This window comes from Streptomyces sp. NPDC104371, from assembly GCF_055583785.1.
Map to the genome: position 1 here is coordinate 167618 of NZ_JBVJNF010000009.1, position 57671 is coordinate 225288.

Annotated in this window: 53 protein-coding genes (2 of these 53 running past the window's edge); 48 read left to right on the top strand and 5 right to left on the bottom strand. The window is 70.8% G+C overall.

Going from position 1 to position 57671, the window contains the following annotated elements:
* From ACZ60T_RS25965 to ACZ60T_RS25980, 4 genes are all read left to right on the top strand, one after another.
* A protein-coding gene (locus ACZ60T_RS25965) for a DUF4365 domain-containing protein (RefSeq protein ID WP_365631132.1) crosses the window boundary here: on the top strand, positions 1–504 show its 3' portion. It extends 66 nt beyond the left edge of the window; 504 of the gene's 570 nt are visible here — the last part of the coding sequence; its start codon lies off the left edge, out of view; it ends in the stop codon at positions 502–504.
* On the top strand, positions 501–1733 hold the full coding sequence (locus tag ACZ60T_RS25970) for a hypothetical protein (RefSeq protein ID WP_365631134.1): 1233 nt from the start codon (positions 501–503) through the stop codon (positions 1731–1733). The genes ACZ60T_RS25965 and ACZ60T_RS25970 overlap by 4 nt, the downstream gene beginning before the upstream one ends.
* A gap of 93 nt (positions 1734–1826) precedes the next feature.
* Positions 1827–3803, top strand: coding sequence for a threonine--tRNA ligase (thrS, locus tag ACZ60T_RS25975; RefSeq protein ID WP_365631136.1), 1977 nt, complete (start codon positions 1827–1829; stop codon positions 3801–3803).
* Positions 3804–3919: 116 nt separating this feature from the next.
* Positions 3920–4480 (top strand): HIT family protein, encoded by a 561-nt coding sequence (locus ACZ60T_RS25980; RefSeq protein ID WP_469668067.1) that lies wholly within the window; start codon positions 3920–3922, stop codon positions 4478–4480.
* A 33-nt stretch (positions 4481–4513) separates the two neighbouring features.
* On the opposite strand, the gene ACZ60T_RS25985 is transcribed toward ACZ60T_RS25980, so the two are convergent.
* Entirely contained in the window at positions 4514–6184 is a 1671-nt protein-coding gene (locus ACZ60T_RS25985) for a hypothetical protein (RefSeq protein ID WP_365631140.1), read from the bottom strand.
* 206 nt (positions 6185–6390) lie between these two features.
* A complete protein-coding gene (locus tag ACZ60T_RS25990; protein WP_469668068.1) occupies positions 6391–8589 on the bottom strand; it encodes an elongation factor G-like protein EF-G2 in 2199 nt (732 codons plus the stop codon).
* Between the two features lie 264 nt (positions 8590–8853).
* On the opposite strand from ACZ60T_RS25990, the gene pgsA reads away from it, so the two are divergent.
* From pgsA to ACZ60T_RS26065, 15 genes are all read left to right on the top strand, one after another.
* Entirely contained in the window at positions 8854–9576 is a 723-nt protein-coding gene (gene pgsA, locus ACZ60T_RS25995) for a phosphatidylinositol phosphate synthase (RefSeq protein WP_469668137.1), read from the top strand.
* A 28-nt stretch (positions 9577–9604) separates the two neighbouring features.
* Positions 9605–10528: a phosphatidylinositol mannoside acyltransferase gene (locus ACZ60T_RS26000; protein WP_365631146.1), complete on the top strand. Its 924-nt coding sequence runs from the start codon at positions 9605–9607 to the stop codon at positions 10526–10528.
* Positions 10525–11706 carry a glycosyltransferase family 4 protein gene (locus ACZ60T_RS26005; RefSeq protein WP_252423623.1) on the top strand — a complete coding sequence of 394 codons (1182 nt, stop codon included), beginning with the start codon at positions 10525–10527 and terminating at the stop codon, positions 11704–11706. Before ACZ60T_RS26000 ends, ACZ60T_RS26005 begins: the two co-directional genes overlap by 4 nt.
* A 62-nt stretch (positions 11707–11768) precedes the next feature.
* The gene (locus tag ACZ60T_RS26010) at positions 11769–12314 is read left to right on the top strand and encodes a LemA family protein (RefSeq protein ID WP_365631149.1); all 546 of its coding nucleotides are present in this window, start codon (positions 11769–11771) and stop codon (positions 12312–12314) included.
* Positions 12315–12514: 200 nt separating this feature from the next.
* Positions 12515–13426, top strand: a complete 912-nt coding sequence (pdxS, locus tag ACZ60T_RS26015; RefSeq protein WP_365631151.1) for a pyridoxal 5'-phosphate synthase lyase subunit PdxS — start codon at positions 12515–12517, stop codon at positions 13424–13426.
* A 42-nt stretch (positions 13427–13468) separates the two neighbouring features.
* The gene (gene pdxT, locus ACZ60T_RS26020) at positions 13469–14077 is read left to right on the top strand and encodes a pyridoxal 5'-phosphate synthase glutaminase subunit PdxT (RefSeq protein WP_469668069.1); all 609 of its coding nucleotides are present in this window, start codon (positions 13469–13471) and stop codon (positions 14075–14077) included.
* Between the two features lie 77 nt (positions 14078–14154).
* Entirely contained in the window at positions 14155–14907 is a 753-nt protein-coding gene (locus ACZ60T_RS26025) for a YebC/PmpR family DNA-binding transcriptional regulator (protein WP_365631155.1), read from the top strand.
* 149 nt (positions 14908–15056) lie between these two features.
* Positions 15057–15587, top strand: a complete 531-nt coding sequence (ruvC, locus tag ACZ60T_RS26030; protein WP_365631358.1) for a crossover junction endodeoxyribonuclease RuvC — start codon at positions 15057–15059, stop codon at positions 15585–15587.
* Positions 15584–16189 (top strand): Holliday junction branch migration protein RuvA, encoded by a 606-nt coding sequence (gene ruvA, locus ACZ60T_RS26035; protein WP_469668070.1) that lies wholly within the window; start codon positions 15584–15586, stop codon positions 16187–16189. The genes ruvC and ruvA overlap by 4 nt, the downstream gene beginning before the upstream one ends.
* Positions 16190–16250: 61 nt before the next feature.
* Positions 16251–17342 (top strand): Holliday junction branch migration DNA helicase RuvB, encoded by a 1092-nt coding sequence (gene ruvB / locus ACZ60T_RS26040; RefSeq protein ID WP_365631159.1) that lies wholly within the window; start codon positions 16251–16253, stop codon positions 17340–17342.
* A gap of 171 nt (positions 17343–17513) precedes the next feature.
* A complete protein-coding gene (gene yajC / locus ACZ60T_RS26045) occupies positions 17514–18026 on the top strand; it encodes a preprotein translocase subunit YajC (RefSeq protein WP_365631161.1) in 513 nt (170 codons plus the stop codon).
* A 141-nt stretch (positions 18027–18167) separates the two neighbouring features.
* A complete protein-coding gene (gene secD, locus ACZ60T_RS26050; RefSeq protein WP_469668071.1) occupies positions 18168–19952 on the top strand; it encodes a protein translocase subunit SecD in 1785 nt (594 codons plus the stop codon).
* 3 nt (positions 19953–19955) lie between these two features.
* Positions 19956–21074 carry a protein translocase subunit SecF gene (gene secF, locus ACZ60T_RS26055; protein WP_469668073.1) on the top strand — a complete coding sequence of 373 codons (1119 nt, stop codon included), beginning with the start codon at positions 19956–19958 and terminating at the stop codon, positions 21072–21074.
* Complete coding sequence (locus tag ACZ60T_RS26060) at positions 21071–21610, top strand: adenine phosphoribosyltransferase (RefSeq protein ID WP_252423602.1); 540 nt, start codon at positions 21071–21073, stop codon at positions 21608–21610. The genes secF and ACZ60T_RS26060 overlap by 4 nt, the downstream gene beginning before the upstream one ends.
* A gap of 195 nt (positions 21611–21805) precedes the next feature.
* A complete protein-coding gene (locus ACZ60T_RS26065; protein ID WP_469668074.1) occupies positions 21806–24352 on the top strand; it encodes a RelA/SpoT family protein in 2547 nt (848 codons plus the stop codon).
* A 132-nt stretch (positions 24353–24484) separates the two neighbouring features.
* On the opposite strand, the gene ACZ60T_RS26070 is transcribed toward ACZ60T_RS26065, so the two are convergent.
* Together ACZ60T_RS26070 and ACZ60T_RS26075 are read right to left on the bottom strand one after the other, a co-directional pair.
* Positions 24485–25714, bottom strand: a complete 1230-nt coding sequence (locus ACZ60T_RS26070) for a DUF349 domain-containing protein (RefSeq protein WP_365631168.1) — start codon at positions 25712–25714, stop codon at positions 24485–24487.
* A gap of 136 nt (positions 25715–25850) precedes the next feature.
* On the bottom strand, positions 25851–26672 hold the full coding sequence (locus ACZ60T_RS26075; protein WP_365631170.1) for a peptidylprolyl isomerase: 822 nt from the start codon (positions 26670–26672) through the stop codon (positions 25851–25853).
* 170 nt (positions 26673–26842) lie between these two features.
* Here ACZ60T_RS26075 and ACZ60T_RS26080 point away from each other — a divergent pair, with 170 nt between their 5' ends.
* The 18 genes from ACZ60T_RS26080 (at position 26843) to nusB (ending at position 45269) form a co-directional block, all read left to right on the top strand.
* A complete protein-coding gene (locus tag ACZ60T_RS26080) occupies positions 26843–27550 on the top strand; it encodes an MBL fold metallo-hydrolase (RefSeq protein WP_469668075.1) in 708 nt (235 codons plus the stop codon).
* 13 nt (positions 27551–27563) lie between these two features.
* Positions 27564–28826, top strand: a complete 1263-nt coding sequence (gene hisS / locus ACZ60T_RS26085; RefSeq protein WP_365631174.1) for a histidine--tRNA ligase — start codon at positions 27564–27566, stop codon at positions 28824–28826.
* A gap of 182 nt (positions 28827–29008) precedes the next feature.
* Positions 29009–29665 (top strand): vitamin K epoxide reductase family protein, encoded by a 657-nt coding sequence (locus tag ACZ60T_RS26090; protein ID WP_365631176.1) that lies wholly within the window; start codon positions 29009–29011, stop codon positions 29663–29665.
* Positions 29666–29725: 60 nt separating this feature from the next.
* Positions 29726–31081 (top strand): replication-associated recombination protein A, encoded by a 1356-nt coding sequence (locus ACZ60T_RS26095; protein ID WP_469668076.1) that lies wholly within the window; start codon positions 29726–29728, stop codon positions 31079–31081.
* A gap of 377 nt (positions 31082–31458) precedes the next feature.
* Complete coding sequence (rpsD, locus tag ACZ60T_RS26100) at positions 31459–32073, top strand: 30S ribosomal protein S4 (protein ID WP_252423588.1); 615 nt, start codon at positions 31459–31461, stop codon at positions 32071–32073.
* Positions 32074–32286: 213 nt separating this feature from the next.
* On the top strand, positions 32287–32757 hold the full coding sequence (locus ACZ60T_RS26105) for a DUF948 domain-containing protein (protein WP_469668077.1): 471 nt from the start codon (positions 32287–32289) through the stop codon (positions 32755–32757).
* Positions 32758–32764: 7 nt separating this feature from the next.
* Complete coding sequence (locus ACZ60T_RS26110; RefSeq protein ID WP_365631183.1) at positions 32765–33112, top strand: hypothetical protein; 348 nt, start codon at positions 32765–32767, stop codon at positions 33110–33112.
* Positions 33112–35784 (top strand): alanine--tRNA ligase, encoded by a 2673-nt coding sequence (alaS, locus tag ACZ60T_RS26115; RefSeq protein WP_469668078.1) that lies wholly within the window; start codon positions 33112–33114, stop codon positions 35782–35784. Before ACZ60T_RS26110 ends, alaS begins: the two co-directional genes overlap by 1 nt.
* Before the next feature lie 16 nt (positions 35785–35800).
* Positions 35801–36265: a Holliday junction resolvase RuvX gene (ruvX, locus tag ACZ60T_RS26120; RefSeq protein ID WP_365631187.1), complete on the top strand. Its 465-nt coding sequence runs from the start codon at positions 35801–35803 to the stop codon at positions 36263–36265.
* 110 nt (positions 36266–36375) lie between these two features.
* On the top strand, positions 36376–38136 hold the full coding sequence (mltG, locus tag ACZ60T_RS26125; RefSeq protein WP_469668080.1) for an endolytic transglycosylase MltG: 1761 nt from the start codon (positions 36376–36378) through the stop codon (positions 38134–38136).
* Complete coding sequence (locus tag ACZ60T_RS26130; protein WP_469668082.1) at positions 38117–38956, top strand: shikimate dehydrogenase; 840 nt, start codon at positions 38117–38119, stop codon at positions 38954–38956. The genes mltG and ACZ60T_RS26130 overlap by 20 nt, the downstream gene beginning before the upstream one ends.
* A 175-nt stretch (positions 38957–39131) precedes the next feature.
* Complete coding sequence (gene aroC / locus ACZ60T_RS26135; protein ID WP_469668083.1) at positions 39132–40316, top strand: chorismate synthase; 1185 nt, start codon at positions 39132–39134, stop codon at positions 40314–40316.
* A gap of 29 nt (positions 40317–40345) precedes the next feature.
* A complete protein-coding gene (locus tag ACZ60T_RS26140) occupies positions 40346–40828 on the top strand; it encodes a shikimate kinase (RefSeq protein ID WP_469668138.1) in 483 nt (160 codons plus the stop codon).
* Positions 40825–41916: a 3-dehydroquinate synthase gene (gene aroB, locus ACZ60T_RS26145; RefSeq protein WP_469668084.1), complete on the top strand. Its 1092-nt coding sequence runs from the start codon at positions 40825–40827 to the stop codon at positions 41914–41916. The genes ACZ60T_RS26140 and aroB overlap by 4 nt, the downstream gene beginning before the upstream one ends.
* Positions 41917–42120: 204 nt before the next feature.
* Complete coding sequence (locus ACZ60T_RS26150; RefSeq protein ID WP_469668085.1) at positions 42121–42978, top strand: Pro-rich N-terminal domain-containing protein; 858 nt, start codon at positions 42121–42123, stop codon at positions 42976–42978.
* A gap of 136 nt (positions 42979–43114) precedes the next feature.
* Positions 43115–44221, top strand: coding sequence for an aminopeptidase P family protein (locus tag ACZ60T_RS26155; RefSeq protein WP_365631201.1), 1107 nt, complete (start codon positions 43115–43117; stop codon positions 44219–44221).
* Positions 44222–44265: 44 nt separating this feature from the next.
* Positions 44266–44832 carry an elongation factor P gene (gene efp, locus ACZ60T_RS26160; RefSeq protein WP_252423562.1) on the top strand — a complete coding sequence of 189 codons (567 nt, stop codon included), beginning with the start codon at positions 44266–44268 and terminating at the stop codon, positions 44830–44832.
* A gap of 2 nt (positions 44833–44834) precedes the next feature.
* Positions 44835–45269, top strand: a complete 435-nt coding sequence (gene nusB, locus ACZ60T_RS26165; RefSeq protein ID WP_365631203.1) for a transcription antitermination factor NusB — start codon at positions 44835–44837, stop codon at positions 45267–45269.
* A gap of 165 nt (positions 45270–45434) precedes the next feature.
* On the opposite strand, the gene bldD is transcribed toward nusB, so the two are convergent.
* Positions 45435–45935 carry a transcriptional regulator BldD gene (gene bldD / locus ACZ60T_RS26170; RefSeq protein WP_071364425.1) on the bottom strand — a complete coding sequence of 167 codons (501 nt, stop codon included), beginning with the start codon at positions 45933–45935 and terminating at the stop codon, positions 45435–45437.
* Positions 45936–46202: 267 nt separating this feature from the next.
* Between bldD and pyrR the strand changes: the two genes are divergently transcribed.
* The 11 genes from pyrR to rpoZ form a co-directional block, all read left to right on the top strand.
* Complete coding sequence (gene pyrR, locus ACZ60T_RS26175) at positions 46203–46775, top strand: bifunctional pyr operon transcriptional regulator/uracil phosphoribosyltransferase PyrR (RefSeq protein ID WP_252423558.1); 573 nt, start codon at positions 46203–46205, stop codon at positions 46773–46775.
* A gap of 126 nt (positions 46776–46901) precedes the next feature.
* On the top strand, positions 46902–47912 hold the full coding sequence (locus ACZ60T_RS26180) for an aspartate carbamoyltransferase catalytic subunit (protein ID WP_365631206.1): 1011 nt from the start codon (positions 46902–46904) through the stop codon (positions 47910–47912).
* 5 nt (positions 47913–47917) lie between these two features.
* Positions 47918–49204 (top strand): dihydroorotase, encoded by a 1287-nt coding sequence (locus ACZ60T_RS26185; RefSeq protein WP_469668086.1) that lies wholly within the window; start codon positions 47918–47920, stop codon positions 49202–49204.
* Complete coding sequence (locus ACZ60T_RS26190; protein ID WP_365631210.1) at positions 49201–49761, top strand: PH-like domain-containing protein; 561 nt, start codon at positions 49201–49203, stop codon at positions 49759–49761. The genes ACZ60T_RS26185 and ACZ60T_RS26190 overlap by 4 nt, the downstream gene beginning before the upstream one ends.
* Entirely contained in the window at positions 49758–50900 is a 1143-nt protein-coding gene (gene carA, locus ACZ60T_RS26195; RefSeq protein ID WP_469668087.1) for a glutamine-hydrolyzing carbamoyl-phosphate synthase small subunit, read from the top strand. Before ACZ60T_RS26190 ends, carA begins: the two co-directional genes overlap by 4 nt.
* A complete protein-coding gene (gene carB / locus ACZ60T_RS26200) occupies positions 50893–54201 on the top strand; it encodes a carbamoyl-phosphate synthase large subunit (RefSeq protein ID WP_469668088.1) in 3309 nt (1102 codons plus the stop codon). Before carA ends, carB begins: the two co-directional genes overlap by 8 nt.
* 56 nt (positions 54202–54257) lie before the next feature.
* Positions 54258–55364, top strand: a complete 1107-nt coding sequence (locus tag ACZ60T_RS26205; RefSeq protein WP_469668089.1) for a quinone-dependent dihydroorotate dehydrogenase — start codon at positions 54258–54260, stop codon at positions 55362–55364.
* The gene (gene pyrF / locus ACZ60T_RS26210) at positions 55361–56200 is read left to right on the top strand and encodes an orotidine-5'-phosphate decarboxylase (RefSeq protein WP_469668090.1); all 840 of its coding nucleotides are present in this window, start codon (positions 55361–55363) and stop codon (positions 56198–56200) included. Before ACZ60T_RS26205 ends, pyrF begins: the two co-directional genes overlap by 4 nt.
* Before the next feature lie 300 nt (positions 56201–56500).
* Positions 56501–56824 carry an integration host factor gene (locus ACZ60T_RS26215; RefSeq protein WP_055492888.1) on the top strand — a complete coding sequence of 108 codons (324 nt, stop codon included), beginning with the start codon at positions 56501–56503 and terminating at the stop codon, positions 56822–56824.
* A 37-nt stretch (positions 56825–56861) separates the two neighbouring features.
* Positions 56862–57419 (top strand): guanylate kinase, encoded by a 558-nt coding sequence (gene gmk, locus ACZ60T_RS26220; protein WP_365631221.1) that lies wholly within the window; start codon positions 56862–56864, stop codon positions 57417–57419.
* 51 nt (positions 57420–57470) lie between these two features.
* Positions 57471–57671 carry the 5' portion of a DNA-directed RNA polymerase subunit omega gene (rpoZ, locus tag ACZ60T_RS26225; RefSeq protein WP_003970369.1) on the top strand. It continues 72 nt past the right edge of the window, so 201 of the gene's 273 nt are visible here — the first part of the coding sequence; its start codon is at positions 57471–57473; its stop codon lies off the right edge, out of view.

The window sequence follows — 57671 nt, forward strand, 5'->3', positions numbered from 1 at the left end:
CTCGCCATCACCGCCTGCATGGAGACGCTCCAGGTGGGCTATCTGCACGCGGTCGCCGCGGCGGCCGGCTGCTCGCTGTCGCAGCCCTTCCCGGACAACGGCATCGACTGGCACATCAGTCACACCGCCCCGGGACACACGGTCGACGACGAGGCCACCATCAAGGTGCAGCTCAAGTGCACCTACCAACTCCCGCCCCGCGGGCCCGCCGACCGCTTCTTCTCCTTCACGCTCGACAACGAGCACCTGACGAAGCTCGCCCGCACCCCCGTCTCCGTACACAAGATCCTCGTCGTGATGCTCGCGCCCCGGTCGCAGGACGACTGGCTGCGCGCCGGACACGACCGCCTGGACCTGCGGCACTGCTGCTACTGGGCCAACCTCGCCGGACACCCCGTCACGGGCCGGCGCCGCACCACCGTACGTATCTCGACCGCGCGAATCTTCGACGACCGGGCGCTGTGCGAGATCATGACCCGGGTCGGAACGGGAGGCAGACCGTGACCCACCGCCCCGTCGACGGACCGGCCCGCGCCGTCCGGCCGCACCCCGCCGAGCCGCTCCGGTCCCGGCCGCCCGCACCCGACCAGGTCGACCCGGCCGTCCTCGGCGCCCTGCTGCACCGGCACGGCTGGCAGCGCCGCGGCGGCGCCCGCGGGCGCTACGGCCGCTGGACCCCACCGGGCCCCGGCGGCAGCGGTACGAGCCTGCTGGTGCCGGAGAGCCGCGCCTACCCCGACAGCGACGACCTGCTCGGCGAGGCCCTGGTCGCCCTGTCCCGCAGCGCCTTGCCCGCCGCGCGGGACGTCCTGCTCGGGCTCGTCGTGCCCAGCGACGAGATCCACTGGTGGCGCGACGTGCCCACCGGCCCTCTCGGCGCGGCGCCCTGGGACGTCGAGGACCAGTTGCGCACCGCCGCCCGCGGACTGCTTCTCGCGGGAGCCCTCGCCACCCGCGCGCGGGCCGGGTACTTCGGCGCCCGGCACCGCGGGCCCGCCGCCGCGTCCCTGGAGCACGTCCTGGTCGGCGCCGCCCCCGGAGGCCGCAGCCTCACCGCCGTCGTGCCCGTCTCGCCGGGCCGACCGCTCGCCGTCCGTCTGCACCAGGCGCTGTACGCGGCCCGGGAGGCCACCGACTACCGGCGGGCCACCGGCGGCATGGACGCCTTCGACGCCGCCGTCGAAGCGGGGGTGAGCCATGAGCTGGTCGAGGCGCTCGTCTCCCTCGTACGCGGCTCCGAGGGCGCCCGTATCGCCGTCGACTGGGCGCCCGCCGCCCCGGCCCCCGAGGGGTGCGCGACGGACGCCGAACCGGTCGAGTTCTCGCCCGGCGACCTGCCCGCGCTGCGCGAGGCCGCGGCCCGCTATCTGCGCGAGGAACCGTCCGTACCGGTGCGGCTCACCGGGGCCGTCGTACGGCTGCGCAGGTCGGGGCCGCGCGGCGAGGGCCAGGTGCGGCTGCGGGTCATCGCCGGAGCCGAGGTCCCACAGGTGCGGATGACGCTGGACGAGGAGGCGTACCGGATCGCGGGCCACGCCCATCTCGTCGGGCTGCCGGTGCGCGTGCACGGGCGGCTGGAGAGCCAGGGCGGCTTCCGGCGCCTGGTGAACGCCTCCGCGGTGACGCCGGTCCAGGTGGACGACGCCGAACGCGACCGGCTGATGAAGTCCCTCCAGGAGACCGCGGAGATCACCGCCTTCTTCGAGGAGGCATGCGGCGGTGACGGACAGTAACCGTTTCGCGGACGGTGGCTCCGGGTCGGTACGATCCCAGTCATGCGCGCGCTCCAGGTATGGCGCCGCATCCCCAGTAGTCAGGAGAGACCGGTGTCAGACGTCCGTGTGATCATCCAACGCGATTCCGAGCGGGAAGAACGCGTGGTGACGACGGGCACCACGGCCGCCGAGCTCTTCGCGGGCGAGCGCTCGATCATCGCCGCGCGGGTGGCCGGCGAGCTGAAGGACCTCGCCTACGAGGTCAAGGACGGCGAGACCGTCGAGGCCGTGGAGATCTCCTCGGAGGACGGTCTCAACATCCTGCGCCACTCGACCGCGCATGTGATGGCGCAGGCCGTGCAGGAGCTGTTCCCCGAGGCCAAGCTGGGCATCGGCCCGCCGGTCAGGGACGGCTTCTACTACGACTTCGACGTCGAGAAGCCGTTCACGCCCGAGGATCTCAAGGCCATCGAGAAGAAGATGCAGGAGATCCAGAAGCGCGGCCAGCGCTTCGCCCGTCGCGTCGTCACCGACGAGGCCGCCCGTGCGGAACTGGCCGACGAGCCCTACAAGCTGGAGCTGATCGGCCTCAAGGGCTCGGCCTCCAGCGAGGACGGCGCGGACGTCGAGGTCGGCGGCGGCGAGCTGACGATCTACGACAACGTGGACGCCAAGACCGGCGACCTGTGCTGGAAGGACCTCTGCCGCGGTCCCCACCTGCCCACGACCCGCAACATCCCCGCGTTCAAGCTGATGCGCAACGCCGCCGCCTACTGGCGCGGCAGCGAGAAGAACCCCATGCTCCAGCGCATCTACGGCACGGCCTGGCCGTCCAAGGACGAGCTGAAGGCGCATCTGGACTTCCTCGCCGAGGCCGAGAAGCGCGACCACCGCAAGCTCGGCTCCGAGCTGGACCTCTTCTCGATCCCCGAGCAGATCGGCTCCGGCCTCGCCGTCTTCCACCCCAAGGGCGGCATCGTCCGCCGGGTGATGGAGGACTACTCGCGCCGCCGCCACGAGGAAGAGGGCTACGAGTTCGTCTACACCCCGCACGCGACGAAGGGGAAGCTCTTCGAGACCTCGGGCCACCTGGACTGGTACGCCGACGGCATGTACCCGCCCATGCAGCTCGACGAGGGCGTGGACTACTACCTCAAGCCCATGAACTGCCCGATGCACAACCTGATCTTCGACGCGCGCGGCCGGTCCTACCGTGAACTGCCGCTGCGCCTCTTCGAGTTCGGGACCGTGTACCGGTACGAGAAGTCGGGCGTCGTGCACGGCCTGACCCGCGCCCGCGGCTTCACCCAGGACGACGCGCACATCTACTGCACGCGCGAGCAGATGGCCGAGGAGCTCGACAAGACGCTCACCTTCGTGCTGAACCTGCTGCGCGACTACGGTCTGACGGACTTCTATCTGGAGCTGTCCACCAAGGACCCGGAGAAGTTCGTCGGCTCGGACGAGGCCTGGGAAGAGGCCACCGAGACGCTGCGCCAGGTCGCCGAGAAGCAGGGCCTGCCCCTGGTCCCCGACCCGGGCGGCGCCGCGTTCTACGGGCCGAAGATCTCGGTCCAGGCTCGTGACGCCATCGGCCGCACCTGGCAGATGTCGACGGTCCAGCTCGACTTCAACCTGCCGGAGCGCTTCGACCTCGAGTACACCCACTCGGACGGCTCGAAGCAGCGCCCGGTCATGATCCACCGAGCCCTCTTCGGTTCGATCGAGCGGTTCTTCGCGGTGCTCCTCGAGCACTACGCGGGCGCCTTCCCGGCGTGGCTGGCCCCGGTGCAGGCCATCGGCATCCCGATCGGCGACGCCCACGTCGAGTACCTGGAGAAGTTCGCCGCGGCGGCCAAGAAGAAGGGCCTGCGCGTCGACGTCGACTCCTCCTCGGACCGGATGCAGAAGAAGATCCGCAACGCCCAGAAGCAGAAGGTGCCCTTCATGGTCATCGCGGGCGACGAGGACATGGCGGGCGACTCGGTGTCGTTCCGCTACCGGGACGGCTCGCAGGAGAACGGGATCCCGTTCGACGAGGCCATCGCGAAGATCGCGAAGGTCGTCGAGGAGCGGGCCCAGGTCTGACGCAGGACAGCGCCGAAGGCCCCGGGACGTGCGCGTTCCCGGGGCCTTCGGGCTCTTCGCGTCCCTCGGTCCCCGGCCTCGAACCCCTCCGGGACACCGCGCACCGGTAAGGCCATATGCTGCACTGCATGACGAGTGAGCCGGAACAGCAGATCGGAGTGGGAACGCAGGACGCGTTCCAGCGCCTGTGGACGCCCCACCGGATGGCCTACATCCAGGGCGAGAACAAGCCGACCGGTCCGGGGGCCGGTGACGGCTGCCCGTTCTGCTCGATCCCGGCCAAGTCCGACGAGGACGGGCTGATCATCAAGCGGGGCACGCAGGTCTACGCGGTCCTCAACCTGTACCCGTACAACGGCGGCCACCTCATGGTCGTGCCCTACCGCCACGTCGCCGACTACACGGACCTGACCGACGCGGAGACCGCCGAACTCGCCGAGCTGACCAAGCAGGCCATGACCGCGCTGCGGACGGCCTCCGGGGCCCATGGCTTCAACATCGGGATGAACCAGGGCGCGGTCGCCGGTGCGGGCATCGCCGCCCATCTGCACCAGCACATCGTCCCGCGCTGGGGCGGCGACACGAACTTCATGCCGGTGGTGGGCCACACGAAGGTGCTGCCGCAACTCCTCGCCGACACCCGCAAGATGCTGGCGGAGGCCTGGCCCACCGCGTGAGCCCGGCCCCCGGCCGCTTCCGTCGTCGGGGGTCTACGCGTCGTACACGTCGGCCTTGCGCGGCGACGCCTCCTGCACCATGCCGCTGAGCACCGACGAGCGGTTGCCGAACTTGTCCGTGTTCACGCCGTGCTCCTCCAGCACGCGGATCGCCGCCGAGTGCACCACCCGCAGCACCGGCGTGGCCGCGCGCAGCGCGTCGTCCGCCATGAAGCGGTGCCGCCACGGCTGGTCCGCCCAGGCGTGGCGCAGCCCGAACGGCTCGGGCAGGGTCAGCGAGCCGCCGAGCCAGTTCAACAGCGGCGGATACCAGGTGAGCGGCGCGCGCACCGCGAGCCGGACCACCTCGTCCGCGTCGACCAGCGGGAGCTTCACCTCGCGGGTCTCCCAGAACCTGACCGACTTCTGCACCTTCTTGGTCGGCGCCTCCGGCTTGGAGGTGAACAGCGAGTTCACGGGGCCCAGCGCGTGGCCGGTGACCTCGATGCGCAGCGTCTCGTGCAGCACCGTCACCGTGATCATCATGGTGATGACCAACTGGCCGTCCCACAGGGTCCATTGGACCCCCAGATAGTGCCGCTCGCCGCTGCCGAACTGCTGCTTGTTGCAGATGTCCTGTATGGCGTGGGGCTTGACCTGGTACGCGTCCACGTCCTCGCCCTCCGGGCGGGACACCGAGTCCGCCTTCTCCCCGATCGGGTTGACGATCCAGTGCCGGACGGAGGGCTTCGGGAAGCCGCCGGTGTTCAGCGGGCCGCGCTCCAGCAGGCTGAGCTGGTCGTGGATGGCCTTGATCACGTCCCAACTGCGGAAGGGATGGATCTCCTTGCCCAGGTCGCGGGGGAGCAGATCCTCGGCGAGCTGCCAGCTTCCCCAGCGCGTGCCCATGCCGAGTATGCCCTTGGGGCCGGCGTAGAAGACGGAGTTGGACTGCTGCTCGGCGCTGAGCCGGGCCAGGGACTGGCGCAGCCGCTCGGCGGCAACCTCGCCGGGGCTGCCGGGCACGGCCTCGGGGATCTTCGCGCCGATGCCGCCGCCGGAGAGGAGCCCCGACCAGCGGTCGCGCAGATCCTTCGCGGTCCGCTCGCACAACTGCTTCGCCCAGTACCAGCCGATCACCGGCATGACGACCGCCGCGCGGAGGTACCAGGACCAGAAGCCCGTGAACGGCAGGCGGATGAGGAAGATCACGGCGACGACGGCCACCGCCACCAGCAGCGCGGTGCCGATCGCGGAGGAGCGCTTGCCCTCGCGCTTGGCCGCGATGGCGCGGAGCTGGAAGACCAGCAGCCATGCCAGCATCCCCGGCAGGAAGAGCACCCCGCACAGCACGGTCACCGCCGAGAGCCAGTTGTCCCGGTCCCGGCGCAGGCGGTGGGCGGCCAGGCAGTGCTCCACGACCACCTGCGGCTCGGTGCCGAAGGACTGGATGAGCGGTTTGCGGCCGGCGCCCAGCATGCGGTCGCGCACGGCCACCGAGAAGGCCTCGCCGAGGTTCGGCCGGAAGAGCTTCGCCCAGGAGCGGCCGGGGTTGACCTTCGACTGGTGCCACTCGTTGTCGGCGTCGAGGATCTTCTCGATCGCCGCGTCCCGGTAGGCCGCCGAGGCCAGCGCGAAGGTCGCCGCCGTCTCTCCCGCGGAGCCCGACAGGGGCACCTGCGCCCCGGGGCTGAAATCGAATCCGTCCGTCACTGCCGCCCCCATCGCTGCTCAACCCGCTTCTGCGGCCTTCCCGACTTCCTTGCTCCGCACACCTGTTGAACAGGCCATCGTGTCGATCTCGTCCTGACGTGCGTGTCGGTCCCGTCCCGACGTGATCAGGTGATCAGCGTATCCGCAGGCGGCGGCGTGCGTCGGCGGACGGCCAAGAAGCCGTCCGCCGAAGGGAGGTGAGGGGAGTGCGATGCCAACTACGGGGCGTCCTCGGTCTGTTCGCGCACCTTCGCCGCGATCTGCGGCGGCATCGGCTCGTGCCGCGCGTAGGCGCGGCTGAAGCTCGCCGTGCCGTGCGAGAGGGAGCGCAGGTCGATCGCGTACCGGCCGATCTCGATCTCCGGTACCTCGGCCCGTACGAGCGTGCGTCCGCCGACCGTCTGCTCGGTGCCGAGCACCCGGCCGCGCCGCCCGGACAGGTCGCTCATCACGGCGCCGACGTAGTCGTCGCCGACGAGCACCGTCACCTCGGCCACCGGTTCCAGCAGATGGATCGTCGCGTCACGCGAGGCCTCGCGCAGGGCGAGCGCGCCCGCCGTCTGGAAGGCCGCGTCGGACGAATCCACCGAGTGCGCCTTGCCGTCCAGGAGGGTCACCCGTACGTCGATGAGCGGGTGGCCCGCGGCCACACCCTTGGCGGCCTGGGCGCGGATGCCCTTCTCGACGGAGGGGATGAACTGCCGGGGCACGGCCCCGCCGACCACCTTGTCCACGAACTCGATGCCGGAGCCGCCGGGCAGGGGCTCGACCTCGATCTCGCAGATCGCGTACTGGCCGTGCCCGCCGGACTGCTTGACATGCCGGCCGCGCCCGGCCGACCTGCCCGCGAACGTCTCCCGGAGGGCGACCTTGTGCGGGACCACGTCGACCTGGACGCCGTACCGGCTGCGCAGCCGCTCCAGGGCGACGTCCGCGTGGGCCTCGCCCAGACACCACAGCACCACCTGATGGGTGTCCTGGTTCTGTTCGAGCCGCATGGTCGGGTCCTCGGCGACCAGTCGCGCGAGCCCCTGGCTGAGCTTGTCCTCGTCCGGCTTGCTGTGCGCCTGGATGGCGAGCGGCAGCAGCGGGTCGGGCATCTCCCAGGGCTCCATGAGCAGCGGGTCGTCCTTGGCCGACAGGGTGTCGCCGGTCTCGGCCCGGTTCAGCTTCGCCACGCAGGCCAGATCGCCCGCGATGCAGTGCGCCAGGGGGCGCTGCTGCTTGCCGAAGGGGGCGGACAGGGCGCCGACGCGCTCGTCGACGTCATGGTCCTCATGGCCGCGGTCGGTCAGCCCGTGCCCGGACACATGCACCGTCTCGTCGGGGCGCAGGGTGCCGGAGAACACACGGACCAGCGAGATACGGCCCACATACGGGTCGGACGCGGTCTTCACGACCTCCGCGACCAGCGGCCCGTCCGGGTCGCACGGCGCCGTCTCGCGGGGCTTGCCGTCCGGCGTGGAGACCGTGGGCGCCTCCCGCTCCAGCGGGGTGGGGAAGCCGCCGGTGACCAGCTCCAGCAGCTCGACCGTGCCGAGGCCCTGGCGGGCGCCGTCGGTGGCGGGCGCGGCGGCCAGGACGGGGAAGAACGTGCCGCGGGCGACGGCCCGCTCCAGGTCCTGGACGAGCGTGTCGATGCCGATCTTCTCGCCGCCCAGATAGCGGTCCATGAGGGTCTCGTCCTCGCTCTCCGCGATGATCCCCTCGATGAGCCGGTCGCGGGCCTCCTCGATCCGCGTGAGCTGCTCGGGCCCCGGCTCGGACTCCTTGCGCTCGCCCGACGAGTAGTCGAACAGCTTCTGCGTCAGCAGCCCCATCAGACCGGTGACGGGGGCGTGCCCGTCGGGGCCCTCGGGGCCGTGCAGCGGCAGATACAGCGGGAGGACGGCGTCGGGGTCGTCCGCGCCGAACGCCTCCGCGCAGGTGCGGGTCATCTCGTCGAAGTCGGAGCGGGCGGCCTCGAGATGCGTGATCACGATGGCGCGCGGCATGCCGACGGCCGCGCACTCGTCCCACACCATGCGGGTCGAGCCGTCCACGCCGTCCGAGGCCGAGACGACGAAGAGGGCCGCGTCCGCCGCCCGCAGACCGGCCCGCAGCTCCCCGACGAAGTCGGCGTATCCAGGAGTGTCCAGCAGATTGATCTTGACCCCGTCCTGTTGGACGGGGACCAGGGAGAGCTGTACCGAGCGGTGCTGCCGGTGCTCGATCTCGTCGTAGTCCGAGACGGTGCCGCCGTCCTCGACCCGGCCCGCCCGGTTCACCGCTCCCGCCGTCAGCGCGAGAGCCTCCACCAACGTCGTCTTGCCCGCTCCGCTGTGGCCGACCAGCACCACATTCCGTACGGATGCGGGGCGGTCGGCCGCCATAGCCCTGCCGGCGGCTCCGGGGGTTGTGTTCGCCTTGTCGCCCATGGCCTTGCCTCCCGTGCACGGTGAGGTCACTGGGGGCGCGGACACACGGACCCGCGTGCGATGGCGGCTCCGATGACGCCCGCGGTGACTTCGAGCTTCGCACCGACGTCAGGGCGCGTCCATACGAGGGACACGATCCCGTCACCCGGCCCCGCCTCACGGGTCACGCGGTCACCTCCGGACGTCCGTGGGCCTGCGCGTCACGCGCGTGTGACGCCGGGGGCGCGGGTGCCCGGCCGCCGCGTGTCCCCGCGCGTGACTACGATGGGCCAGCCGGGCGGCCACCAAGGCCGCGGCTCACCGACCGTCGGGAAGGCCATGCTGAACAAGTACGCGCGTGCATTCTTCACGCGTGTCCTCACACCGTTCGCCGCGTTTTTGATCCGCCGGGGCGTCAGCCCCGACACGGTCACGCTGATCGGTACGGCCGGCGTGGTCGCGGGTGCGCTGGTCTTCTATCCCCGGGGCGAGTTCTTCTGGGGCACGGTCGTCATCACCCTGTTCGTGTTCTCGGACCTGGTCGACGGCAACATGGCCCGCCAGCTCGGCCGCTCCAGCCGCTGGGGCGCCTTCCTGGACTCCACGCTCGACCGCGTCGCCGACGGCGCGATCTTCGGCGGCTTCGCCCTGTGGTACGCGGGCAACGGCGACGACAACACGCTCTGCGCGGTCTCGATCTTCTGCCTGGCCAGCGGCCAGGTGGTGTCCTACACCAAGGCGCGCGGCGAGTCGATCGGACTGCCCGTCGCGGTCAACGGACTGGTCGAGCGGGCCGAACGCCTGGTGATCTCGCTGGTCGCGGCCGGGTTCTCCGGACTGCACGCGTTCGGTGTGCCCGGCATCCAGGTGCTGCTGCCCATCGCCCTGTGGATCGTCGCCGTGGGCAGCCTGATCACGCTGATCCAGCGGGTGGTCACGGTCCGCAGGGAGTCCGCCGAGGCGGACGCCGAGGCGCGGAACGCCTCGCACGGCGGAGCGGCCACATGAGCGCCGGACGGGAGAGCGGGGCGGCGACGTGAGCAGTCTGCGGGAACGACTGGCGGACGGGCTCTACGGCCTCGGCTGGAGCACCGTCAAGACCCTGCCCGAGCCCGTCGCCACCCGGCTGGGCCGGACCGTCGCCGACCTCGCCTGGAAGCAGCGCGGCAAGGGTGTGCGACGGCTCGCGGGCAACTACGCGCGCGTGGTGCCAGGCGCGAGCCCCGAGCGGCTCGCCGAACTCACCCGCGCGGGCATGCGCTCGTATCTGCGCTACTGGATGGAGTCCTTCCGGCTTCCCGTGTGGACCCCGGAGCGCATACGCGGCGGCGTCGAGGTCAAGGACGTGCACCAGCTGACCGACGGACTGGCCGCGGGCAAGGGCGTCGTCCTCGCTCTGCCGCACATGGCCAACTACGACCTGGCCGGTGCCTGGGTCACCACCACGCTGCGGACGCCGTTCACCACGGTCGCCGAGCGGCTCAAGCCCGAGACCCTCTACGACCGGTTCGTCGCCTACCGCGAGGGCCTCGGCATGGAGGTACTGCCGCACAGCGGCGGCGCCGCCTTCGGCACGCTGGCCCGGCGGCTGCGCGACGGGGGGCTGGTCTGCCTGGTGGCCGACCGCGATCTGTCCGCCTCCGGCGTCGAGGTCTCCTTCTTCGGCGAGACGGCCCGGATGCCCGCGGGCCCGGCGCTGCTCGCCCAGCACACCGGCGCGCTGCTGCTGCCGGTGACGCTCTGGTACGACGACTCGCGTGTCATGCGCGGGCGCGTGCATCCGGCGATCGACGTACCGGAGTCAGGTACCCGGGCCGAGAAGACGTCTGTCATGACACAGGCGCTGGCCGACGCCTTCGCCACGGGAATCGCGGAACATCCGGAGGACTGGCACATGCTGCAACGGCTGTGGCTCGCCGATCTGGATCCCGGCGACGCCCCCCGGAAGGGGACATCGTGAGGATCGGCATCGTCTGCCCCTACGCGTGGGACGTGCCGGGCGGTGTCCAGTTCCACATCCGGGACCTGGCCGAGTACTTCATCCGGCTCGGCCACGAGGTCTCCGTCCTCGCCCCCGCCGACGACGACACCCCGCTGCCCCCGTACGTGGTCTCGGCGGGCCGCGCGGTCCCCGTGCCCTACAACGGCTCGGTGGCCCGCCTGAACTTCGGCTTCCTGAGCGCCGCCCGGGTGCGGCGCTGGCTGCACGAGGGCGCGTTCGACGTCATCCACATCCACGAGCCGACCTCGCCCTCCCTGGGCCTGCTGACCTGCTGGGCGGCGCAGGGCCCGATCGTCGCGACCTTCCACACCTCGAACCCGCGGTCGAGAGCGATGATCGCCGCGTACGCGATCCTCCAGGCGGCCCTGGAGAAGATCAGCGCACGGATCGCCGTCAGCGAGTACGCGCGCCGCACGCTCGTCGAACACCTGGGCGGCGACGCCGTGGTGATCCCGAACGGCGTGGACGTCCACTTCTTCGCCAAGGCCGAGCCCCGACCCGAGTGGCAGGCCGGAGCGGACCGGGAGGACGGCGGGACGATCGGCTTCATCGGGCGGATCGACGAGCCCCGCAAGGGCCTGCCCGTGCTGATGAAGGCCCTGCCGAAGATCCTGGCCGCCCGCCCGCGCACCCGGCTGCTGGTCGCCGGGCGCGGCGACACGGAGGAGGCGGTGGCGACGCTGCCCCCCGAGCTGCGCTCGCGCGTGGAGTTCCTCGGCATGGTCAGCGACGAGGACAAGGCGCGCCTGCTGCGCAGCGTCGACCTGTACGTGGCGCCCAACACCGGCGGGGAGAGCTTCGGGATCATCCTGGTCGAGGCGATGTCGGCCGGGGCCCCCGTACTCGCCTCCGACCTGGACGCCTTCGCGCAGGTCCTCGACCACGGGGCGGCCGGTGAGCTGTTCGCCAACGAGGACGCCGACGCGCTCGCCGACGCGGCGCTGCGGCTGCTCGGGGACCCGAAGCGGCGGGCCGAACTGCGCGCGCGGGGCAGCGCCCATGTGCGGCGCTTCGACTGGTCGAGGGTCGGCGCGGACATCCTGTCGGTCTACGAGACGGTGACGGACGGGGCCGCAGCGGTGGCGGCGGACGAGCGCTCCGGGCGGCGGGCGCGCTTCGGCCTGGCGCGGAGCTGAGCCCGGCCGCCGTGGACGGCACCCCGAGGGGGCCGTAGGGCGGCCCGGTAGCCTTGCCGCCCGTGACCGCAACCCTGATCTGGATCCTTGTCGCCCTCGTCGTGATCGGCCTCTACCTGAGCTGGACCGCGGGGCGCCTCGACCGGCTGCACGCCCGGATCGACGCGGCGCGCGCCGCGCTCGACGCGCAGTTGGTGCGGCGGGCCTCGGTCGCCCAGGAGGTGGCGACCTCCGGGGTCCTCGACCCGGCCGCGTCGATCGTCCTGTACGAGGCCGCGCACGCGGCACGGCAGGCGGAGGAGGAGCAGCGGGAGGTCGCCGAGAGCGAGCTGAGCCAGGCGCTGCGGGCCGTCTTCGCGGAACCGGAGCAACTGGCGGCCGTGCGGGAGGCGCCCGGCGGGGAGCAGGCGGCGCGTGAGCTGACCGAGGCGGTGCGCAGGGTGCCGATGGCCCGGCGGTTCCACAACGACGCGGTACGGGCGGCCCGCGCGCTGCGCCGCCACCGCAAGGTGCGCTGGTTCCGTCTCGCGGGCCACGCCCCCTTCCCGCTGGCCGTCGAGATGGACGACGAACCACCGGCGCCCCTCACGGACCGTCAGACCCCCTGAGACGCCTGCCCGGACCGAGAGTCTGAGTGGCCCGAGGCGGCCTGTCCGGCGCCGACACGGACGGGACGGGAGCAACCGGCCGTACCCCCGGCTCCCGGGCAAAACGATCCACCGGCTCCCCATTGGCCCTTGCTGTGGCCTGCTGGTTTCCCGTTGTCTCGGTCCAGCAGAAATTCCTCTTCGCAGAGTGAGGTCACCCCGTGTCCAGCGCGCTTTCCACCCCCCAGACCCCCGAGACCGGCACCGCCCGCGTCAAGCGCGGCATGGCCGAGCAGCTCAAGGGCGGCGTGATCATGGACGTCGTCACGCCGGAGCAGGCGAAGATCGCCGAGGACGCGGGCGCCGTCGCCGTCATGGCACTGGAGCGGGTCCCGGCCGACATCCGCAAGGACGGCGGGGTGGCCCGGATGTCCGACCCGGACATGATCGAGGGCATCATCGACGCCGTGTCCATCCCGGTGATGGCCAAGTCGCGGATCGGCCACTTCGTCGAGGCCCAGGTCCTGCAGTCCCTCGGCGTCGACTACATCGACGAGTCCGAGGTCCTCACCCCGGCCGACGAGGTCAACCACTCCGACAAGTGGTCCTTCACCACCCCCTTCGTCTGCGGCGCCACCAACCTGGGCGAGGCCCTGCGCCGGATCGCCGAGGGCGCCGCGATGATCCGCTCCAAGGGCGAGGCCGGCACCGGCAACGTCGTCGAGGCCGTCCGCCACCTGCGCCAGATCAAGAACGAGATCGCCAAGCTGCGCGGCTTCGACAACCACGAGCTGTACGCCGCCGCCAAGGAGCTGCGCGCCCCGTACGAGCTGGTCAAGGAGGTCGCCGAGCTGGGCAAGCTCCCGGTCGTGCTGTTCTCCGCCGGTGGCGTGGCCACCCCGGCCGACGCCGCCCTGATGCGTCAGCTCGGCGCCGAGGGCGTCTTCGTCGGCTCCGGCATCTTCAAGTCCGGCGACCCGGCCAAGCGCGCCGCCGCCATCGTGAAGGCGACCACCTTCTACGACGACCCGAAGATCATCGCCGACGCGTCCCGCAACCTGGGCGAGGCCATGGTCGGCATCAACTGCGACACCCTCCCCGACACCGAGCGCTACGCCAACCGCGGCTGGTGACAGGGCAGTTCGCAGACGACGACGTACAGGAACCACACGTAGATGACTGACGCACCCGTCATAGGCGTCCTGGCACTCCAGGGCGACGTACGGGAGCACCTCATCGCCCTGGCCGCGGCCGACGCCGTGGCCAGGCCGGTGCGGCGCCCCGAAGAACTCGCCGAGGTCGACGGCCTCGTGCTCCCCGGTGGCGAGTCCACCACCATCTCCAAGCTGGCCGTTCTCTTCGGGGTGCTGGACCCGCTGCGCGCGCGTGTGCGCGACGGCATGCCCGTCTACGGCACCTGCGCGGGCATGATCATGCTCGCCGACAAGATCCTCGACCCGCGCTCGGGCCAGGAGACCATCGGCGGCATCGACATGATCGTGCGCCGCAACGCCTTCGGACGGCAGAACGAGTCCTTCGAAGCGGCGGTCGACGTCAAGGGCGTCGAGGGCGATCCTGTAGAGGGCGTCTTCATCCGCGCCCCCTGGGTCGAGTCCGTCGGCGCCGAGACCGAGGTGCTCGCCGAGCACGACGGCCATATCGTCGCCGTGCGCCAGGGCAACGCCCTCGCGACGTCGTTCCACCCGGAACTGACCGGCGACCACCGCGTGCACGCCTTGTTCGTCGACATGGTGCGCGCCTGGCGGGCCCCGGATCCCTTGTAGGATCTCGGGGGGTCCCCCCACCCTCAAGGTCTGGGGGAGTTCGTACGGAGATGGGTTTACGCGAAGGAGACAGGCAGATGTCCGGCCACTCTAAATGGGCCACGACGAAGCACAAGAAGGCCGTCATCGATGCCAAGCGTGGCAAGCTCTTCGCAAAGCTGATCAAGAACGTCGAGGTCGCGGCCCGCATGGGCGGCGCCGACGTGGACGGTAACCCGACGCTGTACGACGCCGTGCAGAAGGCGAAGAAGCAGTCGGTCCCGAACAAGAACATCGACTCGGCGATCAAGCGCGGCGCGGGCCTGGAGGCCGGTGGCGCCGACTACGAGACGATCATGTACGAGGGTTACGGTCCCAACGGTGTCGCGGTGCTCATCGAGTGCCTCACCGACAACCGCAACCGCGCCGCCTCGGACGTCCGCGTCGCCATGACCCGCAACGGCGGCAACATGGCCGACCCGGGTTCGGTGTCGTACCTCTTCAACCGCAAGGGCGTCGTCATCGTCCCCAAGGGCGAGCTGACCGAGGACGACGTGCTCGGCGCCGTCCTGGACGCGGGTGCCGAGGAAGTCAACGACCTCGGCGAGTCCTTCGAGGTGCTCAGCGAGGCCACGGACATGGTCGCCGTCCGCACCGCCCTCCAGGCGGCCGGTATCGACTACGACTCCGCCGAGGCCAACTTCGTCCCGACCATGCAGGTCGAGCTGGACGAAGAGGGCGCCAAGAAGATCTTCAAGCTGATCGACGCGCTGGAGGACAGCGACGACGTGCAGAACGTCTTCGCCAACTTCGACGTCAGCGACGAGATCATGGAGCAGGTCGGGGCGTAACGCCGCCGCTGGGCTTGCACGGGCCGACGGGGACACACCCGTCGGCCCGTCGCTTTGCCGGGCGTTGTCAGTGGCACCCGATAGCCTGCACGGACTTGGGGGTACTCACCGTCCGGCAGTGGCCGGGGGCGATCGAAGGAGGGGCGCTGGTGCGCGTACTGGGGGTGGACCCGGGACTGACGCGCTGCGGGGTCGGCGTGGTCGAGGGCGTGGCCGGACGACCGCTGACCATGCGCGGCGTCGGCGTCGTCCGCACACCCGCCGACGCGGAGCTGGCCCACCGCCTCGTCGCCCTCGAACAGGGCCTTGAGCAGTGGCTGGACGAACAGCGGCCCGAGTACGTCGCCGTGGAACGCGTGTTCAGCCAGCACAACGTCCGTACGGTGATGGGCACCGCCCAGGCCAGCGCCGTCGCCATGCTCTGCGCCGCCCGCCGCGGCATCCCCGTCGCCCTGCACACACCCAGCGAGGTCAAGGCCGCCGTCACCGGCACCGGCCGCGCCGACAAGGCCCAGGTGGGCGCCATGGTCACCCGGCTGCTCCGGCTCGACGCGCCGCCCAGACCGGCCGACGCCGCCGACGCCCTCGCCCTCGCGATCTGCCACATCTGGCGCGCGCCCGCCCAGAACCGACTCCAGCAGGCCGTCGCCCTGCACACCTCGAAAGGCCGTTCCGCATGATCGCCTTCGTCAGCGGCCCGGTCGCCGCCCTCGCCCCGGACTCCGCGGTGGTCGAGGTGGGCGGCATCGGCATCGCCGTCCAGTGCACACCGAACACGCTCTCCGGGCTCAGGACCGGTCAGCCGGCCAAGCTCGCCACGTCCCTGGTCGTCCGCGAGGACTCGCTCACGCTGTACGGCTTCGCGGACGACGACGAACGCCAGGTGTTCGAGCTGCTCCAGACCGCGAGCGGCGTCGGCCCCCGCCTGGCCCAGGCGATGCTGGCCGTGCACAGCCCGGACGCCCTGCGCCGCGCCGTGGCGAGCGGTGACGAGAAGGCCCTCACGGCCGTCCCCGGCATCGGCAAGAAGGGCGCCCAGAAGCTGCTCCTGGAGCTGAAGGACCGCCTCGGCGCCCCGGTCGGCGCCCCCGCGGTCGGCGCGCCGGTCACCTCCGGCTGGCGCGACCAACTGCACGCGGCCCTGATCGGCCTCGGGTACGCCACCCGCGAGGCGGACGAGGCCGTCACCGCGGTCGCCCCGCAGGCCGAGGCCGCCGGTGGCACACCCCAGGTGGGCGCCCTCCTCAAGGCGGCCCTCCAGAGCCTGAACAGAGCGCGCTGACCGGCCCCCGCACGGCGCCCCCGCGTAGACCGAACCCACCGCGACCCCCGAGGCACACGCAATGAACTGGGACGACACCGCCGACACGGCCGACACCCCCGCCCCCGAGCGGCTCGTCGGCTCGGTCGCCGACCGTGAGGACCAGGCCGTCGAGGCCGCCCTGCGCCCCAAGGACCTGGACGAGTTCATCGGCCAGGAGAAGGTCCGCGAACAGCTCGACCTCGTGCTGCGCGCGGCGCGGGCGCGCGGCGCCACCGCCGACCATGTGCTGCTCTCCGGCGCCCCCGGCCTCGGCAAGACCACCCTTTCGATGATCATCGCGGCCGAGATGGGCGCCCCCATCCGCATCACCAGCGGCCCCGCCATCCAGCACGCCGGCGACCTCGCGGCGATCCTCTCCTCCCTCCAGGAGGGCGAGGTCCTCTTCCTCGACGAGATCCACCGCATGTCCCGGCCCGCCGAGGAGATGCTCTACATGGCGATGGAGGACTTCCGCGTCGACGTCATCGTCGGCAAGGGCCCCGGCGCCACCGCCATCCCCCTCGAACTGCCGCCGTTCACCCTGGTCGGTGCCACCACACGCGCGGGCCTGCTGCCGCCCCCGCTGCGCGACCGCTTCGGCTTCACGGCGCACATGGAGTTCTACGAGCCCGCCGAACTCCAGCGCGTGATCCACCGCTCGGCGCTGCTGCTCGATGTCGAGATCGCCGCCGAAGGCGCGGCCGAGATCGCCGGCCGTTCCCGGGGCACGCCCCGTATCGCCAACCGGCTGCTGCGCCGCGTCCGCGACTACGCGCAGGTCAAGGCCGACGGCGTGATCACGAAGGAGATCGCCGCCGCCGCCCTGTCCGTCTACGAGGTCGACTCCCGCGGGCTCGACCGCCTCGACCGCGCCGTCCTGGAGGCCCTGCTCAAGCTGTTCGGCGGCGGCCCCGTCGGCCTGTCGACGCTGGCCGTCGCGGTGGGGGAGGAGCGCGAGACGGTCGAGGAGGTCGCCGAGCCCTTCCTCGTACGGGAGGGCCTGCTCGCCCGTACGCCACGGGGACGGGTGGCGACCCCGGCCGCCTGGACCCACCTCGGTCTCACCGCGCCACACGGGGCGATAGGCGGAACCACCGGTGGAAACGGACAACCGGAGCTGTTCGGGACGTGACGGCGCGGTACTCGCGTGCCCAGGAACCTGGGTGCCATGCTGAGCGTTGTTCCTTGCGTGCGGACTCGCTTAGACTCCGCCGATGCCGCCTTTGCGGGCGGCGCCGACTCCACCCATCCACCAGGCCGCCGATCCAGCAGTCGAGCGGTCGTGCGAAGGAAATTCCGTCCCGTGAGTATCAACGCATTCCTCCCGCTCATCGTGATCATCGGGGCCATGTTCCTCATGACGCGCTCGGCCAAGAAGAAGCAGCAGCAGGCCGTCAACATGCGTAATGAGATGCAGCCCGGCAGTGGTGTGCGCACCATCGGGGGCATGTACGCGACGGTCAAGGAGGTCAACGACGACACGGTTCTCCTCGACGCCGGCCCGGGTGTGGAGCTGCTCTTCGCGAAGAACTCCATCGGCGCCGTCCTCACCGACGACGAGTACAACAGGATCGTCCACGGTATCGAGCACGACCTGAAGGCCGACGGCACCGTCGTTCCGGACGACGCGTCCTCCCTCACCGAGACCGACGAGCCCGCCGACGCCGCTTCCGGCGACGGCACCGTCGACCTCGGCAAGAAGGACGCGGACAAGGCGGACGCGGACAAGGCGGACGCCGACGGGGCGAAGGCCGACGAGGCGAAGGCCGACGCAGCGGAGCCCAAGAAGACCGACGGCGAGTCCGACGCGAAGTAGTGACGCCCCGGGAGCACGGCGCGACGCGTTCGCGCCGTGCTCCCGGGACGCGTGCGTCGTTCTCGAACCGAGTCCGACACCATGTCATGGCCGCCCACGTGCCCACGCGGGGCCGGGCGGCCCGAGAGGGAGTACGAGAAGGTGGCAGCACCTAAGAAGGGCCGGAGCGCGGGCGCCCAGGGCAAGCCGGGGCGCTCGCTGGCTCTCATCCTGATCGCCATCGCGGCGCTCACCGGAGGAATGTTCGTCTCCGGGCATACCTCCCCGCGTCTCGGCATCGACCTCGCCGGTGGCACGAGCATCACGCTCAAGGCGAAGAGCGGCCAGGAATCCGCGATCAACAAGACGAACCTGGACACCGCGGTCGACATCATGGAGCGCCGCGTCAACGGTCTGGGCGTCTCCGAAGCGGAGGTCCAGACCCAGGGCGATCGCAACATCATCGTCAACATCCCCAAGGGCACGAACTCCCAGCAGGCCCGGGAACAGGTCGGCACCACGGCCAAGCTGTACTTCCGCCCCGTCCTGACCACCGAGCTCGCCAACCCGCCCGCCTCGGCCAATCCCTCGCCGAGCGCCTCCGGCAGCCCCTCGCCGAAGGCCGACGGTTCGGCGTCCCCGTCCAGCACCGCGACCTCCTCCGGCTCCGCGAGCCCGTCGGCCACGGCCACCTCGCAGGGCCGCGCGGTCACCGACGCGCTGAAGGCCGACGCCACGACCTCGCCGTCCGCGTCGCAGTCGGCGTCCACCTCGCCGAGCGCCAAGGCCTCCACCTCTGCTGACGCCTCCCCGTCGGCGAACGGTTCCGACGCCGCCGCGGCCAAGCTCCAGCAGCAGTACGCCACGCTCGACTGCTCCGACCCGGCCGCCCGCGCCAAGACCGGTGTCGGCGCCAAGCCCACCGAGCCCACCCTGGCCTGCGGCCAGAACGCGCAGAAGCAGTGGCAGAAGTACATCCTCGGCCCGGCCGAGGTCGCGGGCACGGACGTGAAGAAGGCCCAGGCCGTCTACGACACGCAGGGCGCCGGCGGCTGGAAGGTCACCATGGACTTCACGTCCGCGGGGACCAAGAAGTTCGCGAGCATCACCGGCAAGCTGGCGCAGAACCAGTCGCCGCAGAACCAGTTCGCGATCGTCCTCGACGGTGAGGTCGTCTCCGACCCGTACGTCCGCGAGGCGCTGACCGCCGGAAACGCCGAGATCAGCGGCAGCTTCGACCAGACCGAGGCCAAGAACCTCGCGAACGTCCTGTCGTACGGCGCGCTCCCGCTCTCCTTCGAGGAGCAGAGCGTCACCACCGTCACCGCCGCGCTCGGTGGCGAGCAGCTCCACGCCGGTCTGATCGCGGGCGCGATCGGCCTCGCCCTGGTCGTCATCTACCTGGTGGTCTACTACCGCGGCCTGTCGCTGATCGCGATCGCCTCGCTGCTGGTCTCCGCCGCCCTGACCTACGTGATCATGGCGCTGCTCGGCCCGACCATCGGCTTCGCGCTGAACCTCCCGGCGGTCTGCGGTGCCATCGTCGCGATCGGTATCACGGCGGACTCGTTCATCGTGTTCTTCGAGCGCATCCGGGACGAGATCCGCGAGGGCCGCTCGCTGCGCCCCTCCGTCGAGCGGGCCTGGCCGCGCGCCCGGCGCACCATCCTGGTCTCCGACTTCGTGTCGTTCCTGGCCGCCGCGGTGCTGTTCGTCGTCACGGTCGGCAAGGTCCAGGGCTTCGCGTTCACGCTGGGTCTCACCACGATCTTCGACGTGGTGGTCGTCTTCCTGTTCACCAAGCCGCTGATGACGATCCTCGCCCGCAAGAAGTTCTTCGCCGACGGACACAGCTGGTCCGGCCTCGACCCCAAGCGCCTCGGTGCCAAGCCGCCCCTGCGGCGTACCCGTCGTCCCTCCGCCCCCGTCGACCCGAAGGAGGCGTGAGAGATGTCGAAGCTCGGCAACCTCGGCGCCAGGCTCCACCGAGGCGAAGTCGGTTACGACTTCATCCGCAACCGCAAGATCTGGTACGGAATCTCGATCCTCATCACCATCACGGCCATCCTCGGCCTGACGGTGCGGGGCCTGAACATGGGCATCGAGTTCCAGGGCGGCGCCGTCTTCACCACCCCGAAGACCAGCGTCTCCGTGGCGCAGGCCGAGGAGTTCGCTCAGGACTCCTCCGGCCATGAGGCGGTCGTCCAGAAGCTCGGCACGGGCGGTCTGCGCATCCAGATCGCGGGCATCGACACGGCCAAGTCGGACCACATCAAGGCGGACCTCGCCAAGGACCTGAAGGTCGACTCGGAGAAGATCAACGCCGATCTGGTGGGCCCCAGTTGGGGTGAGCAGATCGCCAACAAGGCCTGGCAGGGTCTGGCGATCTTCATGGTGCTCGTCGTGATCTATCTGGCGATCGCCTTCGAGTGGCGCATGGCCGTCGCGGCGCTGGTCGCGCTGATCCACGACATCACCATCACGGTCGGCATCTACGCCCTCGTCGGCTTCGAGGTGACGCCGGGCACGGTCATCGGTCTGCTGACGATCCTCGGTTACTCGCTGTACGACACGGTCGTCGTGTTCGACAGCCTCAAGGAATCGACGAAGGACCTCACCAAACAGACCCGCTGGACCTACAGCGACGTCGCCAACCGCTCGATCAACGGCACGCTGGTCCGCTCGATCAACACCACCGTGGTGGCGCTGCTGCCGGTCGCCGGCCTGCTGTTCATCGGCGGTGGCGTCCTCGGTGCGGGTACGCTCAACGACATCTCCCTGTCGCTGTTCGTCGGCCTCGCGGCCGGCGCCTACTCGTCGATCTTCATCGCCACGCCGCTCGTCGCCGACCTCAAGGAGCGCGAGCCGCAGATGAAGGCCCTCAAGAAGCGGGTGCTCGCCAAGCGTGCGCAGGCCGCGGCGGGGGAGGAGCTGGTCGAGGCCCGGACCGTCGGTGGTCCGCTCGTCGACGACGAGCCGCAGGATGCCGCACCCGCGGTAGTCGGCCAGCGCAACCAGCCCGCCGCCCGTAACCGCGGGCGCGGCCGACCCTCAGGAAAGCGTCGATGACCGACATAAAGGAACTGCTGCTCAGTCGCATCCGTGACGTGGCCGACTATCCGGAGCCGGGCGTGATGTTCAAGGACATCACCCCGCTGCTCGCGGACCCGGCGGCGTTCACCGCGCTCACGGACACGCTGGCGGAGCTGGCCGTGGAGCACGGCGCGACGAAGATCGTCGGCCTGGAGGCCCGAGGCTTCATCCTCGGCGCCCCGGTCGCCGTCCGCGCCGGTGTCGGTTTCGTCCCCGTACGCAAGGCGGGCAAGCTCCCCGGAGCGACGCTCAGCCAGGCCTACGACCTCGAGTACGGCTCGGCCGAGATCGAGGTGCACGCCGAGGACCTGACCGCGGCCGACCGCGTCATGGTCGTGGACGACGTCCTCGCCACCGGCGGCACCGCCGAGGCCTCCCTGCGGCTCATCCGCCGCGCGGGCGCCCAGGTCGCCGGTGTCTCCGTCCTCATGGAGCTGGGCTTCCTCGGCGGGCGCGCCCGCCTGGCGCCCGCCCTGGACGGCGCCCCGCTGAAGGCGCTGCTCGAGGTCTGAGCGCCCCCGGCGTCGGCGCCTGTGAGGGCCGTACGACGCCGCTGAGGCGGGCCCGGAGGAATCCGGCGCCCGCCTCATACGTTTCACCAGGGGAAGGCCGCCCCAGCGGCCTGGAGGCGAGCCCGGAGCCCGGGATCGCTACCATGGGTCCTCCGGAGCCTGACCGGGGACCCGGATCGCGCATGAGGAGCCCTCTTGCCAGACGAGGCCCAGCCACTGTCTCCCAGAGCCGAACGCCTGGGGGCATCCGCAGCCGCCAAGCCCGAGTCGGCGTCGCAGGCCGCGGCCACATCCGCGCGCAGCGCGAAGAACGCCCCGCGCGGGCCGGTCGAGCGCGCCTCCGGCACGCCGGGCGAGCAGACGGCCGAGTCGTCGCGCCCCAAGCCGGCCCCGGCCGAGCGCACCCCCGCGGTCCGCCCGACCCCGGCCGCGCCCGCCCGCTCCGGCTCCTCCAACCGCGTCCGCGCCCGCCTCGCCCGCCTCGGTGTGCAGCGCGCCAACCCGTACAACCCGGTCCTGGAGCCGCTGCTGCGCATAGTGCGCGGCAACGACCCGAAGATCGACGCGGCGACGCTGCGCCAGGTCGAGCGCGCGTACCAGGTGGCCGAGCGCTGGCACCGCGGCCAGAAGCGCAAGAGCGGCGACCCGTACATCACCCACCCGCTCGCGGTGACCACGATCCTCGCCGAGCTGGGCATGGACCCGGCCACCTTGATGGCGGGCCTGCTGCACGACACGGTCGAGGACACCGAGTACGGCCTCGACCAGCTCCGCCGCGACTTCGGCGACACCGTGGCCCTGCTGGTCGACGGCGTCACCAAGCTGGACAAGGTCAAGTTCGGCGAGGCCGCGCAGGCCGAGACCGTCCGCAAGATGGTCGTCGCCATGGCCAAGGACCCCCGCGTCCTGGTGATCAAGCTCGCCGACCGCCTGCACAACATGCGCACCATGCGCTACCTCAAGCGCGAGAAGCAGGAGAAGAAGGCGCGCGAGACCCTGGAGATCTACGCGCCGCTCGCCCACCGCCTGGGCATGAACACCATCAAGTGGGAACTGGAGGACCTCGCCTTCGCGATCCTCTACCCCAAGATGTACGACGAGATCGTCCGCCTGGTCGCCGAACGCGCCCCCAAGCGGGACGAGTACCTCGCCATAGTGACCGACGAGGTCCAGGCCGACCTGCGCGCCGCCCGCATCAAGGCGACCGTCACCGGCCGCCCCAAGCACTACTACAGCGTCTACCAGAAGATGATCGTCCGCGGTCGCGACTTCGCGGAGATCTACGACCTGGTCGGCATCCGCGTCCTCGTCGACACGGTCCGCGACTGCTACGCGGCGCTGGGCACGGTCCACGCCCGCTGGAACCCGGTTCCCGGGCGGTTCAAGGACTACATCGCGATGCCCAAGTTCAACATGTACCAGTCGCTGCACACCACGGTGATCGGTCCCAACGGCAAGCCCGTCGAACTCCAGATCCGTACGTTCGACATGCACCGCCGCGCCGAGTACGGCATCGCGGCGCACTGGAAGTACAAGCAGGAGGCCGTCGCCGGTGCCTCCAAGGTCCGTACGGACGCGCCGCGTTCGACGACCAAGGACAAGGACGCCGTCAACGACATGGCGTGGCTGCGCCAGTTGCTCGACTGGCAGAAGGAGACCGAGGACCCGAGCGAGTTCCTGGAGTCCCTGCGCTTCGACCTGTCCCGCAACGAGGTCTTCGTCTTCACGCCGAAGGGCGACGTCATAGCGCTGCCGGCCGGTGCCACCCCGGTGGACTTCGCGTACGCGGTCCATACCGAGGTCGGCCACCGGACGATCGGGGCCAGGGTCAACGGCCGTCTGGTCCCGCTGGAGTCGACGCTGGACAACGGCGATCTGGTGGAGGTCTTCACCTCCAAGGCGACCGGCGCGGGCCCCTCCCGCGACTGGCTCGGCTTCGTGAAGTCGCCGCGCGCCCGCAACAAGATCCGGGCCTGGTTCTCCAAGGAGCGGCGCGACGAGGCGATCGAGCAGGGCAAGGACGCGATCGCGCGGGCCATGCGCAAGCAGAACCTGCCGATCCAGCGCATCCTGACCGGCGACTCACTGGTGACGCTCGCCCATGAGATGCGCTACCCCGACATCTCGTCGCTGTACGCGGCGATCGGCGAGGGCCATGTCGCCGCGCAGAACGTCGTGCAGAAGTTGGTGCAGGCGCTCGGCGGCGAGGAGGCCGCCACCGAGGAGATCGACGAGGCCGTGCCGCCCGCGCGGGGCCGTGGCCGTAAGCAGCGCCGCAGGGAGGACCCCGGCGTCGTGGTCAAGGGCGTCGACGACGTGTGGGTCAAACTGGCCCGCTGCTGCACGCCCGTTCCCGGTGACCGCATCATCGGCTTCGTCACCCGCGGCAGCGGTGTCTCCGTGCACCGCAATGACTGCGTCAACGTCGAGTCCCTGTCGCGCGAGCCCGAGCGCATCCTCGAGGTGGAGTGGGCCCCGACGCAGTCCTCGGTGTTCCTGGTCGCGATCCAGGTGGAGGCGCTGGACCGCTCGCGTCTGCTCTCGGACGTCACCCGGGTCCTGTCCGACCAGCACGTCAACATCCTCTCGGCGGCGGTCCAGACGTCCCGCGACCGCGTGGCCACCTCCCGCTTCACCTTCGAGATGGGCGACCCGAAGCACCTCGGTCACGTCCTGAAGGCCGTACGGGGCGTGGAGGGCGTGTACGACGTGTACCGCGTGACGTCGGCCCGCAGGCCGTGACCGCGAACTGCCCGGTGCCGTAAGGGACTTGAGGCCATAAGGAACCTGAGGGCATAGGGAACCTGAGGCCATAAGGAAGGGGGCTTCCGTACCGAAGTACGGAAGCCCCCTTCCCGCGAGCAGGCGACGGAGTCAGCCGCCGAACTCCTGAAGACCCTTCAGGGCCTGGTCCAGCAGCGCCTGGCGGCCCTCCAGCTCCCGCTCCAGCTTCTCGGCCTTCGCGGTGTTGCCCGCGGCCCGAGCCTGCTCGATCTGGCCCGTCAACTTGTCCACGGCCGCCTGGAGTTGACCGGTGAGACCCGCGGCACGCGCGCGCGCCTCAGGGTTCGTACGGCGCCACTCCGCCTCCTCGGCCTCCTGGATGGCCCGCTCGACCGTGTGCATCCGGCCCTCGACCTTCGGGCGCGCGTCCCGCGGCACATGGCCGATGGCCTCCCAGCGCTCGTTGATCGAACGGAAGGCGGACCGCGCGGACTTCAGGTCCGTGACCGGCAGCAGCTTCTCCGCCTCCCCGGCCAACTCCTCCTTCAGCTTGAGGTTCTCGGCCTGCTCGGCGTCACGCTCGGCGAAGATCGAGCTGCGCGCGGCGAAGAACACGTCCTGGGCGCCGCGGAAGCGGTTCCACAGATCGTCCTCGTGCTCGCGCTGGGCGCGGCCCGCGGCCTTCCAGTCGGCCATCAGCTCGCGATAGCGCGCCGCCGTCGGACCCCAGTCCGTCGAACCCGACAGCGCCTCGGCCTCGGCGACCAGCTTCTCCTTGACCTTGCGGGCGTCCTCGCGCTGGGAGTCGAGCTGCGCGAAGTGCGCCTTGCGGCGCTTGGAGAACGCCGAGCGGGCGTGCGAGAAGCGGTGCCACAGTTCGTCGTCCGACTTGCGGTCCAGACGCGGCAGACCCTTCCACGTGTCCACCAGCGCCCGCAGCCGCTCGCCGGCCGACCGCCACTGGTCGGACTGCGCCAGCTCCTCCGCCTCGACGACCAGCGCCTCCTTGGCATGGCGCGCCTCGTCGGACTGCTTCGCCCGCTGCACCTTGCGCTCCTCGCGGCGCGCCTCGACGGTCTCCACGAGCTTGTCCAGGCGGGTCCGCAGCGCGGCGAGATCGCCCACCGCGTGGTGCGCGTCCACCTGCTCGCGCAGGTGGCCGATCGCGGCCTGGGCATCCTTCGCCGACAGGTCGGTGGTCTTCACTCGCCGCTCGAGGAGGCCGATCTCCACAACCAGGCCCTCGTACTTGCGCTCGAAGTAGGCCAACGCCTCCTCGGGGGAGCCGGCCTGCCACGAACCGACGACCTGCTCGCCATCGGCTGTCCGCACGTACACGGTCCCCGTCTCGTCGACGCGGCCCCACGGGTCGCTGCTCACAGCGCCTCCTCCACATGATGCCTGCGCAGGGCCTTGGCACCCCCGGGCATCGTCCACAGTTTCGTCACGGCCAACATAGGCGACCGGCGGGGCGGCTGTCCGCATCCCGCGCGACCGAACTTTCGCTGCTGAGGGTCTAGGACTTCGTCACCGTCGCCTTGTTGATCACCACGGTCGCGTTCGGTGCGCCGTCACCCGCTCCGGTGCTCTCCCCGGCCGTGGCGATCTTCTTCAGTACGTCCAGGCCCTTCTTGTCGATGGTCCCGAACGGTGTGTAGGTGGGCGGCAACTGACTGTCCTGGTAGACCAGGAAGAACTGGCTGCCGCCGGTGTGCGGCTGGCCCGTGTTCGCCATCGCGACCGTGCCCGCCGGATACACGTTGCCCTTCAGGCTCTTGTCCTTGAGGTTCTCGTCCGGGAGCGTGTAACCGGGACCGCCGTTGCCGATGCCCTTCGGGTCACCGCACTGCAGCACGTAGATGCCGTTGGTGGTGAGCCGGTGGCACTTGGTGTGGTCGAAGTAGCCTTCGCCCGCGAGGAAGTTGAAGGAGTTGACGGTGTGCGGGGCCGCCGACTTCAGCGCGATGCCGATGTCACCGCAGGTGGTCGCCAGCTTCATCGTGTACGTCGCCGACGTGTCGATGGCCATCGCCGGCTCCTTCTTCCAGCTCAGCGACTTGATCTTGCCCGGAGCGGGCTTCTCGCACGGGTCCGGCGCCTTGCTGGGCGTGGGCTCGGCGCTCGGGGTCACCTCCGCCGCCGCGTTCTCCTTGGTGTCGTCGCCCTTGAAGGCGTCGGTCGCGTAGAGCGCCACGCTGCCCACGACGACCACGCCGAGCACCGACGCGATCACGGAATTACGCACACGTGACTTGCGCCGGGCGTCCGTACGCCGCTGCTGCTGCCGCAAGAACTTCTCCCGGGCGAGCTGTCGCCGCCGCTGTTCCTGGCTGACCACGGGGTTGTCTCCTCATGCGTCTCGTCCGCCGACCGGTACGCGTGCGTCGGATGTGCCGAGCGCGTGCGTGTGCCCCGTACCGTATATGGGTTCGCTGGGGAAACGGCAGCGCCGGTAGGCTCTGCCCCACAGCCAGCCACTTCTGTACGACACGACTAAGAAGGACGAACGTGCTGATTGCCGGGTTCCCCGCCGGGGCCTGGGGGACCAATTGTTACCTGGTCGCCCCCGCCGCGGGGGAGGAGTGCGTGATCATCGACCCGGGCCATCGGGCCTCCCAGGGGGTCGAGGAGGCACTGAAGAAGCATCGGCTCAAGCCCGTCGCGGCCGTCCTCACCCATGGCCATGTCGATCATGTGGCCTCGGTCGTCCCGCTCTGCGGCGCGCACGACGTGCCCGCGTGGATCCACCCGAGCGACCGGTACATGATGAGCGACCCGGAGAAGGCGCTCGGCCGCTCCCTCGGGACGCCGCTGATGGGCGAGCTGACCATGGGGGAGCCGGACGACCTCAGGGAGCTGTCCGACGGTACGAAGCTGGAGCTGGCCGGTCTGGAGCTGTCCGTCGCGCATGCGCCCGGCCATACCAAGGGGTCGGTGACCTTCCGGCTGCCCGAGACCGCGGACATCCCGTCGGTCTTCTTCACGGGCGACCTGCTGTTCGCCGGCTCCATCGGACGCACCGACCTGCCCGGCGGTGACATGGCCGAGATGCTCGACTCGCTGGCCCGCGTGTGCCTGCCGCTCGAGGACTCGACCGTGGTGCTGTCGGGCCACGGTCCCCAGACGACCATCGGCCAGGAGCGCGCCACCAACCCGTATCTGCGGCAGGTGGCCGCCGGCCAGGGAGCCCCGACCGCTCCCCGACGAGGAATGTGACGAGAGACCTTCCGTGAGCACCTTCAAGGCCCCCAAGGGCACTTACGACCTGATCCCGCCCGCGTCCGCCGCCTACCTGGCGGTGCGCGAGGCGATCGCGGCCCCGCTGCGCAACTCCGGCTACGGCTACATCGAGACGCCCGGCTTCGAGAACGTCGAGCTGTTCGCGCGCGGCGTCGGCGAGTCCACCGACATCGTCACGAAGGAGATGTACGCCTTCGAGACCAAGGGCGGCGACCGGCTCGCCCTGCGCCCCGAGGGCACCGCCTCCGTGCTGCGCGCCGCGCTGGAGGCGAACCTGCACAAGGCGGGCAACCTGCCCGTCAAGCTCTGGTACTCCGGCTCGTACTACCGCTACGAGCGCCCGCAGAAGGGCCGCTACCGCCACTTCTCGCAGGTCGGCGCGGAGGCGATCGGCGCCGAGGACCCGGCGCTCGACGCCGAGCTGATCATCCTGGCCGACCAGGCGTACCGCTCGCTCGGCCTCAGGAACTTCCGCATCCTGCTCAACAGCCTGGGCGACCGCGAGTGCCGCCCGGTGTACCGGGCAGCGCTCCAGGACTTCCTGCGCGGCCTGGACCTCGACGAGGACACCCTGCGCCGCGCGGAGCTGAACCCGCTGCGCGTCCTGGACGACAAGCGCCCGGACGTCCAGAAGCAACTGGGCGACGCCCCGCTGCTGCGGGACTACCTCTGCGACGCGTGCAAGGCGTACCACGAGGAGGTCCGCGAGCTGATCACCGCCGCGGGGGTGTCCTTCGAGGACGACCCGAAGCTGGTCCGCGGCCTGGACTACTACACGCGTACGACCTTCGAGTTCGTCCACGACGGCCTCGGCTCGCAGTCCGCGGTGGGCGGCGGCGGCCGTTACGACGGCCTCTCGGAGATGATCGGCGGCCCCGCGCTGCCGTCCGTGGGCTGGGCGCTCGGCGTCGACCGCACGGTGCTGGCGCTGGAGGCGGAGGGCGTCGAGCTCCAGCTCCCCGCGGCCACGAGCGTGTTCGCCGTCCCGCTCGGGGAGGAGGCCCGCCGCGTCCTGTTCGCGACGGTCACCGAACTGCGCAGGCAGGGCGTCGCCGCCGACTTCGGCTACGGACACAAGGGCCTCAAGGCCGCGATGAAGGCAGCCAACCGGTCCGGGGCGCGCTATGCCCTGGTGCTCGGCGAGCGGGACCTCGCCGAGGGCGTCGTCCAGCTCAAGGACATGGAGTCCGGCGAGCAGCAGGCGGTCGGCGTGGACACGATCGTCGCCGAACTGGCGAAGCGACTCGGCTGACGGCCGGGCCGGGCGGCCGTGTGCCGCCCGGCCGAGGCACCGCGGACCGTCAACTTCGCGAGCGCCGATTCGCCCGTCCCGGTGCTCCCACTTTCGAGGCATCGCACGGTGGACTCCACAGGTACGTGCGGCACAATGACCCCAGTCCGCAGGCCCACCACTCGAGCATCGGAAGCGGCGTGATGAGCAAGACGACAGTCAAGGACGTCTCCATGGGGTCCAGCGAGCGCGAACCCGCAGCCGTCTCCAGGACGGCGGGCGGCAGCCGCGCGTTCGCCCTGCTGCTGGCGATCACCGGTGCGGCCGGTGTGCTCGCCGCATGGGTCATCACCCTCGACAAGTTCCAGATCCTCGAGGGAAAGCTGGCCGGCAAGACCGTCGTCCCCAGTTGCAACCTCAACCCGATCATTTCCTGCGGCAGCGTCATGGAGAGCAAGCAGGCGGGTGTCTTCGGGTTCCCCAACCCGATGCTCGGCCTCGTCTGCTACGGCATCGTCGTCTGCGTCGGCGTGAGCCTGCTCGTCGGCGCCCGCTTCCCGCGCTGGTACTGGCTGACGTTCAACGCCGGCACGGTGTTCGGAGTGGGCTTCTGCACCTGGCTGATGTTCCAGTCGCTGTACCGGATCAACGCGCTGTGCCTGTGGTGCACGCTGGCCTGGATCGCCACGCTCGTCATGTTCTGGTACGTGACCTCGTTCAACATCCGCAACGACTTCCTGCCCGCCCCGCGCCCGGTGAAGAACTTCCTGAGCGAGTTCACCTGGGTCCTGCCGGTCACGCACACGGGCATCATCGCCATGCTGATCCTGACCCGCTGGGGCAGCCAGCTCTGGGCCTGAGCCGCGGCCGGGGCACCGGCCCCGGCGGCGTTGTCAGTCCGGTGACATAGGGTTTCGAGAGTGGAGCCCGACCTGTTCACCGCAGCCGCAGAAGAACGCCAGGAGAAGGACCCGACCGGCAGCCCCCTGGCGGTCCGGATGCGCCCACGCACTCTCGACGAGGTGGTGGGCCAGCAGCATCTGCTGGGGCCGGGATCCCCGCTGCGCAGACTGGTCGGCGCGGGCGACGGCGGCCCCGCCGGACCCTCCTCAGTGATCCTCTGGGGCCCGCCCGGCACCGGCAAGACGACACTGGCGTACGTCGTCTCGAAGGCCACCAACAAGCGCTTCGTCGAGCTGTCGGCGATCACGGCGGGCGTGAAGGAGGTCCGCGCGGTGATCGACAGCGCCCGCCGGGCCACCGGCGGCTTCGGCACCGAGACCGTCCTCTTCCTGGACGAGATCCACCGCTTCAGCAAGGCCCAGCAGGACTCCCTGCTCCCGGCCGTGGAGAACCGCTGGGTCACCCTGATCGCGGCCACCACGGAGAACCCGTACTTCTCGGTGATCTCCCCGCTGCTCTCCCGCTCCCTGCTGCTCACCCTCGAACCGCTCACGGACGACGACATACGCGGCCTGCTGCGCCGGGCCCTGGCCGCCGAGCGGGGCCTGGGCGGCGCCGTCACGCTCCCCGAGGACACCGAGGCCCATCTGCTGCGCATCGCCGGCGGTGACGCCCGCCGCGCCCTGACGGCCCTGGAGGCCGCGGCCGGGGCCGCCCTCGACCAGGGTGAGCCGGAGATCGGCCTCGCCACCCTGGAGCAGACCGTCGACCGCGCCGCGGTGAAGTACGACCGCGACGGCGACCAGCACTACGACGTCGCGAGCGCCCTGATCAAGTCCATCCGCGGCTCGGACGTCGACGCCGCGCTGCACTACCTGGCCCGGATGATCGAGGCGGGCGAGGACCCCCGCTTCATCGCCCGCCGTCTGATGATCTCCGCCAGCGAGGACATCGGCCTGGCCGACCCCAACGCGCTGCCGATCGCCGTCGCCGCCGCCCAGGCCGTCGCGATGATCGGCTTCCCCGAGGCCGCGCTCACCCTCAGCCACGCCACCATCGCCCTCGCCCTGGCCCCCAAGTCCAACACGGCGACCACGGCGATCGGCGCGGCCCTGGACGACGTCCGCAAGGGGCTCGCCGGACCGGTCCCCACGCATCTGCGCGACGGCCACTACAAGGGCGCGGCCAAGCTCGGCCACGCCCAGGGGTATGTGTATCCGCACGATCTGGCGGAGGGCATCGCCGCCCAGCAGTACGCCCCGGACGCGCTCAAGGACCGCGAGTACTACACCCCGACCCGGCACGGCGCCGAGGCGCGGTACGCGGACGCCGTGGAGTGGACCCGCAAGCACCTCGGCCGACGCCGGTCCTGACCCCCGAGGGGGCCGGGTTCCCGGGGTCGAAGGCGGTCATGGGCACCCTGTAGACTGCTCCCCAGTGCTGCGTCCCGTGTCCGACTCCGGTCGGCACCACCAGAACGGGACATCCAGCCGGAACCCCACCGCCGTACGGCGAGGGGATCCAGGAGCGTCGCGCACCGTCGAACGGTGTCGCGGGCAGCCCACCACCTCCCCGGCAGCCCCGGAGAACAGGTCGGTGGGCCTCTCGCGTGCTGCACGTATGTGCCCAGACCAGGGAGCGGCTGCCCGGCAGGTCCCACGCGGACCCGCGGGGTTTCCCCGGCTGCGGATGCGACCTCCCCTAACCCTGGTGAAGCCGTATTCATACAGAAACACGAGGTGTTTGGTTCATGGCGAACCAGTCCCGCCCCAAGGTCAAGAAGTCGCGTGCCCTCGGTATCGCGCTGACCCCGAAGGCCGTCAAGTACTTCGAGGCCCGCCCCTACCCGCCGGGTGAGCACGGCCGCGGCCGCAAGCAGAACTCGGACTACAAGGTCCGTCTGCTGGAGAAGCAGCGTCTGCGCGCTCAGTACGACATCTCCGAGCGTCAGCTCGTGCGCGCCTACGAGCGTGCCTCCAAGGTCCAGGGCAAGACCGGTGAGGCCCTGATCGTGGAGCTGGAGCGCCGTCTCGACGCGCTGGTCCTGCGTTCGGGCATCGCCCGCACGATCTACCAGGCCCGCCAGATGGTCGTCCACGGCCACATCGAGGTCAACGGCCAGAAGGTCGACAAGCCGTCGTTCCGCGTCCGTCCCGACGACGTCGTGATGGTCCGCGAGCGCAGCCGTGAGAAGTCGCTCTTCCAGGTCGCCCGCGAGGGTGGCTTCGCCCCCGACGGCGAGACCCCGCGCTACCTCCAGGTGAACCTCAAGGCCCTGGCGTTCCGCCTGGACCGTGAGCCGAACCGCAAGGAGATCCCGGTGATCTGCGACGAGCAGCTCGTCGTCGAGTACTACGCCCGCTGATCACTCAGCAGCGACGCGTCACTCGCAGCACGTCAAGCCCGTCGTCTCCCGCCTCCCGGCGGCGAGACGGCGGGCTTGCCGCGTCCGGGGCGGGCGCCGCGGCGCCCTCGCCCCCGTCCCCCGAACCGCCCGGAATCCGGTACGGACGCACCGCCCCGGCGCGATAGGCTCGGAGAACGACTTTTCAATGTTCAGACACGTTCCAGGGAGCGGGTGCGCACGGTGTCCGGTGGAGAGGTAGCCGGGATCCTCGTGGCCGTCTTCTGGGCGATCCTGGTCTCCTTCCTGGCTGTCGCGCTCGCCAGACTGGCCCAGACGCTCAGGACGACCACCAAGCTGATCGCGGACGTGACCGACCAGGCCGTCCCATTGCTGGCCGACGCCTCCGACGCGGTGCGCTCCGCACAGACCCAGATCGACCGGGTCGACGCGATCGCCTCCGATGTCCAGGAGGTCACGTCCAACGCCTCGGCGCTGTCGTCGACGGTGGCGTCCACCTTCGGCGGCCCCCTGGTGAAGGTCGCGGCGTTCGGCTACGGCGTCCGCAGCGCCATCGCGGGCCGCCGGGAGAACGTGACCGCCAAGGTGCCCCGGCGTACCGTGATCGTGGGCCGTACCGTCCCGACCTCCGCGCGCCGGAGGAAGCGGAACAACCGGGGAAGCAACCGGGAAGAGGGGCTCTGACCGAGCGATGTTCCGCCGTTCGTTCTGGTTCACCACAGGCGTCGCCGCCGGTGTGTGGGCCACCACCAAGGTCAACCGCAAGCTGAGGCAGCTCACCCCCGAGAGCCTCGCCGCGCAGGCGGCGAACAAGGCGATCGAGGCGGGCCACCGGCTCAAGGACCGCGCCACGGACTTCGCGCTCGACGTCCGGGCGGGCATGGCCCAGCGCGAGGCCGAACTCGACGACGCGCTCGGCCTGTCCGCGCCGGTCGACGAGCTTCCCGCCCCCCGGCGGTTCACCGCCATCGAGAACCACAACAACCCGAAGTACGTCGAGAGGTCGACGTACTCGTACAACCGGAATGAGGACCACTGATGGAGTCGGCTGAAATCCGCCGCCGCTGGTTGAGCTTCTTCGAGGAGCGCGGTCACACCGTCGTCCCTTCGGCGTCGCTCATCGCGGACGACCCGACTCTGCTCCTCGTCCCGGCCGGCATGGTGCCCTTCAAGCCCTACTTCCTGGGTGAGGTCAAGCCGCCGGCCCCGCGCGCCACCAGCGTGCAGAAGTGCGTGCGCACGCCCGACATCGAAGAGGTCGGCAAGACCACGCGGCACGGCACGTTCTTCCAGATGTGCGGCAACTTCTCCTTCGGCGACTACTTCAAGGAAGGCGCCATCAAGTACGCCTGGGAGCTGCTCACCACGCCCCAGGACAAGGGTGGTTACGGGCTGGACCCCGAGCGCCTGTGGGTCACCGTCTACCAGGACGACGACGAGGCCGAGCAGATCTGGCGCGACGTCGTGGGCGTCCCGGCCGAGCGCATCCAGCGCCTGGGCAAGAAGGACAACTTCTGGTCCATGGGCGTGCCCGGCCCGTGCGGACCCTGCTCCGAGATCAACTACGACCGCGGCCCCGAGTTCGGCGTCGAGGGCGGCCCCGCCGTCAACGACGAGCGGTACGTGGAGATCTGGAACCTCGTCTTCATGCAGTACGAGCGGGGCAAGGGCATCGGCAAGGAGGACTTCGAGATCCTCGGCGACCTGCCGAGCAAGAACATCGACACGGGCCTCGGCCTGGAGCGGCTCGCCATGATTCTGCAGGGTGTGCAGAACATGTTCGAGATCGACACCTCCATGGCCGTGATCAAGAGGGCCACCGAGCTGACCGGCGTGGCCTACGGCGAGGCGCACGCCTCGGACGTGTCCCTGCGCGTGGTCACCGACCACATGCGCACCGCCACGATGCTCATCGGCGACGGCGTCACCCCGGGCAACGAGGGCCGCGGCTATGTCCTGCGCCGCATCATGCGCCGCGCCATCCGCAACATGCGTCTGCTCGGCGCCACCGGTCCGGTCGTCAAGGACCTGGTCGACGTCGTGATCGGCATGATGGGCCAGCAGTACCCCGAGCTGATCACCGACCGCGAGCGCATCGAGAAGGTCGCCGTCGCCGAGGAGAACGCCTTCCTCAAGACGCTGAAGGCCGGCACCAACATCCTCGACACCGCCGTGACCGAGACCAAGGCCACGGGCTCCACGATCCTGCCCGGCGACAAGGCGTTCCTGCTCCACGACACCTGGGGCTTCCCGATCGACCTCACCCTGGAGATGGCCGCCGAACAGGGCCTGTCCGTGGACGAGGAGGGCTTCCGCCGCCTGATGAAGGAGCAGCGGGAGCGCGCCAAGGCCGACGCCCAGGCCAAGAAGACGGGCCACGCCGACCTCGGCGCCTACCGCGAGATCGCCGACGCCGCCGGAGCGACCGACTTCATCGGCTACTCCGACACCGAGGGCGAGTCCACGATCGTCGGCATCCTCGTCGACGGCGTCTCCTCCCCGGCCGCCTCCGAGGGCGACGACGTCGAGATCGTCCTGGACCGTACCCCGTTCTACGCGGAGGGCGGCGGTCAGATCGGTGACACCGGCCGCATCAAGGTCGACTCCGGTGCCGTCATCGAGGTCCGCGACTGCCAGAAGCCCGTCCCGGGTGTCTACGTCCACAAGGGCGTCGTCCAGGTCGGCGAGGTCACCCTCGGCGCCAAGGCCCACGCCTCGATCGACGCCCGCCGCCGCAAGGCCATCGCCCGCGCCCACTCGGCCACCCACCTCACCCACCAGGCCCTGCGCGACGCCCTCGGCCCGACGGCCGCCCAGGCCGGTTCGGAGAACCAGCCCGGCCGCTTCCGCTTCGACTTCGGCTCGCCGTCCGCCGTCCCGACGGCCGTGATGACCGACGTCGAGCAGAAGATCAACGAGGTGCTCGCCCGCGACCTCGACGTGCACGCCGAGGTCATGGGTATCGACGAGGCCAAGAAGCAGGGCGCCATCGCCGAGTTCGGCGAGAAGTACGGCGAGCGCGTCCGCGTCGTGACCATCGGCGACTTCTCCAAGGAGCTGTGCGGCGGCACGCATGTGCACAACACCGCCTCGCTCGGCCTGGTGAAGCTGCTCGGCGAGTCCTCGATCGGCTCCGGTGTGCGCCGTATCGAGGCCCTGGTCGGTGTGGACGCCTACAGCTTCCTCGCCCGCGAGCACACGGTCGTCAACCAGCTCACCGAGCTGCTCAAGGGCCGCTCGGAGGAACTGCCGGAGAAGGTCGCCGGGATGCTCGGCAAGCTGAAGGACGCCGAGAAGGAGATCGAGAAGTTCCGCGCCGAGAAGGTGCTCCAGGCCGCCGCCGGTCTCGCCGAGTCCGCCAAGGACGTCCGCGGGATCGCCGTGGTCACCGGGCAGGTGCCGGACGGCACGACGCCCGACGACCTGCGCAGGCTGGTCCTGGACGTACGCGGCCGTATCCAGGGCGGCCGGGCCGTCGTGGTCGCCCTGTTCACCGTCAACAACGGCAAGCCGCTCACGGTCATCGCGACCAACGAGGGCGCCCGTGAGCGCGGTCTGAAGGCCGGTGAGCTGGTGCGGACCGCCGCCAAGACCCTCGGCGGCGGCGGTGGCGGCAAGCCGGACGTCGCCCAGGGCGGCGGCCAGAACCCGGCCGCCGTCGGCGAGGCGGTCGAGGCCGTCGAGCGCCTGGTCGCCGAGACCGCCAACTAGGAAGCGGTCACACGTAATGAGAAGAGGACGCCGACTCGCGATCGATGTCGGTGACGCCCGGATCGGGGTCGCCTCGTGCGACCCCGACGGGATCCTCGCCACTCCGGTGGAGACGGTCCCGGGACGTGACATCCCGGCAGCCCAGCGGCGCTTGAAGCAGCTCGTCGAGGAGTACGAGCCGATCGAGGTCGTCGTCGGGCTGCCCCGCTCCCTCAAGGGGGGCGAGGGCCCGGCCGCGGTCAAGGTCCGCGGCTTCACCCAGGAACTGGCCCGCATGATCGCGCCGGTTCCGGTCAGGCTCGTGGACGAGCGGATGACCACGGTGACGGCGAGCCAGGGACTGCGCGCCTCCGGCGTCAGGTCCAAGAAGGGCCGCGCGGTGATCGACCAGGCCGCGGCCGTCATCATCCTCCAACAGGCCCTGGAATCCGAAAGGGTGTCAGGGAAGTCCCCGGGCGAGGGCGTCGAAGTGGTCATCTGATCGCGATACGGTAACGTTCCGCGCGATGCGATGGCATTCGAACAGCCGCCGCACAGCAAAGAGGCGGAACGCGGGCCGAGCCGGCGGCGCCTCGCGGCTCTAGGGGATTGATGACTGAGTATGGCCGGGGCCCCGGCTCCGAACCGTGGCATCCCGAGGACCCGTTGTACGGGGACGGTGGATGGGGAGGACAGCAGGCCCAGGCCCACGGGGCCCAGTCCCCGTACGGCGGCCACCCGCAGCAGTACCCGCAGCAGCCGCAGCCGCAGCAGCAGAACTACGGCGACTGGGGAGGCGGCCAGCCCGGCGGCTACGACCAAGGGCAGCAGCAGTACCCCCAGCAGTACCCGAACCCCTATCCCGGCCAGGGGCAGGACCCCTACCAGCAGCAGGGCGGGCAGCCCTACCAGCAGCCAGGGCAGCAGTACCCGCCCCAGATGCAGCAGGGCCAGGGCAACGGCGGCTGGGTCGGCGGAGGTCAGGGCAACGTCCCCTACCCCGGCGACCCGGCCGACCCGTACGGCACGCAGGGCGGCCCCCAGGCCGGTGCCCAAGGCGGCGGACAGTCCGACTACTACCAGTCGCCCGAGGCGTACCCGCCCTCCGAACCGCAGCCGTCCGAGCCGCAGACCCGCCGCGCCGAACCGGAGCCGGAGACCGACTGGGATCCCGGCCCCGACCAGGGCGAACACGCCTTCTTCGCGGGCGACGGCGAGGACGACGACCACGACGACGAGGCGGACGGCCGCCGGGGCCGCGCCGAGCGGCGAGGGCGCGGCGGCAAGGAGAAGAAGCGGCGCAGCAGGACCGCCTGCCTGGTCGTCGTCCTGATCCTCGGCGGCGGGATCGGCGGGATCGGCTATGTCGGCTACCAGTACTACCAAAGCCACTTCGGCTCGGCGCCCGACTACGAGGGCCAGGGCACGAGCGAGTTGGTCACGGTCACGATCCCGCGGGGCGCCGTCGGTTCCACCATCGGGCAGGCGCTGAAGAAGGCCGGTGTCGTCAAGAGCGTCGACGCGTTCGTGGCGGCCCAGCAGGCGAACCCGCACGGCAACGCCATCCAGGCGGGCACGTACACGTTGCACAAGCACATGTCCGCGGCCAGCGCCGTCGAGTTGATGCTCAGCCCGAAGAGCAAGAACAACCTGATCATCGCCGAGGGCTGGCGCAACGCCAAGATCTACGAGGCGATCGACGCGCGGCTCAAGCTCGAGCCGGGCACCACCAAGGGCATCGCCAAGAGCAAGTGGAAGAGCTTCGGCCTGCCCGACTGGGCCAACACGGACAAGGACATAAAGGACCCGCTGGAAGGGTTCCTGTATCCGTCCAGCTATCCGGTCTCCAAGGGGATGACGCCCGAGGACGTCCTGAAGCAGATGGTCGGCATGGCCAAGGAGAAGTACGCCGAGTTCGGCCTCAAGGACAAGGCCGACAGCCTCGACCTGCAGAACCCGCTGCAACTGCTGACGGTGGCGAGTCTCGTCCAGGCGGAGGGCAAGACCCACGAGGACTTCCGCAAGATGGCCGAGGTGGTCTACAACCGCCTCAAGCCGACGAACACGGAGACCAACCAACTCCTCCAGTTCGACTCGACGTTCAACTACCTCAAGGGCCAGAGCAACATCCATATCTCCGAGTCCGAGATCAACAAGAACCAGGACCCGTACAACACCTACACGCAGAAGGGCCTGCCGCCCGGCCCCATCGACAACCCCGGCGACGAGGCCCTGCGGGCGGCGCTGAACCCGACCCACGACGGCTGGATCTACTTCGTGGCGACCGATGGCATAAGCAAGACCGAGTTCGCCAAGACCTACGCCGAGTTCAAGAAGCTCAGGGACAAGTTCAATGCCGCGCCGACCCACTGAGGGCCGCCGGGCCGCCGTGCTCGGTTCGCCCATCGCGCACTCCCTCTCTCCCGTGCTGCACCGCGCCGCGTACGCGGAGCTGGGGCTGAGCGACTGGTCCTACGACCGGTTCGACGTCGACGAGGAGCACCTGCCCGGGTTCTTCGCCGAACTCGGCCCGGAATGGGCCGGGTTGTCGCTGACCATGCCGCTCAAGCGGGCCGTCATCCCGCTGCTCGACTCGATCAGCGACGCGGCGGCCTCGGTCGAAGCGGTCAACACCGTCCTGTTCACCGAGGACGGACGGCGGGTCGGTGACAACACCGACATCCCCGGGATGGTGGCCGCCCTGCGCGAACGGGGCGTCGAGCAGGTGGAGTCCGCCGCGATCCTCGGCGCCGGCGCCACCGCCTCCTCCGCCCTCGCCGCACTCGCCCGGATCTGCACCGGCGAGGTCGTCGCCTACGTCCGCAGCGCGGCGCGGGCCGACGAGATGCGGCAGTGGGGCGAGCGGCTCGACGTCGACGTCCGCACGGCCGACTGGGCGGACGCCGACCAGGCGCTGCGCGCCCCGCTGGTCATCGCCACCACCCCGGCCGGGACGACGGACGCGCTGGCCGCTGCCGTCCCGGAGCGTCCCGCGACCCTGTTCGACGTGCTCTACGACCCCTGGCCCACCGCGCTCGCGGCGCGCTGGTCCGCGTACGGGGGCGCCGTCGTCGGAGGCCTCGACCTGCTGGTGCACCAGGCGGTGCTCCAGGTCGAGCGGATGACGGGCCGTTCCCCGGCCCCGCTGGACGCCATGCGCCGGGCGGGCGAGCACGCCCTCGCCGCGCGGTAGCCACCGGCTCGTCACGCACCCCGCTGACGTCCGCCTTGTGGACCTGGGCCCACCACCCCCCACGGACGTGGGAGGATCGGAGGTGGCGGGCCGGGGCCGCGCACCCGGTCGCCGTCGCCGTACGCGAGACGCGCGTACAGAGAGAGGACCAGGGCGCGAGCACTGAGGAGCACCGTTGAGCAGGTTGCGCTGGCTGACCGCGGGGGAGTCCCACGGTCCCGCACTTGTCGCGACGCTGGAGGGCCTTCCCGCCGGCGTACCGATCACCACGGAGATGGTGGCGGACCATCTGGCGAGGCGGCGGCTGGGCTATGGGCGCGGTGCCCGGATGAAGTTCGAGCGTGACCAGGTCACCTTCCTCGGCGGAGTCCGGCACGGCCGCACCCTCGGCTCCCCGGTGGCGATCATGGTCGGCAACACCGAGTGGCCCAAGTGGGAACAGGTGATGGCGCCCGACCCGGTGGACCCGGAGGTCCTGGAGGGGCTGGCCCGCAGCGCCCCGCTGACCCGGCCGCGCCCCGGCCACGCCGACCTCGCGGGCATGCAGAAGTACGGGTTCGACGAGGCCCGGCCGATCCTGGAGCGCGCCTCGGCCCGGGAGACCGCGGCCCGCGTCGCGCTCGGCGCGGTGGCGCGGTCGTACCTGAAGGAGACGGCGGGCATCGAGATCGTCTCGCACGTGGTCGAACTGGCCGCGGCGAAGGCGCCCTACGGGGTCCTGCCGACGCCCGCGGACGTGGAGAAGCTGGACGCCGACCCCGTGCGCTGCCTGGACCCGGACGCGTCGAAGGCGATGGTCGCGGAGATCGACCAGGCGCACAAGGACGGTGACACCCTCGGCGGCGTGGTCGAGGTCCTCGCCTACGGTGTGCCGGTGGGCCTCGGTTCGCATGTGCACTGGGACCGGCGGCTGGACGCCCGGCTCGCGGCGGCGCTCATGGGTATCCAGGCGATCAAGGGCGTCGAGGTCGGCGACGGCTTCGACCTGGCGCGGGTGCCGGGCTCGAAGGCGCACGACGAGATCGTCACCACACCCGAGGGCATCAGGCGGACCACGGGCCGCTCCGGCGGCACCGAGGGCGGTCTGTCCACCGGTGAACTGCTGCGCGTGCGGGCCGCGATGAAGCCGATCGCGACTGTGCCCCGCGCGCTGAAGACCGTGGACGTCGTCACGGGCGAGCCCGCGCAGGCGCACCACCAGCGCTCGGACGTGTGCGCGGTCCCGGCCGCCGGGATCGTCGCGGAGGCCATGGTGGCCCTGGTCCTCGCCGACGCGGTGGCGGAGAAGTTCGGCGGCGACAGCGTCCCCGAGACCCGCCGGAACGTCCGCTCGTACCTCGAGAACCTGGCGATCCGGTGAGCGCGCCCCTGGTCGTCCTGATCGGGCCGATGGGGGTCGGCAAGTCCACCGTCGGGCGGCTGATCGCCGAGCGCCTCGGCGTCGGCTACCGGGACACGGACGACGACATCATGGCCGAACAGGGCCGTACCATCGCCGACATCTTCGTGGACGACGGCGAGCCGGCCTTCCGCGCCATGGAGAAGGACGCGGTCCGCAGGGCTCTCCTCGAGCACCCGGGCGTCCTCGCCCTGGGCGGGGGCGCGATCCTCGACGCCGACACCCGCGCCCTGCTGGCCGCGCACCGGGTGGCGTATCTCTCGATGGACGTCGAGGAAGCCGTCAAGCGCACCGGGCTGAACGTGGCCCGCCCGCTGCTCGCGGTCAACCCGCGCCGCCAGTGGCGCGAGTTGATGGAGGCCCGCCGCCATCTGTACACCGAGGTCGCCCGCACGGTCGTGCCCACCGATGGCCGTACCGCCGAAGAGGTTGCCCAAGCCGTCCTGGACGCACTGGAGTTGAACGAAGCATGAGCGAGGCTGTGACGCGGATCCGGGTCGGCGGCACGGAGGGCACCGATCCCTACGAGGTCCTGGTCGGCCATCAACTCCTCGGTGAACTGGGCGGGTTGATCGGCCAGAAGGCCAAGCGGGTCGCGATCGTGCACCCCGAGGCGCTGGCCGAGACGGGGGAGGCGCTGCGCGCCGACCTCGCCGAGCAGGGCTTCGAGGCGATCGCCATCCAGGTGCCGAACGCGGAGGAGGCCAAGACCGCCGAGGTCGCCGCCTACTGCTGGAAGGCGCTCGGCCAGTCCGGCTTCACCCGCACCGATGTCATCGTGGGCGTGGGCGGCGGCGCGACCACCGACCTGGCCGGGTTCGTGGCCGCGACCTGGCTGCGCGGGGTCCGCTGGATCGCGATCCCGACGACCGTCCTGGCCATGGTGGACGCGGCGGTCGGTGGCAAGACCGGCATCAACACCGCCGAGGGCAAGAACCTGGTGGGCGCCTTCCATCCGCCCGCGGGCGTCCTGTGCGACCTCGCCGCCCTCGACTCCCTCCCGGTCAACGACTACGTCTCCGGTCTCGCGGAGGTCATCAAGGCCGGCTTCATCGCCGACCCGGTGATCCTCGATCTGATCGAGGAGGACCCGCAGGCCGCCCGCACCCCGGCCGGTCCGCACACCGCCGAGCTGATCGAGCGCTCCATCAGGGTCAAGGCCGAGGTCGTCTCCAGCGACCTGAAGGAGTCGGGCCTGCGCGAGATCCTCAACTACGGCCATACGCTGGCCCATGCGATCGAGAAGAACGAGCGCTACAAGTGGCGCCATGGCGCGGCCGTCGCCGTCGGTATGCACTTCGCGGCCGAACTCGCGCGCCTGGCCGGGCGGTTGGACGACGCTACCGCCGACCGGCACCGCTCGGTCCTGGAGTCGGTCGGACTGCCCCTGCAATACCGCTACGACCAGTGGCCCAAGCTGCTGCAGACCATGAAGGTCGACAAGAAGTCCCGCGGCGACCTGCTCCGCTTCATCGTGCTGGACGGCCTGGCCAAGCCCACCGTGTTCGAGGGCCCCGACCCGGCGATCCTGCTCGCCGCCTACGGCGAGGTGGCCGAGTAACTCTCCCCGCCCCGGCCCCGCCACGCCGTGGTCGACTCATCCTTCTTGCCATGGGTTGACCGAAATCGCCTGCGCGAAGGGGCACTTCGCGCCGTCCCCGGCCGTTCACACAACAACGGCCGGGGACGGTACCGTTCGGTACGGCGCGGGGTGCCCCACCCCGCTGCCAGCGTCAGTCGCCTGCACGAGACGGAGTGGCACCGGATGCAGCATGCAGTGGGAGCCCCGCTGCCGCCGCCCCATCAGCCGGGGCACGGCCCGGCTGTCGCCTGGTCATCGGCCGCACCACACCCGGGACACGCGGACCCCACCCCGACCCTGCCGCTGAAGGCGCCAAACTTCGCGGGTCCTCCGGTGCCGCCCGGAGCGCCGCAGCCCCAGGCCCCGCAGCAGCACGCCCCCGCTCCGCCCACGTCGGACATCACGGGGCATATGCGGCTCCCGGCGGGCAACCTGGTCGGGATGCCGAGCGCGCCGTCGGCCGCGGGCGTGCCCGACCCCACGTCGATCACGCTGGCGGTGCTGCTCATCGGCCCCGCGGGCGCGGGCAAGACCAGCGTCGCCAAGTACTGGGCCGACCACCGCCGGGTCCCGACCGCGCACATCAGCCTCGACGACGTCCGCGAATGGGTGCGCTCCGGCTTCGCCGACCCACAGTCCGGGTGGAACGACAACTCGGAGGCGCAGTACCGCCTCGCCCGCCGCACCTGCGGCTTCGCCGCCCGTAACTTCCTGGCCAACGGCATCTCGTGCATCCTCGACGACGCCGTCTTCCCGGACCGCCCGGTCGTCGGTCTCGGTGGCTGGAAGAGGCATGTGGGCCCCGGACTGCTCCCGGTCGTCCTCCTGCCCGGACTGGAGATCGTGCTGGAGCGCAACGCGCAGCGCACGGGCAACCGCCGGCTGTCCGACGAGGAGGTCGCCCGTATCCACGGCCGGATGGCCGGGTGGTACGGCTCCGGGCTGCCGATCATCGACAACTCCCAGCTCGATGTGGCGGGGACGGCCCAGGTCCTCGACGAGATCCTGACCCGCGCGATCGCGAGCCCGCCGCAGTGGTGAGCCCCGGGGACGCCCCGGGGAGCCACCGGACACGCCCGGAGCCGGGGCGGCGCACGCTCGCGGCGTCAGGGCGACCAGCCGCCCGTCCGGCCCCGCTGGAACGGCGATATCCGGCCACGCCTCGTAGGCTCGGGTCATGTCAGAGGTGTACGCGGCCCGCCGCGAGCGGCTGAGGGAACGCTCCAGCGCGGGCGGCAGTGCCACGGCGCTGGTCTCCCGCCCCGCCAATGTCCGCTATCTCGCGGGCACCGTGCCCCACGGTGCCGTGCTGCTGCTGGGCGTGGACGAGGACGTACTGGTGTGCGCCGACGCGCTGGACGAACAGTCCGCCGACGCGCGGCCCGACCAGGCGCTGCGCGTGGAGACGCTGCCCGCGCCCGGCGGCGACTGCGCCGTCGCGGCGGCCGGACTCGCCGCCGCGCAGGGCGCCGACTCGCTCGCGGTGGAGGAACACCACCTCACGGTCGCCCGGCACCGCGCCCTCGGGTCGGTCGCGCCCCGGCTGCGGCTCGGCGACCTCGGCACCGCGGTCGAGCAGTTGCGCCTCGTCAAGGACGAGGAGGAGATCTCCCTGCTCAGGATCGGCGCGGAGATCGCCGACCAGGCCCTGAGCGAGCTGCTCGAATCCATCCTCGTGGGCCGCACCGAGCGCCATCTCGCCCTCGAACTGGAGCGCCGCCTCGTCGACCACGGCGCCGACGGCCCCGCCTTCACCACCTCGGTCGCCACCGGCCCGAACGCGGGCCGCCGCGGGCACCGCCCCACGGACCGGCGGGTGGAGGAGGGCGACTTCCTCTCCGTCTGCCTGGGCGCCGCCTACCGCGGCTATCGCTGCGAGATCGGCCGTACCTTCGTCATCGGCACCTCGCCCGCGGACTGGCAGGTCGAGCTGTACGACCTCGTCTTCGCCGCCCAGCGCGCCGGACGGCAGGCCCTGGTGCCCGGCGCCGCCTGCCGCGAGGTGGACCGGGCCGCCCGTCAGGTGCTGGACTCCGCGGGGTACAGTGAGGGGCTTGCGCCGACGACCGGGCACGGAGTGGGACTCGAAATCGACGAGGACCCTCGGCTGGCCCCCTCCGCCATGGGTAAACTGGACGCTTGCGTGCCGGTCACTGTCGAACCGGGGGTCCACCTCCCCGGCCGGGGTGGTGTCCGGATCGATGACACGCTCGTCGTACGCCCCGAGGCGGACGGCGGACCCGAGCTACTCACCATCACGACCAAGGAGCTGCTCGCGCTGTAGCGCGTGCCCCGGGGTCGTACGTCTGTCCAGGAGATTCCGCAACCGTGGCTTCCACGAACGACCTCAAGAACGGCATGGTGCTCAAGCTCGAAGGCGGCCAGCTCTGGTCCGTCGTCGAGTTCCAGCACGTCAAGCCCGGCAAGGGCCCGGCTTTCGTGCGCACCAAGCTCAAGAACGTGCTCTCCGGCAAGGTCGTCGACAAGACCTTCAACGCCGGCGTCAAGGTCGAGACGGCCACTGTCGACAAGCGCGACATGCAGTTCTCGTACATGGACGGCGACTACTTCGTCTTCATGGACATGGAGACGTACGACCAGCTCCACGTGGACCGCAAGGCCGTGGGCAACGCCGCCAACTTCCTGATCGAGGGCTTCGAGGCCACCGTCGCGCAGCACGAGGGCGAGGTGCTCTTCGTCGAGCTCCCGGCCGCCGTCGAGCTGGTCGTCGCCGAGACCGAGCCGGGCGTCCAGGGCGACCGCTCCACCGGTGGCACCAAGCCCGCCAAGCTGGAGACCGGCCACCAGATCCAGGTCCCGCTCTTCATCACCACCGGTGAGAAGATCAAGGTCGACACCCGTACGAGCGACTACCTCGGCCGGGTGAACAGCTAACCGTGGCTGCCCGTAACACGGCCCGTAAGCGCGCCTTCCAGATCCTCTTCGAGGGCGACCAGCGCGGGGTCGACGTCCTCACGGTCCTCGCGGACTGGGTCCGGCACTCGCGGTCCGACACCCGGCAGCCGCCGGTGAGCGAGTACACGATGCAGTTGGTCGAGGGCTACGCGGAGCACGCGCGGCGCATCGACGAGCTGATCGCTCAGTACGCCGTCGGCTGGACGCTCGACCGGATGCCGGTCGTCGACCGCAACATCCTGCGCCTGGGCGCCCATGAGCTGATCTGGGTCGACGAGACCCCGGACGCCGTGGTGCTCGACGAGATGGTGCAGCTCGCCAAGGAGTTCTCCACGGACGAGTCGCCCGCGTTCGTCAACGGCCTGCTCGGCCGCCTGAAGGACCTGAAGCCGTCGCTGCGCCGCGACGAGAGCTGAGACGCGTCGACGCCGTGGGGCCCCAGCATCCGTGCTGGGGCCCCACGGCGTTCGCGTGGGCGGGGGAGTGGGCCAGGCGTGGCCGGGAGCGCGAGAACGCCGTCGGGGTGGCCGGAACCATACGATTCCGGCCACCCCGACGGCACGTTTCTGCTGGGCTGAGGGTCAGCTCTCCTCGTGGGAGACCGCGCGGCGCGCGTCCGCGTCCAGGACTCCCCAGCTGATGAGCTGCTCGGTCAGGACGGAGGGCGACTGGTCGTAGATGACCGCGAGCGTGCGCAGGTCGTCCTGGCGGATCGACAGCACCTTGCCGTTGTAGTCACCGCGCTGCGACTGGATCGTCGCGGCGTACCGCTGGAGCGGGCCCGCCTTCTCGGCCGGCACGGTGGCCAGACGCTCCAGGTCGAGGACGAGCTTCGGCGGCGGCTCGGCGGCACCGCCCGGCGTCGTACCGGGCAGCAGTTCCTGGACCGGAACCCCGTAGAAGTCCGCCAGCTCGGCGAGGCGCTGCACGGTGACGGCGCGGTCTCCACGCTCGTACGAGCCGACCACGACCGCCTTCCAGCGTCCCTGGGACTTCTCCTCCACACCGTGGAGGGAAAGGCCCTGCTGGGTGCGGATGGCCCGGAGCTTGGCCCCGAGCTGCTTGGCGTATTCGCTGGACATATAGCTCCCCGGACACGGTGTCGACGTGCGGCTCGGCCGCGCGGCTGGTAACTCACTGTGAGGTTACGCAGCGTTACTCTCCCCCGTCAAGCCGAATGGTCCGGACCGACTCTTCCGAGGAAGGCGGTGTGCCATGACGCCAGGGGGGTGATGTGGGGAGCCAGGGGGGTGAGTCGGCTCGCCCTCGGCGGGCTGGTAGCGTAGATGGCGCAAATCCGACGTCCTTTAAGGTCCGTCCCGTGAGGCGGAGAAGGAGGTCCGTTTCGTATGGACACGCAGCATTCCGATGCGCGGGCCGTTCTCGAAGGCCCCGACATCGCGCGGGTGTTGACCCGTATCGCCCATGAGATCGTCGAGCGCGCCAAAGGCGCCGACGACGTGGTGCTCCTCGGCATCCCGACCCGAGGTGTCTTCCTCGCCCGGCGGCTCGCCGTCAAGCTGGAGCAGGTGACCGGCCGCGCCGTGCCGGTCGGCTCCCTCGACATCACCATGTACCGCGACGACCTGCGCCTGCAGCCGCCGCGTGCGCTGGCCCGCACGGAGATCCCCGGTGACGGCATCGACGGCCGTCTCGTCGTCCTCGTCGACGACGTGCTCTTCTCGGGCCGCACCATCCGCGCCGCCCTCGACGCCCTGAACGACATCGGGCGTCCGCGCGCGGTCCAGCTCGCGGTCCTCGTCGACCGCGGCCACCGTGAACTTCCGATCCGCGCCGACTACGTCGGCAAGAACCTCCCCACGTCGCTGCGGGAGACGGTCAAGGTCCACCTCGCCGAGGAGGACGGTCGTGACACCGTCCTGCTCGGAGTGAAGCAGACCCCCCAGGGCGCACAGCGGTAGCACCCGGCGCAGGCCGTCGACCCACGCCCCGTGCGTGCGCCCAGGCGTGCCCGTCCGCCCAGCCCTGCCCTCCGCGGGACCTTCAAGCCCCCGCCTCCCCATGAACTGCCTTACGGAGCCTGAAAGATGCACCGTCATCTCATCTCGGCCGCCGACCTCACCCGCGACGACGCCGTCCTGATCCTCGACACCGCCGAGGAGATGGCCCGGGTCGCCGACCGGCCGATCAAGAAGCTGCCGACCCTGCGCGGTCGCACCGTCGTCAACCTCTTCTTCGAGGATTCCACCCGCACCCGGATCTCCTTCGAGGCCGCCGAGAAGCGGCTGTCCGCGGACGTGATCAACTTCTCCGCGAAGGGGTCGAGCGTGTCCAAGGGCGAGTCCCTCAAGGACACCGCCCAGACGCTGGAGGCCATGGGCGTCGACGCCGTCGTCATCCGGCACGGCGCCTCCGGAGCCCCCTACCGCCTCGCCACCTCCGGCTGGATCGACGCCGCCGTCATCAACGCGGGCGACGGCACCCACCAGCACCCCACCCAGGCCCTGCTCGACGCCTTCACCATGCGGCGCCGCCTGGTCGGCCGGGACACCGGGCTCGGCCGCGACCTGGCCGGCAAGCGCATCACGCTCGTCGGCGACGTGCTGCACAGCCGGGTCGCCCGCTCCAACGTCGACCTGCTGCACACCCTCGGCGCCGAGGTCACCCTCGTCGCCCCGCCCACGCTGCTGCCGGTCGGCGCGCACTCCTGGCCCTGCGAGATCGCCTACGACCTCGACTCCGCCTTGCCCAAGTCGGACGCGGTGATGATGCTGCGCGTCCAGCGCGAGCGCATGAACGCGGCGTTCTTCCCCACCGAGCGCGAGTACGCGCGGCGCTACGGTCTGGACGGCGACCGCATGGCGAAGATGCCCGAGCACGCGATCGTGATGCACCCCGGCCCGATGGTCCGCGGCATGGAGATCACCGCCGAGGTCGCCGACTCGCCGCGCTGCACCGCCGTCGAGCAGGTCGCCAACGGCGTCTCCATCCGGATGGCGGTCCTCTACCTGCTGCTCGGCGGTGCCGTGTTCGACCCGAAGACCGCCCCCGACGCCGCCACCGCGCCCGCCGCCCAGCCCCGTACCGAGGAGAAGTGACCCCCATGAGCAAGACCCTGATCCGTGGTGCGAAGGTGCTCGGCGGCGCGCCGCAGGACGTCCTGATCGACGGTGAGACCATCGAGGCCGTCGGCAGCGGCCTTTCGGCCGAGGGCGCCGAGATCGTCGAGGCCGACGGCAAGGTGCTCCTGCCGGGCCTGGTCGACCTGCACACCCATCTGCGCGAGCCCGGCCGCGAGGACTCCGAGACGGTCCTCACCGGCACGCGCGCGGCGGCGGCCGGCGGCTTCACCGCCGTATTCGCCATGGCCAACACCTTCCCGGTCGCCGACACCGCCGGTGTCGTCGAGCAGGTCTGGCGCCTGGGCCGCGAGCACGGCTACTGCGACGTACAGCCCATCGGCGCCGTCACCGTGGGCCTGGAAGGCCGGAACCTCGCCGAGCTGGGCGCCATGCACGAGTCTGCGGCGGGCGTCACGGTCTTCTCCGACGACGGCAAGTGCGTGCACGACGCGGTGATCATGCGCCGGGCGCTGGAGTACGTGAAGGCATTCGGCGGCGTCGTCGCCCAGCACGCCCAGGAGCCACGGCTGACCGAGGGCGCCCAGATGAACGAGGGCGTCGTCTCCGCCGAGCTGGGCCTCGGCGGCTGGCCGGCGGTCGCCGAGGAGTCGATCATCGCCCGCGACGTCCTGCTCGCCGAGCACGTCGGCTCCCGCGTCCACATCTGCCATCTCTCCACCGCCGGGTCGGTCGAGATCGTGCGCTGGGCCAAGTCCCGCGGCATCGACGTCACCGCCGAGGTCACCCCGCACCACCTCCTGCTCACCGACGAACTGGTGCGCACCTACAACCCGGTCTACAAGGTCAACCCGCCGCTGCGCACCGAGCGCGATGTGACGGCGCTGCGCGAGGCCCTCGCCGACGGCACGATCGACATCGTCGCCACCGACCACGCCCCGCACCCGCACGAGGACAAGGACTGCGAGTGGGCCGCCGCCGCCATGGGCATGGTCGGCCTGGAGACCGCGCTGTCCGTGGTCCAGCGGACGATGGTCGACACCGGGCTGCTCGACTGGGCGGGCGTCGCCGACCGGATGTCCTTCACCCCCGCGCGGATCGGCCGGGCCGCGGGCCACGGACGCCCCGTCTCGGCAGGCGAGCCCGCGAACCTCACCCTCGTCGACACGGCATACCGTGGGCAGGTGGACCCCGCGGGCTTCGCCTCGCGCAGCCGCAACACCCCCTACGAGGGCCGTGAGCTGCCGGGCCGTGTCACCCACACCTGGCTCCGGGGCAAGGCCACCCTCGTCGACGGGAAGCTCGCGTGACATCTCTCTACCTGCTGGCCGCCGAGAAGACCTCGGCGGACGTGACCAACTGGCCCGCCCGTATCGGCTGGCTCGTCGGCCTCGCCCTGTTCGTCGCGCTCGTCTACTGGCTGATGCGCGAAGGCTGGAAGTGGCGCGGCACGCTCCAGAGCGACCTGCCGGAACTGCCCGGCGCGCCCGACAGCCCCGGCGAGGCCAGACTGACCATGAGGGGCCGCTACCACGGCTCCACCACGGCCGGGCAGTGGCTGGACCGCATCGTGGCCCATGGCCTCGGCACCCGCAGCCGGGTCGAGCTGACGCTGACGGACGCGGGCCTGGACGTCGTACGCCCCGGCGCGAGCGACTTCTTCGTCCCGGCCGGGCGACTGCGCGAGGCCCGGCTCGACAAGGGCATCGCGGGCAAGGTCCTCACCGAGGGCGGCCTGCTGATCGTGACCTGGGAGCACGGCGGCAAGCTGATCGACTCCGGCTTCCGCTCCGACCACGCGGCCGAGCACCCCGAGTGGGTCGACACCCTGAACAAGATGATCAACAAGACGGAAGGCGCACGATGACGACCTCCACCCGGGGAGCTTCCAAGGTTCCCGCCGTACTCGTCCTGGAGGACGGCCGGATCTTCCGCGGCCGTGCCTACGGGGCCGTGGGGGTGACCTTCGGCGAAGCCGTGTTCTCCACCGGCATGACCGGCTACCAGGAGACCCTCACCGACCCGTCGTACCACCGCCAGGTCGTGGTGATGACCGCCCCGCACGTCGGCAACACCGGCGTCAACGACGAGGACCCCGAGTCGCAGCGGATCTGGGTCGCCGGTTACGTGGTGCGCGACCCCGCGCGCGTGCCCTCCAACTGGCGCGCCCGGCGGTCGCTGGAGGACGAGCTGCGCCGGCAGGGCGTCGTCGGCATCAGCGGCATCGACACGCGGGCGCTCACCCGCCATCTGCGCGAGCGCGGCGCCATGCGCGTCGGCATCTTCTCCGGCAACGCGCTGCCCGACGAGGGCACCATGCTCGCCGAGGTGCGCCAGGCCCCCGAGATGACGGGCGCCGACCTCTCCGCCGAGGTCGCCACCCAGGAGGCGTACGTCGTCCCGGCGATCGGTGAGAAGAAGTTCACCGTCGCCGCCGTCGACCTCGGCATCAAGGGCATGACCCCGCACCGCATGGCCGAGCGCGGCATCGAGGTGCACGTCCTGCCCGCGACCGCGACCGCCGAGGACGTCTACGCCGTCAACCCCGACGGTGTGTTCTTCTCCAACGGCCCCGGCGACCCGGCCACCGCCGACCACCCCGTCGCCGTCATGCAAGCCGTCCTGGAGCGCCGCACGCCCCTGTTCGGCATCTGCTTCGGCAACCAGATCCTCGGCCGCGCGCTCGGCTTCGGCACCTACAAGCTGAAGTACGGCCACCGCGGCATCAACCAGCCGGTGCAGGACCGTACGACCGGCAAGGTCGAGGTCACCGCGCACAACCACGGCTTCGCCGTCGACGCCCCCCTCGACCAGGTGTCCGACACCCCCTACGGCCGCGCCGAGGTCTCCCACGTCTGCCTCAACGACGACGTGGTGGAGGGCCTCCACCTGCTCGACCGCCCGGCCTTCAGCGTCCAGTACCACCCCGAAGCGGCAGCGGGCCCCCACGACGCCGCCTACCTGTTCGACCGCTTCGTTTCCCTGATGGAGGGCCAGCGTGCCTAAGCGCACCGATATCCAGTCCGTCCTGGTCATCGGCTCCGGCCCGATCGTCATCGGTCAGGCCGCGGAGTTCGACTACTCCGGCACCCAGGCGTGCCGGGTCCTGAGGTCCGAGGGCCTTCGCGTCGTCCTGGTGAACTCCAACCCGGCGACGATCATGACCGACCCGGAGATCGCCGACGCCACCTACGTCGAGCCGATCACCCCCGAGTTCGTCGAGAAGATCATCGCCAAGGAGCGGCCCGACGCGCTGCTGCCCACCCTGGGCGGTCAGACGGCGCTCAACACCGCGATCTCGCTGCACGAGAACGGCGTCCTCACGAAGTACGGCGTCGAACTGATCGGCGCCAACGTCGAGGCGATCCACAAGGGCGAGGACCGCGACCTGTTCAAGGACGTCGTCAAGGCCGTCCGCGCCAAGATCGGGCACGGCGAGTCCGCCCGCTCGGTCATCTGCCACACCATGGACGAGGTGCTCGCGGGCGTCGACGAACTCGGCGGCTACCCCGTCGTCGTACGCCCCTCCTTCACCATGGGCGGCGCCGGCTCCGGCTTCGCGCACGACGAGGAAGAGCTGCGCCGCATCGCCGGACAGGGCCTCACCCTCTCGCCCACCACCGAGGTGCTCCTGGAGGAGTCCATCCTCGGCTGGAAGGAGTACGAGCTGGAGCTGATGCGCGACAAGCACGACAACGTCGTGGTCGTCTGCTCCATCGAGAACTTCGACCCGATGGGCGTGCACACCGGTGACTCGATCACCGTCGCCCCGGCGATGACCCTGACCGACCGCGAGTACCAGATCCTGCGCGACATCGGCATCGCCGTCATCCGCGAGGTCGGCGTCGACACCGGCGGCTGCAACATCCAGTTCGCGGTGAACCCCGAGGACGGTCGCGTGATCGTCATCGAGATGAACCCGCGCGTGTCGCGTTCGTCCGCCCTCGCCTCCAAGGCGACCGGCTTCCCGATCGCCAAGATCGCCGCCAAGCTCGCCGTCGGCTACACGCTCGACGAGATCCCGAACGACATCACCCAGGAGACCCCGGCCTCCTTCGAGCCGACCCTGGACTACGTGGTCGTCAAGGCGCCGCGGTTCGCCTTCGAGAAGTTCCCGAGCGCCGACAGCACGCTGACCACGACCATGAAGTCGGTCGGCGAGGCCATGGCGATCGGCCGCAACTTCACCGAGGCGTTCCAGAAGGCGCTGCGCTCGCTGGAGAAGAAGGGCAGCCAGTTCACCTTCGTCGGCGAGACCGGGGACAAGGCGGAGCTGCTGCGCGCCGCCGTGCGCCCCACCGACGGCCGGATCAACACGGTCATGGAGGCCATCCGCGCGGGCGCCACGCCGGAGGAGGTCTTCGAGGCCACCAAGATCGACCCGTGGTTCGTCGACCAGCTCTTCCTGATCAAGGAGATCGCCGACGAGCTGGCCGAGGCGCCCGAGCTGACCCCCGAACTGCTGGCCGAGGCCAAGCGTCACGGCTTCTCCGACCACCAGATCGGCGAGATCCGCGGGCTGCGCGAGGACATCGTCCGCGAGGTGCGGCACGCGCTGGGCGTGCGCCCGGTCTACAAGACGGTCGACACCTGCGCCGCCGAGTTCGCGGCCAGGACGCCGTACTTCTACTCCTCCTACGACGAGGAGAGCGAGGTCGCGGCCCGCGAGAAGCCCGCGGTCATCATCCTGGGCTCCGGCCCGAACCGCATCGGCCAGGGCATCGAGTTCGACTACTCCTGCGTCCACGCCTCCTTCGCGCTGTCCGCCGCCGGGTACGAGACCGTGATGGTCAACTGCAACCCCGAGACGGTCTCCACGGACTACGACACCTCCGACCGCCTGTACTTCGAGCCGCTGACGCTCGAGGACGTGCTGGAGATCGTCCACGCCGAGCAGCAGGCCGGACCGGTCGCGGGCGTCGTGGTCCAGCTCGGCGGCCAGACGCCGCTCGGCCTCGCGCAGGCGCTGAAGGACAACGGCGTGCCGATCGTCGGCACCCCGCCCGAGGCGATCCACGCCGCCGAGGACCGCGGCGCGTTCGGCCGCGTGCTGGCGGAGGCGGGCCTGCCCGCCCCCAAGCACGGCACCGCCACCACGTTCGAGGAGGCCAAGGCCATCGCGGACGAGATCGGCTACCCGGTCCTCGTCCGGCCCTCCTACGTGCTCGGCGGGCGCGGCATGGAGATCGTGTACGAGGAGGCCCGTCTCGCCTCCTACATCGCCGAGTCGACCGAGATCAGCCCCTCTCGGCCGGTGCTGGTCGACCGCTTCCTCGACGACGCGATCGAGATCGACGTCGACGCCCTGTACGACGGCGAGGAGCTGTACCTCGGCGGCGTCATGGAGCACATCGAGGAGGCCGGTATCCACTCCGGCGACTCGGCGTGCGCGCTGCCGCCGATCACGCTGGGCGGCTTCGACATCAAGCGGCTGCGCGCCTCCACGGAGGCCATCGCCCGCGGCGTCGGCGTCCGGGGCCTGATCAACATCCAGTTCGCGATGGCGGGCGACATCCTCTACGTCCTGGAGGCCAACCCGCGCGCGTCCCGTACGGTCCCCTTCACCTCGAAGGCGACCGCGGTGCCGCTCGCGAAGGCCGCCGCGCGGATCTCGCTGGGCGCCACCGTCGCCGAACTGCGCGCGGAGGGCCTGCTGCCGAAGCACGGCGACGGGGGCACCCTGCCGCTGGACGCGCCGATCTCCGTCAAGGAAGCCGTCATGCCCTGGTCGCGCTTCCGCGACATCCACGGCCGCGGCGTCGACACGGTGCTCGGCCCGGAGATGCGCTCCACCGGCGAGGTCATGGGCATCGACACCGTCTTCGGCACGGCGTACGCCAAGTCGCAGGCGGGCGCCTACGGTCCGCTGCCGACCAAGGGCCGTGCCTTCATCTCGGTCGCCAACCGGGACAAGCGCTCGATGATCTTCCCCGCGCGGGAACTGGTCGCCCACGGCTTCGAGCTGCTCGCCACCTCCGGCACGGCCGAGGTGCTCCGGCGCAACGGCATCCACGCGACGGTCGTGCGCAAGCAGTCCGAGGGCACGGGGCCCGACGGTGAGAAGACCATCGTCCAGCTCATCCACGCCGGCGAGGTCGACCTCATCGTCAACACCCCGTACGGCACCGGAGGCCGCCTCGACGGCTACGAGATCCGGACGGCGGCCGTGGCACGGTCCGTGCCGTGTCTGACGACGGTCCAGGCGCTCGCCGCGGCGGTGCAGGGCATCGACGCCCTCACCCACGGCGACGTGAGCGTCTGCTCGCTCCAGGAACACGCGGATCACCTGACCGCGGCCCGCGACTAGCAGCCGACCAGGGGGGACATCGGAAACGGTGTCCCCCTCGTCGTGAGGACACCCCCATGTACAGACTCTTCTTCCGTCTCGTCTTCACCCGGATGGACCCGGAGAACGCCCACCACCTGGCCTTCCGCTGGATCCGCCTGGCCGCCCGCGTCCCGGTCTTGCGCACCTTCGCCGCCGCCTGCCTGGCGCCCCGTCACAAGGAGCTGCGCACCGAGGCCTTCGGGCTGCGGATGCACGGCCCCTTCGGGCTCGCGGCCGGCTTCGACAAGAACGCGGTCGCGATCGACGGCATGTCGATGCTCGGCTTCGACCACGTCGAGATCGGCACGGTGACCGGAGAGCCGCAGCCGGGCAACCCGAAGAAGCGGTTGTTCCGTCTCGTCCCGGACCGGGCGCTCATCAACCGGATGGGCTTCAACAACGAGGGCTCGCAGGCCGTCGCCGCGCGCCTGGCGTCCCGCAGGCCCGTCTTCAAGACCGTCGTCGGCGTCAACATCGGCAAGACCAAGGTCGTCCCGGAGGCCGAGGCCGTCGCGGACTACGTGAAGTCCGCCGAGCGCCTCGCGCCGTACGCCGACTACCTGGTCGTCAACGTCTCCTCGCCGAACACCCCCGGGCTGCGCGACCTCCAGGCGACCGAGGCGCTGCGACCGCTGCTGAGCGCCGTCCGTGCGGCCGCCGACCGCGCGGTCACCGCACGGCGCGTCCCGCTCCTTGTGAAGATCGCCCCCGACCTGGCCGACGAGGACATCGACGCCGTCGCCGACCTCGCCGTGGAGCTGGGCCTGGACGGGATCATCGCCACGAACACCACCATCGCGCGCGACGGCCTCGGCCTGACCTCCGACCCCGCCCTGGTGAAGGAGACCGGCGGGCTGTCGGGCGCGCCGCTGAAGGCACGCTCCCTGGAGGTGCTGCGCCGCCTCTACGCGCGCGTGGGCGACCGCATCACCCTCGTGGGCGTCGGCGGCATCGAGAACGCCGAGGACGCCTGGCAGCGCATCCTGGCCGGCGCCACGCTGATCCAGGGCTACAGCGCCTTCATCTACGAGGGACCCTGCTGGGCCCGCGCCCTCCACAAGGGGCTCGCCGCGCGCCTGCGCACGAGCCCGTACGCCACCCTCGCCGACGCGGTCGGCGCCGATGTGAGGAAGACCGCATGACCGAACCCTTTGGCGCGCGTCTTCGCCGGGCCATGGACGAGCGCGGCCCGCTGTGCGTCGGCATCGACCCGCACGCCTCCCTGCTCGCCGAGTGGGGGCTGGACGACGACGTCGCGGGCCTGGAGCGGTTCAGCCGCACGGTCGTCGAGGCCGTGGCCGAGCGGGTCGCCGTCCTCAAGCCGCAGAGCGCGTTCTTCGAGCGCTTCGGGTCGCGCGGCGTCGCGGTCCTGGAGACGACCGTGCAGGAGGCGCGGGAGGCCGGGGCGCTGGTCGTCATGGACGCCAAGCGCGGTGACATCGGCTCGACCATGGCCGCGTACGCCGAGTCCTTCCTGCACCAGGACGCCCCGCTGTTCTCCGACGCGCTGACCGTCTCGCCCTACCTCGGCTACGGCTCGCTGGCCCCGGCCGTGGAGCTGGCGCGCGAGAACGGCGCCGGGCTCTTCGTCCTCGCGCTGACCTCCAACCCGGAGGGCGGCGAGGTGCAGCACGCGGTGCGCGCGGACGGCCGCAGCGTCGCGGCGACGATGCTCGCCCATCTCGCCGCCGAGAACGCGGGCGAGGCGCCCCTCGGCTCCTTCGGCGCGGTGGTCGGGGCCACGCTCGGCGACCTGTCCTCGTACGACCTCGACATCAACGGCCCCCTCCTCGCGCCCGGTATCGGCGCCCAGGGAGCCACCGCGGCCGACCTTCCCGCGGTCTTCGGCTCGGCGGTCCGCAACGTGGTGCCGAACGTGAGCCGGGGGGTGCTGCGGTACGGCCCCGACGTCCTCGCGCTGCGCGAGGCGGCGGACCGTTTCGCCGAGGAGATCCGGGCGGCGGTGGCGGCGGCCTAGACGCGCCCCGGGGTCCCGCGTCCGGTGCTTCGGGGCGGGCCGGAGAGTGGATCCATCCGCGAATCCGGGGCAGTATGTCCCAAAAGTCCGTCTCGACAGAGGCTGACCAGGACTTTTCCGCTGTTCTCGCTGACTCCGGCGGACTTGCCCGCTAGTCTCCGACGAGTGGGGGCACCTCCCACGCCCTTGAGGCAGTGGGGGAGAACGGGCAAGCGTGTTGCTCGTGGCCCCCCAGGTGTGGGGCGACTAGGTTCCTCACCGGTCCGTATCCGACAGTTCAACATCCGAGGTGACGTAGGCGTGGCTCTTCCGCCCCTTACCCCCGAACAGCGCGCAGCCGCGCTCGAAAAGGCCGCCGCGGCTCGCCGGGAGCGGGCCGAGGTCAAGAATCGACTCAAGCACTCCGGCGCCTCTCTTCACGAGGTCATCAAGCAGGGCCAGGAGAACGACGTCATCGGCAAGATGAAGGTCTCCGCCCTGCTCGAGTCCCTGCCCGGCGTGGGCAAGGTCCGTGCCAAGCAGATCATGGAGCGACTCGGGATCTCCGAGAGCCGTCGTGTGCGTGGCCTTGGTTCCAACCAGATCGCCTCCCTGGAGCGCGAGTTCGGCGGTGCCGCCAGCTGAGTCCGGGGCACCCCGGATTTGCTGGAATAATCGCTGCATGAGTGAACGTCCGCGGCTGACCGTGCTCTCCGGCCCCTCCGGGGTCGGCAAGAGCACGGTCGTCGCCCATATGCGCAAGGAATACCCCGGGGTATGGCTCTCGGTGTCGGCGACGACCCGCCGCCCCCGTCCCGGGGAGCAGCACGGAGTCCACTACTTCTTCGTCAGCGACGAGGAGATGGACAAGCTGATCGCCAACGGCGAGCTGCTGGAGTGGGCCGAGTTCGCCGGTAATCGCTACGGCACACCACGGGCCGCCGTGCTGGAGCACCTGGAGGCCGGTGTACCGGTGCTGCTGGAGATCGACCTCCAGGGCGCCCGGCAGGTGCGCGAGTCGATGCCCGAGGCCCAGCTCGTGTTCCTGGCTCCCCCCTCCTGGGAGGAGCTGGTGCGCAGGCTCACCGGCCGCGGCACCGAGTCGCCCGAGGTCATCGAGCGCCGACTGGCGGCGGCCCGGGTCGAGCTGGCGGCCGAGCCGGAGTTCGATGTCACCCTGGTCAACACCTCCGTCGAGGACGTGGCGCGCGAGCTGCTAGCCTTGATGAACGTTGTGTGATCAGGGTTGTGTGATCAGGTCTGATCTTTTCCCATCTTCGGAAGGTAGAGCGTGTCCTCTTCCATCACCACGCCCGAGGGCATCATCAACCCGCCGATCGACGAGCTCCTCGAGGCTACCGACTCGAAGTACAGCCTCGTGATCTACGCGGCCAAGCGGGCCCGCCAGATCAACGCGTACTACTCGCAGCTCGGTGAGGGCCTCCTCGAGTACGTCGGTCCGCTCGTGGACACCCACGTCCACGAGAAGCCG

Coding starts and splice junctions, on each gene's coding strand:
- ruvX (WP_365631187.1), top strand. CDS start 35,801: ATGAGAAGAGGACGCCGACTCGCGATCGATGTCGGTGACGCCCGGATC.
- rpsD (WP_252423588.1), top strand. CDS start 31,459: ATGGCGAACCAGTCCCGCCCCAAGGTCAAGAAGTCGCGTGCCCTCGGT.
- pyrR (WP_252423558.1), top strand. CDS start 46,203: ATGGACACGCAGCATTCCGATGCGCGGGCCGTTCTCGAAGGCCCCGAC.
- ruvA (WP_469668070.1), top strand. CDS start 15,584: ATGATCGCCTTCGTCAGCGGCCCGGTCGCCGCCCTCGCCCCGGACTCC.
- gmk (WP_365631221.1), top strand. CDS start 56,862: ATGAGTGAACGTCCGCGGCTGACCGTGCTCTCCGGCCCCTCCGGGGTC.
- ruvB (WP_365631159.1), top strand. CDS start 16,251: ATGAACTGGGACGACACCGCCGACACGGCCGACACCCCCGCCCCCGAG.
- ACZ60T_RS26180 (WP_365631206.1), top strand. CDS start 46,902: ATGCACCGTCATCTCATCTCGGCCGCCGACCTCACCCGCGACGACGCC.
- ACZ60T_RS26155 (WP_365631201.1), top strand. CDS start 43,115: ATGTCAGAGGTGTACGCGGCCCGCCGCGAGCGGCTGAGGGAACGCTCC.
- ACZ60T_RS25990 (WP_469668068.1), bottom strand. CDS start 8,589: ATGGGCGACAAGGCGAACACAACCCCCGGAGCCGCCGGCAGGGCTATG.
- ACZ60T_RS25980 (WP_469668067.1), top strand. CDS start 3,920: ATGCTGCACTGCATGACGAGTGAGCCGGAACAGCAGATCGGAGTGGGA.
- ACZ60T_RS26090 (WP_365631176.1), top strand. CDS start 29,009: ATGAGCAAGACGACAGTCAAGGACGTCTCCATGGGGTCCAGCGAGCGC.
- pgsA (WP_469668137.1), top strand. CDS start 8,854: ATGGGCCAGCCGGGCGGCCACCAAGGCCGCGGCTCACCGACCGTCGGG.
- ACZ60T_RS26185 (WP_469668086.1), top strand. CDS start 47,918: ATGAGCAAGACCCTGATCCGTGGTGCGAAGGTGCTCGGCGGCGCGCCG.
- pyrF (WP_469668090.1), top strand. CDS start 55,361: ATGACCGAACCCTTTGGCGCGCGTCTTCGCCGGGCCATGGACGAGCGC.
- ACZ60T_RS26205 (WP_469668089.1), top strand. CDS start 54,258: ATGTACAGACTCTTCTTCCGTCTCGTCTTCACCCGGATGGACCCGGAG.
- ACZ60T_RS26140 (WP_469668138.1), top strand. CDS start 40,346: ATGGGGGTCGGCAAGTCCACCGTCGGGCGGCTGATCGCCGAGCGCCTC.
- ACZ60T_RS26130 (WP_469668082.1), top strand. CDS start 38,117: ATGCCGCGCCGACCCACTGAGGGCCGCCGGGCCGCCGTGCTCGGTTCG.
- ACZ60T_RS26150 (WP_469668085.1), top strand. CDS start 42,121: ATGCAGCATGCAGTGGGAGCCCCGCTGCCGCCGCCCCATCAGCCGGGG.
- pdxT (WP_469668069.1), top strand. CDS start 13,469: ATGACTGACGCACCCGTCATAGGCGTCCTGGCACTCCAGGGCGACGTA.
- alaS (WP_469668078.1), top strand. CDS start 33,112: ATGGAGTCGGCTGAAATCCGCCGCCGCTGGTTGAGCTTCTTCGAGGAG.
- ACZ60T_RS26110 (WP_365631183.1), top strand. CDS start 32,765: ATGTTCCGCCGTTCGTTCTGGTTCACCACAGGCGTCGCCGCCGGTGTG.
- bldD (WP_071364425.1), bottom strand. CDS start 45,935: ATGTCCAGCGAATACGCCAAGCAGCTCGGGGCCAAGCTCCGGGCCATC.
- ACZ60T_RS25985 (WP_365631140.1), bottom strand. CDS start 6,184: ATGGGGGCGGCAGTGACGGACGGATTCGATTTCAGCCCCGGGGCGCAG.
- ACZ60T_RS26025 (WP_365631155.1), top strand. CDS start 14,155: ATGTCCGGCCACTCTAAATGGGCCACGACGAAGCACAAGAAGGCCGTC.
- aroB (WP_469668084.1), top strand. CDS start 40,825: ATGAGCGAGGCTGTGACGCGGATCCGGGTCGGCGGCACGGAGGGCACC.
- ACZ60T_RS26060 (WP_252423602.1), top strand. CDS start 21,071: ATGACCGACATAAAGGAACTGCTGCTCAGTCGCATCCGTGACGTGGCC.
- mltG (WP_469668080.1), top strand. CDS start 36,376: ATGACTGAGTATGGCCGGGGCCCCGGCTCCGAACCGTGGCATCCCGAG.
- secF (WP_469668073.1), top strand. CDS start 19,956: ATGTCGAAGCTCGGCAACCTCGGCGCCAGGCTCCACCGAGGCGAAGTC.
- carA (WP_469668087.1), top strand. CDS start 49,758: ATGACGACCTCCACCCGGGGAGCTTCCAAGGTTCCCGCCGTACTCGTC.